52 protein-coding genes and 1 tRNA gene (2 of these 53 cut by a window edge) are annotated in these 55808 nt (G+C 67.5%); 23 read left to right on the forward strand and 30 right to left on the reverse strand.

Translation table 11 applies throughout. The features are described from left to right. Positions 1-518 carry the 5' portion of a ligase-associated DNA damage response exonuclease gene (locus D5301_RS11825; RefSeq protein ID WP_153855775.1) on the reverse strand. The gene continues 481 nt to the left of window position 1, outside the view, so 518 of the gene's 999 nt are visible here — the first part of the coding sequence; its start codon is at positions 516-518; the stop codon falls past the left edge of the window. A gap of 113 nt (positions 519-631) precedes the next feature. On the opposite strand from D5301_RS11825, the gene D5301_RS11830 reads away from it, so the two are divergent. Then, positions 632-2269 carry an acyl-CoA dehydrogenase family protein gene (locus D5301_RS11830; protein ID WP_153855776.1) on the forward strand — a complete coding sequence of 546 codons (1638 nt, stop codon included), beginning with the start codon at positions 632-634 and terminating at the stop codon, positions 2267-2269. Between the two features lie 289 nt (positions 2270-2558). On the opposite strand, the gene D5301_RS11835 is transcribed toward D5301_RS11830, so the two are convergent. The 3 genes from D5301_RS11835 to D5301_RS11845 form a co-directional block, all read right to left on the reverse strand. Beyond that, positions 2559-2969, reverse strand: a complete 411-nt coding sequence (locus tag D5301_RS11835; protein ID WP_153855777.1) for a hypothetical protein — start codon at positions 2967-2969, stop codon at positions 2559-2561. Positions 2970-3126: 157 nt separating this feature from the next. Further along, on the reverse strand, positions 3127-3468 hold the full coding sequence (locus D5301_RS11840; protein ID WP_004153024.1) for a hypothetical protein: 342 nt from the start codon (positions 3466-3468) through the stop codon (positions 3127-3129). 124 nt (positions 3469-3592) lie between these two features. Continuing rightward, entirely contained in the window at positions 3593-4768 is a 1176-nt protein-coding gene (locus D5301_RS11845; RefSeq protein ID WP_153855778.1) for a thiolase family protein, read from the reverse strand. Between the two features lie 183 nt (positions 4769-4951). On the opposite strand from D5301_RS11845, the gene D5301_RS11850 reads away from it, so the two are divergent. After that, positions 4952-7795, forward strand: coding sequence for an autotransporter serine protease (locus D5301_RS11850; protein ID WP_153855779.1), 2844 nt, complete (start codon positions 4952-4954; stop codon positions 7793-7795). 44 nt (positions 7796-7839) lie between these two features. Here the strand turns inward: D5301_RS11850 and D5301_RS11855 are convergent, their stop codons facing one another. Then, complete coding sequence (locus tag D5301_RS11855; protein WP_010482852.1) at positions 7840-8937, reverse strand: Glu/Leu/Phe/Val dehydrogenase dimerization domain-containing protein; 1098 nt, start codon at positions 8935-8937, stop codon at positions 7840-7842. Between the two features lie 278 nt (positions 8938-9215). Here D5301_RS11855 and D5301_RS11860 point away from each other — a divergent pair, with 278 nt between their 5' ends. Then, positions 9216-10292, forward strand: coding sequence for an HDOD domain-containing protein (locus tag D5301_RS11860; RefSeq protein ID WP_110713105.1), 1077 nt, complete (start codon positions 9216-9218; stop codon positions 10290-10292). 3 nt (positions 10293-10295) lie between these two features. Here the strand turns inward: D5301_RS11860 and D5301_RS11865 are convergent, their stop codons facing one another. The 3 genes from D5301_RS11865 to D5301_RS11875 all read right to left on the reverse strand — a co-directional run bounded on the left by D5301_RS11865 (position 10296) and on the right by D5301_RS11875 (position 13280). Continuing rightward, positions 10296-11861, reverse strand: coding sequence for a phospholipase D family protein (locus D5301_RS11865; RefSeq protein WP_194936631.1), 1566 nt, complete (start codon positions 11859-11861; stop codon positions 10296-10298). A gap of 172 nt (positions 11862-12033) precedes the next feature. Continuing rightward, positions 12034-12732 (reverse strand): RNA pseudouridine synthase, encoded by a 699-nt coding sequence (locus D5301_RS11870; protein WP_110713102.1) that lies wholly within the window; start codon positions 12730-12732, stop codon positions 12034-12036. 47 nt (positions 12733-12779) lie between these two features. Then, positions 12780-13280, reverse strand: coding sequence for a M48 family metallopeptidase (locus D5301_RS11875; RefSeq protein WP_005414217.1), 501 nt, complete (start codon positions 13278-13280; stop codon positions 12780-12782). A 63-nt stretch (positions 13281-13343) separates the two neighbouring features. Between D5301_RS11875 and D5301_RS11880 the strand changes: the two genes are divergently transcribed. Next, entirely contained in the window at positions 13344-13901 is a 558-nt protein-coding gene (locus D5301_RS11880; RefSeq protein ID WP_110713100.1) for a DUF2058 domain-containing protein, read from the forward strand. Positions 13902-14071: 170 nt separating this feature from the next. Next, the gene (locus tag D5301_RS11885; RefSeq protein WP_110714363.1) at positions 14072-14338 is read left to right on the forward strand and encodes a DksA/TraR family C4-type zinc finger protein; all 267 of its coding nucleotides are present in this window, start codon (positions 14072-14074) and stop codon (positions 14336-14338) included. Positions 14339-14973: 635 nt separating this feature from the next. Here D5301_RS11885 and D5301_RS11890 read toward each other — a convergent pair. Beyond that, positions 14974-15567, reverse strand: coding sequence for a mechanosensitive ion channel family protein (locus D5301_RS11890; RefSeq protein WP_080291803.1), 594 nt, complete (start codon positions 15565-15567; stop codon positions 14974-14976). A gap of 35 nt (positions 15568-15602) precedes the next feature. Further along, positions 15603-15782, reverse strand: coding sequence for a hypothetical protein (locus D5301_RS11895; protein WP_049398314.1), 180 nt, complete (start codon positions 15780-15782; stop codon positions 15603-15605). A 126-nt stretch (positions 15783-15908) separates the two neighbouring features. On the opposite strand from D5301_RS11895, the gene D5301_RS11900 reads away from it, so the two are divergent. The 3 genes from D5301_RS11900 to D5301_RS11910 are packed head-to-tail and all read left to right on the forward strand — an operon-like array spanning position 15909 to position 17909. Further along, complete coding sequence (locus D5301_RS11900; RefSeq protein WP_032129359.1) at positions 15909-16487, forward strand: RNA polymerase sigma factor; 579 nt, start codon at positions 15909-15911, stop codon at positions 16485-16487. After that, complete coding sequence (locus D5301_RS11905; RefSeq protein WP_153855781.1) at positions 16484-17017, forward strand: hypothetical protein; 534 nt, start codon at positions 16484-16486, stop codon at positions 17015-17017. Before D5301_RS11900 ends, D5301_RS11905 begins: the two co-directional genes overlap by 4 nt. 10 nt (positions 17018-17027) lie before the next feature. Then, positions 17028-17909 (forward strand): DUF4097 family beta strand repeat-containing protein, encoded by an 882-nt coding sequence (locus D5301_RS11910; RefSeq protein WP_032129361.1) that lies wholly within the window; start codon positions 17028-17030, stop codon positions 17907-17909. A gap of 49 nt (positions 17910-17958) precedes the next feature. On the opposite strand, the gene D5301_RS11915 is transcribed toward D5301_RS11910, so the two are convergent. The 3 genes from D5301_RS11915 to D5301_RS11925 form a co-directional block, all read right to left on the reverse strand. Then, positions 17959-18141 (reverse strand): hypothetical protein, encoded by a 183-nt coding sequence (locus tag D5301_RS11915; RefSeq protein ID WP_005410566.1) that lies wholly within the window; start codon positions 18139-18141, stop codon positions 17959-17961. Between the two features lie 11 nt (positions 18142-18152). Continuing rightward, positions 18153-18446 carry a YkgJ family cysteine cluster protein gene (locus D5301_RS11920; protein WP_053462562.1) on the reverse strand — a complete coding sequence of 98 codons (294 nt, stop codon included), beginning with the start codon at positions 18444-18446 and terminating at the stop codon, positions 18153-18155. Between the two features lie 229 nt (positions 18447-18675). Further along, entirely contained in the window at positions 18676-20037 is a 1362-nt protein-coding gene (locus D5301_RS11925) for an Hsp70 family protein (RefSeq protein WP_071228695.1), read from the reverse strand. Between the two features lie 192 nt (positions 20038-20229). On the opposite strand from D5301_RS11925, the gene D5301_RS11930 reads away from it, so the two are divergent. Next, complete coding sequence (locus tag D5301_RS11930) at positions 20230-20565, forward strand: zinc ribbon domain-containing protein YjdM (RefSeq protein ID WP_010482882.1); 336 nt, start codon at positions 20230-20232, stop codon at positions 20563-20565. Between the two features lie 6 nt (positions 20566-20571). On the opposite strand, the gene D5301_RS11935 is transcribed toward D5301_RS11930, so the two are convergent. After that, the gene (locus tag D5301_RS11935; RefSeq protein ID WP_032129363.1) at positions 20572-21726 is read right to left on the reverse strand and encodes a tetratricopeptide repeat protein; all 1155 of its coding nucleotides are present in this window, start codon (positions 21724-21726) and stop codon (positions 20572-20574) included. 228 nt (positions 21727-21954) lie between these two features. Here D5301_RS11935 and D5301_RS11940 point away from each other — a divergent pair, with 228 nt between their 5' ends. The 4 genes from D5301_RS11940 to D5301_RS11955 all read left to right on the forward strand — a co-directional run bounded on the left by D5301_RS11940 (position 21955) and on the right by D5301_RS11955 (position 24820). Beyond that, positions 21955-22557, forward strand: coding sequence for a hypothetical protein (locus D5301_RS11940; RefSeq protein WP_153855783.1), 603 nt, complete (start codon positions 21955-21957; stop codon positions 22555-22557). A 50-nt stretch (positions 22558-22607) separates the two neighbouring features. Next, a complete protein-coding gene (locus D5301_RS11945) occupies positions 22608-22781 on the forward strand; it encodes an oxidoreductase-like domain-containing protein (protein ID WP_049398321.1) in 174 nt (57 codons plus the stop codon). Next, positions 22778-23395, forward strand: coding sequence for a DUF998 domain-containing protein (locus tag D5301_RS11950; RefSeq protein WP_032130397.1), 618 nt, complete (start codon positions 22778-22780; stop codon positions 23393-23395). Before D5301_RS11945 ends, D5301_RS11950 begins: the two co-directional genes overlap by 4 nt. Before the next feature lie 78 nt (positions 23396-23473). Then, entirely contained in the window at positions 23474-24820 is a 1347-nt protein-coding gene (locus D5301_RS11955) for an AcvB/VirJ family lysyl-phosphatidylglycerol hydrolase (RefSeq protein WP_053092114.1), read from the forward strand. 1036 nt (positions 24821-25856) lie between these two features. On the opposite strand, the gene mprF is transcribed toward D5301_RS11955, so the two are convergent. Further along, positions 25857-28421 carry a bifunctional lysylphosphatidylglycerol flippase/synthetase MprF gene (mprF, locus tag D5301_RS11960; protein ID WP_153855784.1) on the reverse strand — a complete coding sequence of 855 codons (2565 nt, stop codon included), beginning with the start codon at positions 28419-28421 and terminating at the stop codon, positions 25857-25859. Between the two features lie 192 nt (positions 28422-28613). Between mprF and D5301_RS11965 the strand changes: the two genes are divergently transcribed. Further along, positions 28614-28961, forward strand: coding sequence for a RidA family protein (locus D5301_RS11965; RefSeq protein WP_005418155.1), 348 nt, complete (start codon positions 28614-28616; stop codon positions 28959-28961). Positions 28962-29025: 64 nt separating this feature from the next. On the opposite strand, the gene rnfB is transcribed toward D5301_RS11965, so the two are convergent. The 9 genes from rnfB to D5301_RS12010 all read right to left on the reverse strand — a co-directional run bounded on the left by rnfB (position 29026) and on the right by D5301_RS12010 (position 38138). After that, on the reverse strand, positions 29026-29439 hold the full coding sequence (gene rnfB / locus D5301_RS11970; RefSeq protein ID WP_110713085.1) for an Rnf electron transport complex subunit RnfB: 414 nt from the start codon (positions 29437-29439) through the stop codon (positions 29026-29028). Positions 29440-29465: 26 nt separating this feature from the next. Beyond that, positions 29466-30056 carry an HAD family hydrolase gene (locus tag D5301_RS11975; protein WP_075677000.1) on the reverse strand — a complete coding sequence of 197 codons (591 nt, stop codon included), beginning with the start codon at positions 30054-30056 and terminating at the stop codon, positions 29466-29468. Between the two features lie 77 nt (positions 30057-30133). Then, positions 30134-32215 (reverse strand): methionine--tRNA ligase, encoded by a 2082-nt coding sequence (gene metG / locus D5301_RS11980; protein ID WP_153855785.1) that lies wholly within the window; start codon positions 32213-32215, stop codon positions 30134-30136. A 102-nt stretch (positions 32216-32317) separates the two neighbouring features. Next, positions 32318-32761, reverse strand: a complete 444-nt coding sequence (locus tag D5301_RS11985; RefSeq protein WP_014038046.1) for a DUF2147 domain-containing protein — start codon at positions 32759-32761, stop codon at positions 32318-32320. 387 nt (positions 32762-33148) lie between these two features. Then, positions 33149-33553, reverse strand: coding sequence for a VOC family protein (locus tag D5301_RS11990; protein ID WP_153855786.1), 405 nt, complete (start codon positions 33551-33553; stop codon positions 33149-33151). Beyond that, positions 33550-34620 carry a serine hydrolase domain-containing protein gene (locus tag D5301_RS11995; protein WP_153855787.1) on the reverse strand — a complete coding sequence of 357 codons (1071 nt, stop codon included), beginning with the start codon at positions 34618-34620 and terminating at the stop codon, positions 33550-33552. Before D5301_RS11995 ends, D5301_RS11990 begins: the two co-directional genes overlap by 4 nt. A gap of 16 nt (positions 34621-34636) precedes the next feature. Then, entirely contained in the window at positions 34637-36577 is a 1941-nt protein-coding gene (locus tag D5301_RS12000) for a DUF885 family protein (RefSeq protein ID WP_110713078.1), read from the reverse strand. A 95-nt stretch (positions 36578-36672) separates the two neighbouring features. Next, entirely contained in the window at positions 36673-37458 is a 786-nt protein-coding gene (locus D5301_RS12005; RefSeq protein ID WP_110713077.1) for a queuosine precursor transporter, read from the reverse strand. Then, complete coding sequence (locus tag D5301_RS12010) at positions 37455-38138, reverse strand: DUF502 domain-containing protein (protein ID WP_100440472.1); 684 nt, start codon at positions 38136-38138, stop codon at positions 37455-37457. Before D5301_RS12010 ends, D5301_RS12005 begins: the two co-directional genes overlap by 4 nt. Positions 38139-38214: 76 nt before the next feature. On the opposite strand from D5301_RS12010, the gene D5301_RS12015 reads away from it, so the two are divergent. Further along, a complete protein-coding gene (locus tag D5301_RS12015; protein ID WP_324187313.1) occupies positions 38215-39531 on the forward strand; it encodes a hypothetical protein in 1317 nt (438 codons plus the stop codon). A 7-nt stretch (positions 39532-39538) separates the two neighbouring features. On the opposite strand, the gene D5301_RS12020 is transcribed toward D5301_RS12015, so the two are convergent. The 4 genes from D5301_RS12020 to trxA form a co-directional block, all read right to left on the reverse strand. Beyond that, positions 39539-39991: a DUF4442 domain-containing protein gene (locus D5301_RS12020; protein WP_153855788.1), complete on the reverse strand. Its 453-nt coding sequence runs from the start codon at positions 39989-39991 to the stop codon at positions 39539-39541. Positions 39992-40414: 423 nt separating this feature from the next. Then, the gene (locus tag D5301_RS12025; protein WP_110713072.1) at positions 40415-42037 is read right to left on the reverse strand and encodes a CHASE2 domain-containing protein; all 1623 of its coding nucleotides are present in this window, start codon (positions 42035-42037) and stop codon (positions 40415-40417) included. Next, on the reverse strand, positions 42034-43734 hold the full coding sequence (locus D5301_RS12030) for a FecR domain-containing protein (protein ID WP_153855789.1): 1701 nt from the start codon (positions 43732-43734) through the stop codon (positions 42034-42036). The genes D5301_RS12025 and D5301_RS12030 overlap by 4 nt, the downstream gene beginning before the upstream one ends. Positions 43735-43841: 107 nt before the next feature. Next, positions 43842-44699 (reverse strand): thioredoxin, encoded by an 858-nt coding sequence (trxA, locus tag D5301_RS12035; RefSeq protein ID WP_153855790.1) that lies wholly within the window; start codon positions 44697-44699, stop codon positions 43842-43844. 123 nt (positions 44700-44822) lie between these two features. Between trxA and D5301_RS12040 the strand changes: the two genes are divergently transcribed. The 8 genes from D5301_RS12040 (at position 44823) to D5301_RS12075 (ending at position 51713) form a co-directional block, all read left to right on the forward strand. Further along, positions 44823-45425 carry a DUF998 domain-containing protein gene (locus D5301_RS12040; RefSeq protein ID WP_110713068.1) on the forward strand — a complete coding sequence of 201 codons (603 nt, stop codon included), beginning with the start codon at positions 44823-44825 and terminating at the stop codon, positions 45423-45425. A gap of 105 nt (positions 45426-45530) precedes the next feature. Beyond that, complete coding sequence (gene leuS, locus D5301_RS12045; RefSeq protein WP_153855791.1) at positions 45531-48173, forward strand: leucine--tRNA ligase; 2643 nt, start codon at positions 45531-45533, stop codon at positions 48171-48173. 136 nt (positions 48174-48309) lie between these two features. Then, positions 48310-48894 (forward strand): LPS assembly lipoprotein LptE, encoded by a 585-nt coding sequence (lptE, locus tag D5301_RS12050; RefSeq protein ID WP_110713067.1) that lies wholly within the window; start codon positions 48310-48312, stop codon positions 48892-48894. A gap of 9 nt (positions 48895-48903) precedes the next feature. Next, positions 48904-49941 (forward strand): DNA polymerase III subunit delta, encoded by a 1038-nt coding sequence (gene holA / locus D5301_RS12055; RefSeq protein WP_153855792.1) that lies wholly within the window; start codon positions 48904-48906, stop codon positions 49939-49941. Positions 49942-49944: 3 nt separating this feature from the next. Further along, positions 49945-50610, forward strand: a complete 666-nt coding sequence (gene nadD, locus D5301_RS12060) for a nicotinate-nucleotide adenylyltransferase (protein ID WP_110713064.1) — start codon at positions 49945-49947, stop codon at positions 50608-50610. Positions 50611-50668: 58 nt separating this feature from the next. Continuing rightward, positions 50669-51079 carry a ribosome silencing factor gene (gene rsfS, locus D5301_RS12065; RefSeq protein WP_005418109.1) on the forward strand — a complete coding sequence of 137 codons (411 nt, stop codon included), beginning with the start codon at positions 50669-50671 and terminating at the stop codon, positions 51077-51079. Between the two features lie 64 nt (positions 51080-51143). Then, positions 51144-51614 (forward strand): 23S rRNA (pseudouridine(1915)-N(3))-methyltransferase RlmH, encoded by a 471-nt coding sequence (rlmH, locus tag D5301_RS12070; RefSeq protein WP_005418108.1) that lies wholly within the window; start codon positions 51144-51146, stop codon positions 51612-51614. A gap of 22 nt (positions 51615-51636) precedes the next feature. Next, positions 51637-51713, forward strand: a tRNA-Asn gene (locus D5301_RS12075). A 132-nt stretch (positions 51714-51845) separates the two neighbouring features. Here the strand turns inward: D5301_RS12075 and D5301_RS12080 are convergent. Then, positions 51846-53267 (reverse strand): basic amino acid/polyamine antiporter, encoded by a 1422-nt coding sequence (locus D5301_RS12080; protein ID WP_153855793.1) that lies wholly within the window; start codon positions 53265-53267, stop codon positions 51846-51848. Between the two features lie 138 nt (positions 53268-53405). Next, positions 53406-55808, reverse strand: the 3' portion of a protein-coding gene (locus D5301_RS12085) for a TonB-dependent receptor (RefSeq protein ID WP_164162050.1). It continues 426 nt past the right edge of the window; only the last 2403 of its 2829 coding nucleotides appear in the window; the start codon falls outside the window, past its right edge — the gene reads right to left on this strand; the stop codon is at positions 53406-53408.

The raw sequence follows: 55808 nt of genomic DNA on the forward strand, positions 1-55808 counted from the left end.
AGCAGGATCGCGGCCTCGCCGCGTTGTTCGCATTCGCGGCGCCACGCCACGATCTCCGCAGCGACCGCCGGGGTGTCCGGCCAGCGGTAGATCGGCAGGGCGAAGGTGGCTTCGGTGATGAAGGTATCGCAGGGCACTACTTCAAATGGCGCACAGGTTGGATCAGGCTGGCGCTTGTAGTCGCCGGAGGCCACCCAGACCTGCCGCCCGTCGTCGATGCGCACCTGCGAAGAGCCGAGGACGTGACCGGCCGGATGCAGGGATACCTGCACCTGGCCCAGGCGGAACGGTACGCCCTCCGCATGCGCCTGCAACGGCACATCGCCAAGACGCCAGCGCAGGATCGGCAGGCTGCCGTCGCTGCAGTGGTATTCGCCCATGCCTGGGCGCGCGTGATCGCCATGACCATGGGTGATGACCGCGCGCGCTACCGGTCGCCAGGGATCGATGTGGAAATCGCCGGCGGCGCAGTACAGCCCTTCCGGGCGCAGCACCACCAGATCGTCGTTGACTGCCATGCGATCACTGTGGCCTGCCGCTCGTGCACGGGGTGAGAACCGGCCTGAACGCGGGCTTGGCAGGCGATGCGGCACAATCGAACCGCACACCTCTTGCCGCCAGGATGGACCGGATGAGTGGACCCAGCTTCAGCAGCAACGCGCCCTATGAAACCCACGTGGTGCTCAACCAGCCGCCGCCGTTTGCCGGCCACCAGCTGTGGACCGACGACGTGGCGTTGATGGACGCCGTGCAACGCGAAGGGGCCGCCAGCTTCGCGCCACGGCTGGCGGTGTACGGCGCGCTGGCCGGCGATGAGCTGTACCGGATCGGCTTCGACGCCAACCGTGATCGCCCGCGCCTGCGCACGCATGACGCGCAGGGCCATCGCATCGATACGGTGGAGTTCCATCCGGCCTATCACCAGTTGATGGGAACGGCGAAATCGCACGGTGTCGCTGGATTGTCCTGGCACGAGCCGCAGCCCGGCGCACACGTCGCGCGTGCGGCGCTGAGCTACCTGCACCACCAGGCGGAGGCCGGTACCAGCTGCCCATTGACCATGACCCATGCCGCGGTGGCGGTGCTGCAGTCTCAACCGCATCTCGCAGCGTGGACACGCAAGGCCGCCGCACCGGTCTATGACCCGCGCGATGTACCGGTGGCGGACAAGGCCGGCATCACCCTGGGTATGGGCATGACCGAAAAGCAGGGCGGTTCCGATGTGCGGGCCAACAGCACGCGTGCCGAACCGATCGATGGCGAACGCTATCGGCTGGTCGGCCACAAGTGGTTTTTCTCCGCACCGATGTGCGACGGCTTCCTGGTGTTGGCACAAGCGCCGGGAGGCCTGACCTGCCTGTTGATGCCGCGCCGGCTGGCCGATGGTGACCGCAATGCGTTCCGGCTGATGCGGCTGAAGGACAAGCTCGGCGATTGGGCCAACGCCTCCAGCGAGGTCGAGTTCTGCGGCGCGCAGGCATGGCGCGTAGGCGAAGAGGGGCGCGGCGTGGCCACCATCATCGGCATGGTGATGATGACCCGCCTGGACTGCATGCTGGGTGCGGCGGCGGAAATGCGCATGGCATTGGCGCAGGCACTGCACCATGCACGCCATCGCCGCACCTTCGGCAAGCTGCTGGTCGAACACCCGTTGATGACCAACGTGCTCGCCGACCTGGCGCTGGAGTCGGAGGCGGCCACGGTGCTGTCGATGCGCATCGCACGCGCGGTGGATCATGCCGGTGTGGACGCCAACGAAGCTGCGTTGGCACGGGTGGGGACGGCGCTCGGGAAGTACTGGCTGTGCAAGCGTGCGCCGGCATTCGTCAATGAAGCGCAGGAATGCCTGGGTGGGGCGGGCTACGTGGAGGAGTCGATGCTGCCGCGGCTGTACCGGCAGGCACCGTTGAATTCGATCTGGGAGGGCAGCGGCAACATCCAGTGCCTGGACGTGCTGCGCGCGCTGGCCCGTGAGCCGGAAGCGCTGGCGGTGCTGCGCGATGAGCTGGCGGCGGTGGCTGACCGTGATGCGCGCTACGCAGCGGCATTGCAGCGCTGGGCATCGGCGCCGCCACCGGAAGAATCGCAGGCGCGGCTGTTCTGCGAGCGTACTGCGCTGCTGCTGCAGGCGGCAGTGCTGCTGCGTGCGCGCAGCCCGATGGCGGAGGCGTTCGTGCGTAGCCGGCTGGAAGGGGAGCACGGCCTGGCGTTCGGGACGCTGCCGGCGGGGTTGGAGCTGACGGCGATGCTGGCGCGGGCGCTGCCGTAGGAGGCGGCCAACGGCGGAGCCCCTCGTGGTGGGCGGCGCGGAGTCTGCGTCGTGAGCGGGCCGCGCGGGTGGGTTGCGCAGGGGGCGCTGCAAGTACGTCCATGTAAGCTCGATCGCCGCATCCATGCGGCTCACGCCCCTGCGCAACCCACCCGCGCGGCCGCGGACAATTTCCGTGGGCGCACACCACGGAATCAACAGAAAAGGCGAAAAGCGAAAAGCAGAAAAGCCGCGGCAGTGCCGCGGCTTTTCCTGTAGCGCCGAGGCCATGCTCGGCTGCCGGTAGGGCTTAGTGCTTGGCTTCTTCCTTGGCGGCGGTCGCCTTGGCGTCATTGGCGACATCGCGGGCCTTGTCGGCGACCTTCTGTGCGGCGTTGGCGGTGGCGTCGCTGGCATGTGCGGCGGCGTCGGTTGCCGCGTCCTTGGCCTTGTCGGCAGCGTTGGCAGTGGCGTCTGCAGCCTTGTCCAGCGCCTGCTGGGTATCGGCAGCGGCCTGCTCGGAGGCGGCTGCGGTCTTGTCGGCGGCGTCGCGGGTGGCTTCGGCGGCCTTGTCCACGGCGTCACGGGCGGCAGCGCCAGCGCTGTCGGCGGCCTGCTGCGCGTCCTGCTTGGCCTGTTCGGCTTCCGGGCCCTTGCAGGCGGCCAGGGCCAGCAGCAGGGAGGCGGCCAGCAGGGTGGTGGTGATCGGACGAATCTTCATGGCGGTCTCCGGTACTGCAATGGATGGGGACGCCAGCCTATTCATGCCGTTGTGAAGACGGGGTCGCGATGCAGCGACTCAGTCGCGCGCATTCGACAAAAGAAAAAGCCGCTGGCGAACCAGCGGCTTTTCCAGAACAGCGTGAAGAAAGAAGTTATTACTTCTTGGCTTCTTCAGCAGCGTCCTTGGCCTTCTCAGCGGTGCCTTCAGCAGCCTTGGCAGCGTCAGCAGCGGCGCCGGCAGCGGCGTCGGTGGCAGCAGCGCCAGCCTGGGCAGCAGCGTCAACCGAAGCGTCAGCAGCGGTGGCGGCGGTGTCAGCGGCCTGCTGGGCAGCGTCGGCGGTCTGGGCGCCAGCAGCGGCGGCCTGGTCGGCAGCAGCCTGGGCTTCGGTGGCGGCTTCGTTGGCCGAAGCAGCGGCGTCCTGGGCAGCTTCCTGCTTCGAGCAGGCGGCCAGGGCCAGAGCCAGGGACATCGCGACCAGCAGCTTGTTGATGCTCATTGTGTGAATCCTCGTCGTTAGAATTAGGCAACGCGCATGCTGCGCGCCGACAACATGATGACAAGCCAAGATTGGGTGTCAAGCGATCCCGCATTCATTTTTGCGAAACCATCGTTAAATCTTTTTAAATCAATTCGATGGCGATTGCGGTTGCTTCGCCGCCACCGATGCACAGGGTGGCAATGCCGCGCTTGCCACCGCGCGTGCGCAGGGCGTTGACCAGGGTCACCACCAGACGTGCACCGGAGGCGCCGATCGGATGGCCCAGTGCGCAGGCACCGCCATTCACGTTGAGCTTGTCATGCGGAATGCCCAGTTCGCGCATCGGCGCCATCGCCACCACGGCGAAGGCTTCGTTGATTTCGAACAGGTCGACCTGGTCCAGCGACCAGCCGGTCTTCTCCAGCAACGTGTGCAGTGCGCCGATCGGCGCGGTGGTGAACCATTCCGGTTCCTGCGAATGGGTGGCATGGCCGACGATGCGCGCCAGCGGGGTGATGCCGCGTGCGGCCGCATCTTCCTCGGTCAGCAGGACCACCGCGGCGGCGCCGTCGGAGATACTGGAGGAACTGGCGGCGGTGACGCTGCCGTCCTTCTTGAAGGCCGGGCGCAGGGTCGGGATCTTGGCAATGTCCGAGCGGCCGGGCTGCTCGTCGGTGGTGACTTCGACCTCACCCTTGCGGGTGGCGACCTTCACCGCGACGATTTCATCGGCGAATGCACCGTTGGCCTGCGCGGCCTGGGCACGCTTGACCGATTCGATGGCGTAGGCGTCCTGCTCTTCGCGGCTGAACTGGTATTTGTCCACGGCGCATTCGGCGAATTCACCCATCGCCTTGCCGTCATAAGCGTTGACCAGGCCATCGTGGGCCATGTGATCGACCGCCTGGAAGTTGCCGAAGCGGTTGCCGGTGCGCGAGTTCGGCAGCATGTGCGGCGCGTTGGACATCGATTCCATGCCGCCGGCGACCACGATGCTGGCCGAACCGGCCTTGATCAGGTCATGACCGAGCATGATGGTCTTCATGCCCGAGCCGCACACCTTGTTCAGCGTGGTGGCACCGGTCGACAGCGGGATGCCGGCAGCGATCGCCGCCTGGCGGGCGGGCGCCTGGCCGAGGTTGGCCGGCAGCACGCAGCCCATGAGGACTTCGGAAACGTCGCTGGCCGGGATGCCCGACTGTTCCAGGGCGGCAGCGATGGCGGCCGCGCCGAGGGTCGGGGTCGGCACGCCGTTGAACTGGCCGAGGAAGGAGCCGATGGCGGTGCGCTTGGCGGCGGCGATGACGATGTTGGACATGGCAATCTCGTTGATGCGTAAGCAATGTTCGGAAAGGAGACCGGGGGCCGTTGGATGTGCCCCGGTTTCCCGGCAGACTGCGTGGGGGTCGGCCCAAGTATAGAGGGTCGGGGAGGGCCGCCGCTGGGCGCGGCCGCACGCCTGCCGGGATGAAGGCAGGACAACGTTCATGGGAAGGAATCGATGGAACGCACGATGATGGTGAGGTCTGCCCTGGGAACCGCGCTGGCGGTGGCGCTGACGGCCTGTGGTGGCGGTGGGGGCGGCAGCAATGTGCGTGTCGATCCGCCGCCGACCACGCCTCCGCCGCCGACCACGCCGCCTCCCACCACGCCACCGCCGGCCAAGCCGCAGGAGCCGGCCTTCGATGCGCATCTGTCAGTCACCAACGCGCGCGCCGCACAGGCCGCCGGCCTGACCGGACAGGGTGTGCGCATCGGCATCGTCGATTCGGGCGTGCAGCGCAATGCGGTGGCCCTGAACGGCCGGGTGCTCGCCAACCTCAATTACATTGATCCGGCCAAAAACAACCTGGGCGTCGACGACGTGGTCGGGCATGGCACTACCGTCGCCAGCCTTGCTGCCGGTGCGGCGGTAGGGTCCTGGCCGGGCGGCATCGCGCCGGGCGCGCAGATCGTGTCGGCACGGATCATTTCCGACAAACCGCCGGCCGATGACGGCAGTGGCAAGGGCAATGCCTTCAGCGGCCCGCTGGGCGTGGCCCAGGTCCACCAGGACCTGATCAATTACAACGTGAAGGTGATGAACAACTCGTGGGGCGGCCTGTACTGGACCGACCTGCCGACCACCGCGCAGGTGGCCGCCGAGTACCGGCCGTTCGTGATCAACCACGGTGGGCTGGTGGTGTTCGCGGCCGGCAATGATGGCCGCAGCGAGCCGAGCAGCCTGGCCGCGCTGCCCAGCCAGCAGGGCGTGGCCGGCACGCTTCCGGCTGCTGATCTGGAGCGCGGTTGGCTGGTGGCCACGGCAGTGGATCCCTATACGCCCGGAGCACTGGCCAGCTATGCAAATGCCTGCGGCCAGGCTGCCCGCTACTGCCTGGCAGCGCCGGGCAGCGCGGTCTATCCGGATGCCAACGGTGGCAGCTACTACTGGAACTACGGCACATCCTTCGCTGCGCCGTTGGTTTCCGGTGCGGCGGCCCTGGTCTGGCAGCGCTTCCCGTATTTCAACAATGACCTGGTCCGGCAGACCCTGCTGGGCACCGCCAAGGATATCGGCGCGCCGGGCGTGGATCCGGTGTTCGGCTACGGCCTGCTCGACATCGGTCGTGCGATCAACGGTCCGGGTCGTTTCGACTGGGGTGATGTGGTCGCCAACGTGGATCTGGCCTCGACCGGCTCGGCGTGGCGCAACGATATCGTCGGCAGCGGCGGGCTGGTCAAGCAGGGCGGGGGCACCCTGGTGCTGGCCGGCAACAACAGCTACACCGGTGCCACCCGCATCGAACGCGGCATCCTGTCGCTGCAGAACGGTGGCGTGATCCGTTCCAACGTGACCATCCTCGGCCAGTCCGATCCGGATTCGACCGGCCTGCAGTTCAATGGCGGCACGCCCCGCGTGATCGGCAATGTGGTCAACGGCAGCAGCGTATTCCTCACCACCGGCAACACCACCGGCACCATCGAGGGCAACTACACCCAGCAGGCCGGCGCACAGTTGATGATCGCACTGGGCGCCAATGCGCTGCAGGTCACCGGCAATGCCGCCATCGACGGTGGCGTGCGCGTGCATGGCTTCGTTTCCGGCTACGTGCCACAGAACGGCAGCCGGCAGGACCTGATCCATGCGGCAGGCGGACTCAGCGGCACCTTCAGTACGCCGGCTACCTCCAGCGGCCTGCAGGGCCTGTCACTGCTGCAGAGCAGCTATGGCTATGACAGCAACAATGCGTGGTTGAACCTGACCCAGGTCAGCGTCACTGCAGCGGCCAGCGGGCTGGGGGCGTCCGCCCAGGCGGCAGCACAGCGCCTGGAGGGTGCATTCGCAGCGCTGGACAAAAACGCAGGCCTGCAGGGATCGGCCTTTGGTGCAGCGGCCGGTGCCCTGCAGTGGACCGGCGGTGGCCCGCAGGGCCTGGCCGCCAGCCTGCAGAGCCTGTCCGGTCAAGCGCATGCGCGAGCCGAAGCAGCGACCTTCGACAGTATCGACATGTCGCGGCGTGCGATCGCCGAGCGCTTTGATCGTGTACAGGCCGCACCGCGCCTGCGCGGGAGCTGGCAGAGCGCGCTGGGTGAGGCGGGGCAGGGCAGCTTCGCCGGCAACGCTGCCGACAGCCGGGGCTGGATGGCCGGCCAGGATCTGCCACTGGGCAGCAACGGCCTGATGGGCGTGGCGTTTGGCGAGACCCGCAGCACTGGTGGCAGCAGTTTCGGCGGTGATCGTGGGCGTGATCGCCAGGCGCAGGCACAGTTGTATGCCGGCTGGAATCTGGGACGTGGCTACGCGCTGGCCCAGGTGGGTAGCGGACAGTTCACCCGCGCGCTGGATCGTCAGCTGCTGCTCGGTGCGGGTGCCTATGGCGTCTCCGCGCGGTACGGCGGCCGTTTCAGCAGTGCCAGCGTGGAGGGCGGGTACCGGCTGGGGCGTGCGGGCGCATCGATGACGCCCTACGTCGGTGCCAGCACCACGCGTGTGGAGACCGACGCCTTCAATGAACTCGGCGGCTTTGGTTTCGGCCTGCGGGGCGATGCCAACCGCGTGCAGCGCAGCCAGATGCTGGCCGGTATCCGCGGCGAGCGCGGTTGGGGGCGTTGGACGCTGCGTGGGCATGCCGAATGGCAGCAACGGCTTGATGGTGCGGATGCGGACTGGCAGGCCAGCTTCGTCGGCGTCGATGCCTGGGCGCCGTTGGCGGGCTGGAACGCGCCGCGCGGCAGTGCGCTGATCGGCGTGGCGCTGGAATCGTGGTGGGGCCGCAATGGGCGCCTGAGCCTGGGCTTCGACCAGCGCGTTGGTGGCGAAGGTGCGCGGCAGGCCGCCTTGCGCTACAGCACCGGCTTCTGAAGGACGGCTCGCGCCGGGTCATGCCCGGCGCGACATCGGCAGGTTCAACCGCCGCGCAGGTTGCCCAGGCGCGGGGTGCTGCGGCCCAGCGGCATCTTCAGCTTGCCGATCGACAGGATGCGGCTTTCGGCGATGCGGTCGGCGGCACGCTGCGGCGCGATGTTCTCGCGCTGCGACAGTTCGAAGATGCGGGTGAGGTTGTGGTAGATGCTGCGGATCAGGCGCATTGCGCGTTCGCGGTTGTAACCATCGATCTCCAGCGACACGTTCATCACGCCACCGGCGTTGACTGCATAGTCCGGCGCATACAGGATGCCGCGCGCATGCAGCTCGTCGCCGATTTCCAGGCTCGACAGCTGGTTGTTGGCGGTGCCGCAGATGATCTTCGCCTTGATCCGCGGCAGCGTGTCGGCGTTGATCGCACCTTCCAGCGCGCACGGTGCGAACACGTCGGCGTTCACCTCGTGGATCTCATCCGGTTTGACCGCTTCGGCGCCGAAATCGCTGACCGCGCGATCAACCAGCGCGCTGTCCAGGTCGGTGACGTACAGCTTGGCACCGCGGTCGCGCAGCAGTTTCACCAGTTCCATGCCGATGTGGCCCAGGCCCTGCACGGCGATGCTGGTCTTGCCCACTTCCTCATGGCCGAACTTGAAGCGCATCGACGCCATCAGTGCCTGCAGCGCACCGTAGGCGGTGAACGGGGCGGGATCGCCGGAGCCACCATGGACCTGGTGCACGCCGGTCACGAACTGGCTTTCCAGGTAGATGTTCTCCATGTCGTTGACGTCGGTTCCGACGTCCTCGGCGGTGATGTAGCGCCCGCCCAGCGAATCGACATAGCGGCCGAAGGCACGGAACAGCACCTCGGTCTTGTCCACTTTGGGGTCGCCGATGATCACCGCCTTGCCGCCACCCACGTTGAGGCCGGCCAGTGCATTCTTGTAGGTCATCGTCCGGCTCAGCCGCAGCGCATCGGCCAGCGCCTCGTCGGTGCTGGCGTAGGGGCGCATGCGCACGCCGCCCAGGGCCGGGCCGAGGGTGGTGTTGTGGATGGCGATGATCGCCTTCAGGCCGGCGTCGTGGTTGTGGCAGAACACCACCTGTTCGTGGCCGGTGGTGGCGAGGGTTTCGAATAGCATGGCGTCTCCGATGGCGCGATCAGCGGCGAACTGCAGCGAACGGCCAGTGAACGGTAGGGTCCCAAAACAAAAAAAGCGACGTCGTCGGTGCAGGGGGACGGGTCGCGCGGCGCCATTCTAGTCCATTCCCCCGGCCGGTGCCGTCGACATCGGCGGCCTTCCGGTTAAAGAAGATGAAAGTTCGGCCGATGCTGCGACGACGGCGGGTGGCCGGATTCGTGTGAAGAGGCAGGGCATTCAGTGACGGCAAGGGCACCACAACGACAGGGCAGGCGGCGATGACGCCGGCCTGGTGGCGATCGCTGTGCGGCTGGCTGACATGCTCGACCGGAATGGCTCCGGCGCGCCTGGTCGCTGCCTCCCGCCAGGCGGTGGCCGCCGCAGCTGCCAGTCTGCAGGGCGATGCCCTGCCTCCCGGCGAAATCAGCGCGCACCTGCAGCGCGGGTTGCATGCGCTGGCCTTGTCCCCGCGGTTGGCTGGCGAATCGGCACCGGTAATGGATTCGCCGCTGGGGGAGGCGGTGGCGCGTGCGCTGCAGGACCGCGACTGGGCGGCCCGGCACCTGCCGCGCCGTCCTCAACTGCTGCCGCAGCTGATCCAGACCGTCAACGACGATGCCGCCTCGGCACGGGTGATGGCGGCAATCATCGGCCAGGATCCGGTGCTCACCGGCAACTTGTTGCGTATCGCCAACAGCCCGGCCTACAAGGTGCACGAGCGGCCGGTGGAAAGCCTGCAGCGGGCGGTGACCCTGGTCGGCACCGAGGGCGTGCGACAGATCATCAGCGCCGTACTGGTGCAGCCGGTGATGCAGGTGCAGTGCGAGGTGTTCCCACAGTTCAGCACGATCATCTGGGAGCACGCGCTGCTGGCCTCGCGCGCAGCCGCTGACCACGCACGCACGGTCACCTTTGGCGATGCCTTCGCCGCGCAGTGGCTGGGCCTGGTTCAGGGCCTGGGCGCAGCGCTGGTGATGCGCCAGCTGCTGCAGGAAGCGCAGGCTCGTGGCGAGACCGTGGAGCCGGCGCTGGCACTGCAGCTGTTGCAGCAGTGGTCGTTGCCGCTGGCGCAGCGGGTCGCCGCCGCCTGGGAGTTGCCTGAGCCGGTGCATCAGGCTTTGGCGGTGAATGCGCAAGGACCGTTGGCTGACAGCCTGCGCCTGGCCAGTGCGGCGGCCGCAGCGAGTCTGCTGTGCCGGCATGGCCATGCCAGCCAGAGCCGCATGCTGGCCCTGCTGGAACAGCTGCCTTCGGCGCCGCCGCATGCATTGCGCTGGATCTGGCGACGCCTGCATGGGCGCAGCGTGGAAACGCTGGATGAGGCCGCGCAGGACGAAGCTGGACCGGCCGCCTGAGCGCTACAGCTGCGATTCCACCGGCAGCCAGCTGATCACGCGCGCAGTCCAGCGCTTGCCGAGGCTGGCACCGGGTTCGGCTTCCACCCAGTGCGGCGGTGGCTGCCGCTGCAGCCAGCGCAGCTCATCATTGCGCCCCAGTGCCAGCCACCAACTGTGTTCCGGGCTGGCCAGGCGCAGGTACTCGTCGCGCAGCTGCGCGCCCAGCACCGGGTCGTCGAACAGCACGCCCATTTCGGTGTTGAGGTAGGCCGAGCGCGGATCGAGGTTGAACGAGCCGACGAAGCCACGGCGATCATCGACCACGAGTGCCTTGGTATGCAGGCTGGCGCCACTGCTGCCGAACAGGCTGGTATCCAGCTGGCCGTGTGCCTTCAGTTCGTACAGCTGTATGCCAGCCTTCAACAGCGGCACGCGGTAGCCCATGTAGCCGCCGTGCACTGCCGCTACGTCGTTGGCGGCCAGCGAGTTGGTGACCACGCCGACCTGCGCACCGCGCGCGGCCAGCGCCGACAGGCCTTCAACGCCTTCGCTGCCAGGGACGAAGTAGGGCGAGATCAGCAGTGCGCTGCGACGGGCGGTTGCCAGCTCGTCGCTGAGCGTGTTGACCAGCCAGTTGCGGCGATCATCGTCGCGGTGCTTCATCGGCGGATCGGAGGCGATGCGCACGTTCGTGCTCCAGTGCAGTGGCTCCGGGCTGGGCCGTTGCAGGCGGCGCGAGTCGGCCACGCGCTGCAGGTAGGGTTGGGCCTTGGCATGCATCGCATCCAGGTCCGACTGCTGCACGAGTTGCCGCAGCTGTTCATCGCTGTACGAGGCCAGCGCGGAAATCGGGATGGCCGCGCTGCTGTTCCAGTAGTCGTCGAAGATCCGGTTGGCCTGCTGCACGGCGGGGCCGGCCACCACCAGGTCCAGGTCCTGGAAGTTCACATCGTCGCGCGCGCTGAAGTACTCCTCGCCGATGTTGCGGCCACCGACGATCGCGATGCGGCCATCGGCGATCCAGCTCTTGTTGTGCATGCGGTGGTTCACGCTGAAGGCGCGCTGCACCAGTTCCAGCGTACGTGCGATGCCGCTGCGGTTGCGGAACGGGTTGTACAGGCGAATCTCGATGTTCGGGTGCGCATCGAGCGCCATCATCAGTGCGTCCTTGTCCTTGGCGTTCATGTCGTCGAGCAGGATGCGCACGCGCACGCCGCGCTCGGCGGCGTCATACAACGCCTTGGCCATCAGGTGGCCGATCAGGTCGTCGTGCCAGATGTAGTACTGCAGGTCCAGGCTGCGCCCGGCGTGCGCGGTGATCATCGCGCGCGCGGCGAACGCATCCATGCCATCGCTGAGGAACGCCACGCCGGACTGGCCGGGATGGGCCTCCTGCAATGGCACGATCTGCCGGTCGATGCGGGTCTGCGCCGGCTGCAGCGGCAGAACGTGCGAGGGCGCACCCTGTGCCTGCGGCGTGAGGTGGTCGGCCAGCAGCAGGCCGGACAGGACCAGCAGCAACAGCGCGGCGAGGATGATCGCAGCGACGCGCAGCAGGCGTCGCCACAAAGGCTTGGGCAGGCTCATGCCCCGATGGTAGAGCCACGCCGCGCGTGGATGAAAGCCGAAAGACCCATTGCTGTAGATCCACGCCATGCGTGGATGGGGTCAGAGCCCTTTCCCGCGGAAAGGGATCCGACCCCGAGGGTTTAAGGATCAGACCCCTTGTCGCAGGCAAGGGCTCTGACCCTGGACGGCCTCAGAAGCGCTCGTCGCTGCCCAGGTAGCGCCACTGCCCCGGCGGCAGCGGCCCCAGCGCCACGCGCCCGATGCGCAGGCGGCGCACGGCCGTGACCTGCAGGCCGGCGGCGGTGACCGCCACGCGCAGGCCTTTGGCAGTCAGCCCCTTGCCGGCGAAGCGCAGGCGCTGCTCGCTCTGCCAGCTGACCTTGGCGCCGCCCGATTCCTGCTGCAGCCGCGCCATCAGCCACGGGCCGCGCTCGGGACCGCCTTCGGCCACTTCGATCAGGTATTCCTGCTCGGTGCGGCCTAGATTGCGTTGCAGGTGAGCCAGCGTGGCCGGATCCTGGCTGACCACCACCAGACCGCTGTCGCTGGCCGGAAGCGAGGCGGCCAGCTGCAGGCCGTGGAAGTGACGCTGCAGTGGACGGATGTCGCTGGCATCAAGTTCGCTGCGGCTGTCACTGCTGACCAGGGCACACAGGGTTTCGGCGGCGACACCGGCCGGCTTGTGCAGCAGCATGCTGACCCGCTCGGCCTTTTCATCGCTGGCCTGGTCGGCCACCACGATCACCGCGTTGTCATCGACCGGGCGCTGCGGCTGTTCCACCACATCGCCGTTGACCGTGACCCAGCCGCCTTCGATGTAGCGCCGCGCTTCACCGCGCGGGATGCCGAGCAGGGCGGACAGGCGTTTGTCGAGACGGATCGGTTCCATGGCGGGCAGGTCGGGCAGGGGGCGCGCAGTGTAGCTGCTGCGGCCGGTCAGCGCTGGCCGCGGTTGGCCAGCTCGGTCAGGTACAGGCGGGTATCGAATTCCAGCTGCAGGTACTCCGGCTCCATGTGCTGGCACAGCTGGTAGAAGGCCTTGTTGTGGTCGGCTTCCTTCAGGTGGGCCAGCTCATGCACCACGATCATGCGCAGGAACGCCGCTGGCGCTTGGCGGAACACGGTGGCGATGCGGATCTCGCGGCTGGCCTTGAGGCGGCCGCCGTGCACGCGGGAGATGGCGGTATGGGTGCCCAGCGCGTGCTTGATCACTTCCAGCGTGTTGTCGTAGCAGACCTTGTTGAGCGGCACCGACTTGCGCAGGTAGCGGTCCTTCAGCTCCTGGGTGTAGTCGTACAGCTGGCGGTCGCTGCGCACCTCGTGCGGGTCGGGGTAGCGTTGTTGCAGCCAGGGGCCAAGCTTGCCCTGCGCCAGCAGTTCGCTGACCTGGGCGACCAGGGGTTCGGGATAGCCGGTGAGGTACTTCAGGACTGCCATGCAGGGGCGGCGGGGCGTCGGTAGAATGGGGACATCCAAGATTACACGCGGTACGCATCGACCATGGCAAAGCCCAACGCGCTGCAGGAACAATTGCTCAAGGCCGGCCTGGCCAAGAAGTCGCAGGCCAGCGCCGCCGCGAGCGCGCAGGCCAAGGCCCGCCAGGGCAAGGCCGAATCGACCTCGGCCGAGGTCCAGCGCGAGGCTGAACGGGCCCGCGCTGAGAAGGTCGAGCGCGACCGTGCGCTGGCCGCCGAGCGCAACGCCCAGGCCAGGCAGGCTGAACAGAAAGCGCAGGCCAAGCAGATCATCACCGCCCATGCCGTGCCCCACAAGGGCGACGACGAGTACCGCTTCAGCGATGGCGCGGCGATCCGCACCCTGCTGATCGACCCCAAGCTGCGCAAGGCGCTGTCGGTGGGCGTGCTGGTCATCGTTGCCCACGGCGAGGGCTACGCCCTGCTGCCGCGTGCCGCTGCCGAAAAGGTGCGTGAGCGCGCCCCGGAGGCGATCATCGTCGACCACGGCCAGCCGGGCTCGACCGCCGAGATCTCCACCGGCAATGCCGAGGACGACGCCTACTACGCGCAGTTCCAGGTGCCGGACGACCTGGTCTGGTAAGCAAAAAGGGGACGGAGGGGATTAAGCCGCAATCGGCCTGATCGGATCCGTCCACTTCCTGCTCGGCTTGCTGAAGGCTTGCCGGGCATGGCTCGGCTCAACCCAGGTCTGCTCCTTTGGGCGCGGGTGTATCGTCCCCATATCAGGCGACACACCTGCGGAGGATGGCCATGGCCACCGGTTGGGCGGGAGACAGCGCGGTCCAGGACCAGATCGACGCCACCGTCGACGATGCGATCGCCCGCGCGCGGCGCCAGCTGCGCGAGGGCCCGGGTCTGGAACACTGTGAGGAATGCGACGCGCCGATCCCGTTGGCGCGGCGTCAGGCCGTGCCCGGGGTACGGCTGTGCGTGGCGTGCCAGCAGGCGCATGACGATGAGGCGCAGGCGCATGCCGGCTACAACCGGCGTGGCAGCAAGGACAGCCAGTTGAGGTAAAGGTTGTTCGGCAGGGCTGCGCCCTGCACCCGCCGAGGCCTTCAAGCCAAGGCAACTTCAACGTCAAAAGCGGGCATTCCGTAGGTAGGCGGGACGGTGTGGGTAGGCAGGACACGCCGTAAACCCCCCTCCGGGGTCCGGCCCAGCCGCTGGCGGCTGGGCGTTCGGGCGCTTGCGAAGCAGTGCTTCGCAAGCAAAGCGCCCTCACCCATGGGGGCTCGATGGCGCCATCCATGGCGCCAACGGTCCTGCCTACCCACACCGTCCCGCCTCTGACAGATTCCCGCGGCTGTTGGTAGGTGTCGACCTTGGTCGACACATCTGTCAGATATCGAATGAGTCATCCACGCATGGCGTGGATCTACCGTGTCGACCTAGGTCGACACCCACCAGGGCAACGCGTCGTTCCGACAGCTCGCGGAAATCTGTCGAAGGCGGGGTGGGTCCGGTGGCGGGAGTGTCCGCGGCATGGATGCCGCGGCCAAGCCCCCATGGACGGGTTTACGGCGTCTCCCGCCACCGGATCCATCCCGCCAACCCACGGAATGCCGGCTTTTGTTTTCGCCTTTGCTGTTGCTGGTGCTGTTGCTCCAGCTCATAGCGGGTGCAGGGCGCAGCCCTGCCGAAAACCACCCTCAGCCGTCGCCCTGGATGCCGCCGGGGGCCTGCGCCGGGTCACGCCAGCGGCGCACCGTGCGCTGGAAGAACAGGTTGTTCGGCAGCTGCAGCACCGTGCCCTCGTGGCCGTCGCCGGTCTCCTGCAGCGTGGTGTAGATCAGGTTCACGTCGATCACCCGGCCCTTCAGGCCAGGTTTCTCGCCGTTCTCCAGGACCTCGATGTAGTCGTGCAGGCGGAACGGACGGGTGGTGAAGATCAGCAGCGTGCAGAAGATGTTGGACAGCACGCTCCACGCCGCGAAGAAGGCCACCGCGCCCACGGCGGCAAAACCGGTGAACGCGGTCCACAGCACCGACGGCTTCGCGCCGAGCAGGCTGAGGATGTACAGCAGGGCACTGAAATAGACCACGAAACTGGTGATCCGGCGCGCACCCATCACCATCTCCGGCGGCAGCGTGTAGTGCTCGGCGAAGCGGCGGATCAGGCGACGGGCGAGCACGCGCAGGAGCCATGCGACCAGCAGCACCAGTACGATCTGCAGGGCGACGCCGGCGTAGTTCAACCACGGGTGGGTCCAGGCGGGCAGGTGATCCTTCAGCGACAACATCATGGGGCGAAAACAGGCGGCGGGAACGGCCCCTGATGTTACCCGGCGCGTGCGGGGGATTCGACCGCCGGGTTCCAGGCCACGCACACTAGCTCCTGGCGGTGCTGCTGCAGGCAGGCGCGGCCATTGTCGGGACGCAGCTGCAGTGACAGGCCCAGCGCCTGCAGCAGGACACAGGCGGTGATCACCAGCAGGGCGGCGCAGGATGGGCTGGACATGGCAGGACTCCTGGACGGCAATTTCGCGAAGGACCTTTCATGGATGCAGCAGCCACCCAAAAGGTTGCATACCATCGATCATCGATCGGCTCTAAACCTTTTCCCGGGTCGCCGCATCCAAGCGATATGCTCGACACCACCATGCCCGCGCCGCCTGCCGCCAACGACGCCGTCGATGAACCCGCCCTGGTGCGGGCGGCGGCCGCCGGAGATACCGCTGCCTATGAACTGCTGTACCGGCGCCACGCGCCCCGTGTATTCGCTGTGCTGTGGCGGCTGTGTGGCGGCCAGCAGGCACGCGCCGAGGACGCGCTGCAGGAAGCGTTCCTGCAGGCGTGGAAGGCGCTGCCGGGCTTCCGTTTCGAGAGCAGCCTGTCGACCTGGCTGCACCGGCTGGGCGTCAACGCGGCACTGATGGAGCTGCGCGGACGTGCGGGCGGGCAGGATCACGACAGCCTCGACGAAGTGGACGGAGGGTTGCAGGAGCTGGCAGTGCACGATCGTTGCGCCGGCACCGAACGCGACCTCGAACGGGCACTGTCGACACTGCCGCCACGGGCACGTGCGGTACTGGTACTGCACGACATCGAAGGCTGGAAACACCAGGAAATCGCCGAACAGCTGCAGATGGCCGTCGGCAGTTCCAAGGCACAGTTGCATCGTGCGCGCGGCCTGTTGCGCGCACGGCTGGGAGACATGACATGAGTACACACGACCACGATTCCGACCACGATCTGCTGGCCCGGCTGCGCGCGCTGCCGACCGAACGCGGCGTACCCACCGATGGCTGGGCACGCCTGTCGGCGCAGCTGCCGCCGCGTGAACCGCAGGCGGCACCTGCGCCGGGCGACAACGTGGTGGCCCTGCCAGCGCGCTCGCGGCGTCGCTGGTGGCTGCCGGTCGGTGCGGCATTGGCGGCCAGCCTGGCGCTCTACGCGGTGGCACCGTGGCGGCATGTGCAGCCGGAGGTGCCGGTACCTTCAGCGCTGCAGCTGCAGGCGGCGGCGATGACCGAGCAGTACCAGCAGGCCGTCGCTTCGCTGCCCGATGGACGGGCGCCGGAATGGCAGCCGGCGCTGCACGAACTGGATGAAAGCGCAGCGCAGATCCGTGCCGCCTTGGCGCAGGACCCGCGTGCGCCGCACCTGCTTGGCCAGCTCAAGCGCACCTACGCGCTGCGGCTGGAACTGACCCGGCAGGCGGCCTATGCCGCCGAGTCCGGCTTGACGACCTGAGGAGACCCCCATGACCCGAACCCTGATTTCCTGCTGTGTCGCGCTGCTGCTGGCCCCTGCCGTGGCGCTGGCCGACACCCGCATCGACGAGCGCCACACCCTGGCCGCGGGCGGTCGCATCGAGCTGAGCAATGTGGCCGGCAAGGTGACCGTGCGTGGCTGGGACCGCAATGACGTGCAGCTCACCGGCACGCTCAGCGACGGCCTGCAGCTGCGTCAGGAGAAAAGTGCCAACCGTGTGCGCTGGGAGATCGAATACCCGCGCCGCAGCAGCAATGGTGGCGCGACGCTGGTACTGAACGTGCCGCGCTCGGTGGAGCTGCTGCTGAGCACGGTCAGCGCCAGCCAGGACATCAGTGGCATCGATGTGCGACGGCTGCAGGCCGACACGGTCAGCGGCAGCCTGAGCGCGGCTGGCCGCAGTGGCGACAGCAAGCTCAACACGGTCAGCGGCAGCGTCAGCGCACGCCTGCAGACGCCGAAGCTGGACGTGAACACGGTCAGTGGCCGGATCGAGGCTGGCGGCGGCGTGTCCGGTGATATCGGTGCGCAGACTGTGTCCGGCCGGGTCGAGGTGGACGCCGGGCGCGTGCAGCGGCTGGCGGTGGAGACCGTCTCGGGCAGCATCGATCTGGCAGCGGCCGGGTTGGCTCCCGGCGGCCGCATCAACGTCGAATCGGTCAGTGCCTCGGTCACGCTGAGCCTGCCGCGCACGGTGTCGGCACAGCTGTCGGTGAACAGCTTCAGCGGGTCGATCAACAGTGACGCCGGGCAGGTGGAGCGGCCGCGCTATGGGCCGGGCAGCCACCTCGATACGCGTCTGGGCGGCGGCGACGGTGACATCCGCATCCAGTCGCATTCGGGCAGTGTGCGGGTACGCCTGGACCGCTGAACGCGATCCGGCAGGCCGCGGCGGCAGCGCCGCCGCGGTCGATACTGGGTCAGCTGGCTTTCTTCAGTGCCCAGGTGGTGCCGAGGACTTCGATCTTGCCACCGGCCTTGCGGAACGCTGCCAGGTCCGAAGCGATCGAATCGCTGCTGACCACTGTGCTGGCGGCCGCGCCCTTGCGTTCGCTGCGGATGCTGTTGCTGGCCTTCGCGGGGGTCTTTGCCTTGCGGGGCATGGTTGCTCCTGTCAGGTGGAAGGGGAGGAAAGCGCCCAGGCATCGGCCTGGCGCAGGTAGTCCTGCCGCTCGCGGCGGCAGTCATCGCCGCCCATCGAAAACTGGCGGCAGATCGCCGGGCGCTGCGAATAGATCGTGCAGCGCAGGTGATAGGGATCGATCGCCGCGCACCAGCCTTCCTCGTTGCGCGCCATCACGGCACGGCCGTGGGTGTCGCGTGACAGGAACTGGCCGGGCACGTGGTCGCCGGGCTGCAGCAGCACGGGCAGCCGGCAACAGACCGCGTCACAACGGCGGCAGTCGATGGGTGCAGGTGCTGCGTCAGGTTGTAAGGCCACAGGGGCCTGGCGGGTGCCCAAAGCGGGTCTCGATGGCGGCTCAGGTGCTGCGCGGACCATGAACGAGCCAGGAAGGCATGGCCGCTAGGCCCGCGGGGCGGGCCAGGCTGCACTGTGGACACACACCGGCGTGGCCGGCGGAAGGTGCAGCGTGGTTCTAGCCGACCAAGAGTAACTTAGACCGCGTAACGTTTTGTTAATCCTGGCTGGCTGCCGCCAGCGCAAGGCCCTGGACCACGCCCAGCGAGGGCTCGCCGTGGACCATGCGGGCCCCCGGGAAGGCCTCGGCCACGGCCTGGCGCAGGTAGCCGGCACGGGACATGCCACCGGTCAGGAACACCGCGTCCGGGTCGCCGCCGATGTCGCTGCGGACCTGGGCCAGCAGCTCGCGGATCTGCTCCAGGTAGCCATGGGCGGCGGCGGCCAGGCCGTCGGCGCTGCTGTCGGCATGCAGGTCGCGGGCGATGTAGTCCAGCGTGCTGCGGTGTTCGCTGGCGGCGCTGAGGGCAATCTTGGCGCGTTCGACATCGCGGTACAGGCGGGCGGTGTTGCCGGTGTCCTGCAGGGCCTGCAGGCGCGCGCCCCACGGGTCGTCGACATGGTCGTACTTGTGCTGGCGGAAGTCGCGCTGGCGCGTCATGTCCTGCACGGTGGCGGCTTCCACGTAGTGGTGGGCGGGCACGCGGGTGATGCCGCGGCCGAACAGCGGCATGTAGCTGGACAGGCTCAGCGCCAGATCGATGTCGGTACCGCCACGGGCGATACCCCAGGCGCGGTGGATGCGCGGCGCAGCATCGCCACCAACCTCGGCGTGGGCGATATCGGTGGTACCGCCGCCGATGTCAACGATCACCGCCTGGTGCCGCTCGCGGCTTTCGGCGTGGTAATGCATGGCCGCCGCGGCCGGTTCCTCGAGGAAATCGATCTGGTCGAAACCGGCCTGGGTGGCGGCTTCGCGCAGGATGTCCAGTGCCTGATCGTTGCCGGCCGCGCCGATCGAGCTGCGGAACTGCACCGGGCGGCCGAGCAGGGCGGCACGCAGCGGCTGGCCAAGCTGGGCGCTGGCGGTCAGGCGGATGTGCTCGAGGATGTGCGCGGCGATGCCGGTGATGGTCTGCTTCGCGCGCGGGTGCAGGTTGTAGCCCAGCATCGACTTCGGGCTCTGCACCAGGTTGCCTTCGTGTTCCTCGAAATAGGCTTCCAGCGCGTCGTCGCCGTAGACCGCGTTCTGCAGCAGGTCGCTGGCGCTGCGCTCCTTGCCGGCGCGGGCTTCCATCCATTCCCGGCGCAGTGCGCGCAGGGCTTCGCGGCGCAGCGCCTGCGGCGTGCGTTCCTGGCCGGCGGCACGGGCCGCGCGCGCGGCGCTGTCGATCATCTGCTGCAGCTCGTGTTCCTGGCCGGCGTCGAGCTGGAAGTCGTCCGGGTCGGGCACCACGCCAGGGAAGTACACGCTGGTGCGGAACTGCTCGGCGTCGCCGAAGCGGATCGGCAGCAGTTTCCCCTCATGCACGATGGCGGCGGCGGAGTTGCTGGTACCGAAGTCGATGCCGAGGCGCATGGGGAGTTCCGGGGGGCGATCAGGGGCCGCGCACTCTGCTGCAGTTCGTCGCCGACTGCAAGTTCCTGCGGCCTTCTGTTCTGGGTGGGGGTTCCGGATCGGGTCATGCGAGCCGCCGGGCGCTGGCCGGAAAAGGGCAGCGAGCCAGGCGGTTACAATGGCGGCTGTTGATTCACTTTGAGGTACTTGCTGATGTCTTCTGCCCCCGCCTGCCCGCAGTGCACCCTGGAAAACACCTACGCCGATGGTGCGCTGTGGATCTGCGCCGACTGCGGTTTCGAATGGACCGCCGAGGAAAGCGCCGGTTCCACCCTGGTCGTGCGTGACAGCAACGGCAACACCCTGCAGGCCGGCGACACCGTCACCGTGATCAAGGACCTGAAGGTCAAGGGCTCCTCGATCCCGCTCAAGCAGGGCACCGTAATCCGCAACATCCGCCTGGTCGAGGATGACGCCGAGCACATCGAAGGCAACTCGGACAAGATCAAGGGCCTGGTCCTGAAGACCTGCTTCCTCAAGAAGGCCTGATCGCCTTCAGCGCTTGGCCTGCTGCTGCGCGCGCCAGCGGGCCAGGCTGTCCAGCTTGGCCTGGTAGCGCGCCTGCTCCGGCGCGCCCCCCAGTTCCTGCGCACGCAGCAGTTCGCGATCGGCGCGCTTGAGCTGGCCAGCCAGGAAATAGACCCGTGCCAGCCCGAAGTGGAACTGATGCGCGGTGTCATACAGGCGCACGGCCTGCCGGTAATAGCGGATCGCCTGGTCCAGCTGGCCGGCACGTTCGGCCTTGGCGCCGAACATGTACTGCGCGAACGGGTCTTCGCGCTGCACCGACTTCAACCGGCGCTCAAGTGACTGTGCCTGCGCGGTCAAGCCCAGGCTGCGGAACAGCGCGGAGGCATTGGTCAGTGCGGCATCCTGGCGGCCTTCCAGCTGCAGCGATCGGTCCAGCGCCTGCCGCGCCGCCTCGTTGTTGCCTTCGCGGTGGTCGAGCACGCCGAGGTTGTTCCACACCGGAGCGAACCCGCTGTCCTGGGCCAGGGACGCGTCGAAGAATGCACGCGCGCCGACGAAATCACCGTCGGCGAGGCGCTCCGCACCCCGGTTGTTGTAGAAGTGCGCCAACGCCCGCGCACGGCTGACGGGAACCGGGCCGCGGCGGTCATAGAGCACATTGCGGTCCAGATCGACGGTACCGAAACGCCCACCGACGTCGACACCGGCGTTGACGTGGCCGACGCTGTAGACCACGCCCGCGTCCTGGTCCTGGTACCAGGACACCACCTGCCCGACTTCCTGCACGCGGGCCTGGATGCCAGCCTCCCGCGCAAGCGTCACGAACAGCAGGGTGAAGGCCAGGCAGTTGGCGCGGCGGTGCTGCCAGATATCGCTGACGGTGTAGGTCGCATTGGCGTCGTACTGCAGGTCCAGCCCGTGCTGGTCGAAGATCATCTCCACGAGCGCCTGCAGCCGCTGGTCGCGGGAGTAGCTGCGCTGGATCACCTGCTTCTGGAGCATCGCACGCAGGTCCGCGGGAATGGCGAACACTTCTTCCGGGGTCGGCACACGTGCGGCCGACACGGTGATGGTCGGGGTCGTCACCACATCGGCGGGCGGTGCCTGGCCTGCGCCGAAGGCAGGAGCACAGAAGGCCAGCAGCGAAAGAGTGAGGCAATGGGCGGCAGAACGGTACATGACGGTTCCCGGCAGCGGCGGGCGCTCCCGCCTGTGGCGAGTGTATGCCCATGGATGTCCGGCTGCAGCGACCGTTGGTCGGCGCCGCGTTCATCCACAACCGGTGTGGACCAGCGCTCGACAAAGCTGTGGACAACTGGCTCCGGGCCCCGCCCGGCAAGCGTTGTGAGTGCGTGGTGAAAAAACCGCCAGCTTGCCCGGCGCCGGCACAGGCGGGATGATCCGGTCATGGACTTCTCACCGCTGACGCTTGCCCCGGCGCAGTGGCAGGCGCTGCAGGACAGCTATGCAACGCCGCCACGGGCCTACCACCACTTCGGCCATGTGCGCGCGGTGCTGCAGCACTGCCAGGAGGTCGCCGATGGCCCCGGCTGGAAGCAGCCGGCCGAGATCTATCTGGCCGTGCTCTATCACGATGCGATCTATCAGGCGGGGCGCAAGGACAACGAGGCGCGTTCGGCGCAGCTGGCTCTGCAGGCGATCGCACAGGCGCCAGAGCTTGCCACTGTCGACGCCGCTCGCGTGGAGCAATTGATCCTGCTGACCGCCCGCCACGGCGCGCTTGGTCCAGAGGATGTGGATGCCGAGGCGGCGCTGTTCCTGGACTGCGACATGGCCATCCTGGCCGCGCCGGAGCCGGTGTTCGCTGCCTATGACCGTGGCGTGGCCGAAGAATACAAAGGGGTGGTGCCGGGCTTCCTGTACCGTGCCGGCCGTCGCCGCTTCCTGCAGGGCCTGCTGCGCGCTCCGCGGATCTTCCTCAGCGAGTTCTTCCACCAGCGCCTGGACGCGGCCGCCCGTGACAACCTGCGACGTCAGCTGGGTGGTTGAGCCGGCCCGGTACACTGGTGGCCTGTTTCCAATGATTGCCGTTTCCGACCGTGTCCGTCCCTGATCCCGATCCCCGCCCGCTGCCACCGGAAGAACCCGGCCCCAACGAATGCTGCGGCAGTGGTTGCCCGCTGTGTGTGCTGGACCTGTATTCCGATGAGCTGCAGCGCTACCGCAAGGCGCTGGCCGAGTGGAAGACGCGGCATCCAGAGGCCGCACCATGAGCCGTGCACGCCCGGCGGCGGTGCTGGCGCTGGTGGCACTGGTGCTGTTCGTGGCCACCGCGCTGTGGACCCAGGTTGCGCGCAGTGATCTGGACTGGGTGCGGGCGACCTTGAGCCTGTACCTGCACGGGCCGTGGGGGCTGGCATTGCGCGCTGCCTACTGCCTGCTGGCGCTGGCCATTGCGGCGCTTGGCATTGCGCTGTATCGCGGCAGCATCGGCCCGCGGCGCAGTGCGGCCGCACCATTGCTGTTCACGGTTTCCGCGCTGGGCCTGGCGACGGTCGCCATCGGCGACAGCTGGCTGCCTGAAGCAACACCGCTGCTGGCACCGTTCATCCATGGGCTGGCAGCCAACACGGCGTTCCTGTGTGCCAGCGTCGGCATGCTGCTGCAGGCCTGGTATCTGCGCCGCGAACCGGGTTGGCAGTCCGCTGCGGGCCTGCTCTGGGGCTGGGCATGGCTGGCCTTTGTGCTGCTGTGGCTGCATGTGCTGTGGCGTGGTGGTCCACCGCGTGGGCTGGGACAGAAAGTGGTGATCGCGGTGATCGTTGGCTGGCTGCTGTATCTGGCGATGGCGCTGTACCGTCGCAGCCGTCGGGCCGCAGCCCACTGAATCCCCAACGGCCTGCGCCGGTACGTGCCGTGCACGCGGCGGCGGCGTATCGTGTGCGCATTCCATCGGGGATGCGATATGAAGCGTGCAGGGCTGGGCAGGGCAATGGGTGTGGTACTGGCGCTGGCCGCGCTGCCGGCAACGGCGGCCGTGACCCCGCAGCAGTTCAGCCATGGGCGGTTCGAGCAGATTCCGGTGCACATGCCATCCGGCACGCCGCAACGGGTGGTGATCTGGTTCCACGAACCCACGGCCGGTGGTGACACCAGCCGCCTGCCGATCGAGGCCCTGCGTGCCGATGGCGCGCTGGTCGCGGCAGTGGACATTGCGCACCTGCGCGGTGTGCTCAAGCGCGAGGGGGACCCGACCTGTTCGTTCGGTTCCGGTGACGTCGAGAATTTCTCACGTTGGCTGCAGGCCTCGCTGCATCTGCCCGGCTACCACCTGCCGCTGGTCGGCGGTGATGGCGAAGGTGCCGAGATGGCCTATTCGCTGGCAGCGCAGGCCGATACCCAGGTGTTTGCCGGTGTACTGACCACCGGCTTCTGCCCGGACCACAACCACCAGCGCATGGTCTGCGGCGATGGTGTGAAGCACGACAGGCTGCAGCCGGCCGAACTGAATTTTCCGTGGCTGAGCGCGGCCGGTGACCGCGGCTGCAAGGTCGGCCAGGCCAGCGCGTTCGTGCAGCAGGTCGCGATGGCACGCGAGTTCAAGCGCACTGCGCGCGGTGATGCGTCACCGGGCCTGGTGGCTGCGGCACGGGTGATCGGCGCGCAGGCCGGCGTCAGCCTGGCACCGCCGCCTGCTGCACTGAAGGGCCTGCCCGTGGTGGAAATGCCGGCGACCGGCAGCGGCGATACGCTGGCGGTGTTCGTCTCCGGTGACGGTGGCTGGGCTGGCCTGGACAAGAACGTGGCGTCGTCACTCAACGAGCATGGCGTGGCGGTCGTCGGCATCGATTCGCTGCGCTACTTCTGGAGCGAGCGCACACCGAAGGGCTTTGCGGGCGACCTGCAGAAGATCATCGACCACTACCGCCAGCAATGGCACCGCGACAAGGTGATGTTGATCGGTTTCTCGCAGGGCGCCGACGTGCTGCCGGCCACCATCAACCAGCTCGACGCTGGCACCCGTGAGGCGCTGGAGCGCATCGTGCTGCTGTCGGTGGGCAGGAAGGCCGACTTCGAATTCCATGTCAGCAACTGGCTGGGCGGTGGCGGTGACGGCCTGCCGATTGCACCGGAAGTGGCCAGGCTGCCGGCGGAAAAAACGCTGTGCGTGTACGGCGACAAGGATGAGGACGCGCTGTGCCCGGACCTGCCGGCCAATGACGGCGTGAGGAAGGTGAAGCTGCCGGGCGATCACCATTTTGGTGGCGACTACGACCGCCTCGCCGAAGTGATCCTGAAGGGCGGGGTGTAGCGTTTGGTAGACGCCGACCTTGGTCGGCGCTGGGGCTGAAGGCGCCGCGGGCTGAGCGTGTCGACCAGGGTCGACACCTACCAGGCGCATGTAGCGTCGAGCCACGCTCGACGGCTGCTGGTAGACGCCGACCTTGGTCGGCGCCGGGGCTGAAGGCACCGCGGGATGAGCGTGTCGACCAAGGTCGACACCTACCAGGCGCATGTAGCGTCGAGCCACGCTCGACGGCTGTTGGTAGACGCCGACCTTGGTCGGCGCCGGGGCTGAAGGCACCGCGGGATGAGCGTGTCGACCAAGGTCGACACCTACCAGGCGCATGTAGCGTCGAGCCACGCTCGACGGCTGTTGGTAGACGCCGACCTTGGTCGGCGCCGGGGCTGAAGGCACCGCGGGATGAGCGTGTCGACCAAGGTCGACACCTACCAGGCGCATGTAGCGTCGAGCCACGCTCGACGGCTGTTGGTAGACGCCGACCTTGGTCGGCGCCGGGGCTGAAGGCACCGCGGGATGAGCGTGTCGACCAAGGTCGACACCTACCAGGCGCATGTAGCGTCGAGCCACGCTCGACGGCTGTTGGTAGACGCCGACCTTGGTCGGCGCCGGGGCTGAAGGCACCGCGGGATGAGCGTGTCGACCAAGGTCGACACCTACCAGGCGCATGTAGCGTCGAGCCACGCTCGACGGCTGTTGGTAGACGCCGACCTTGGTCGGCGCCGGGGCTGAAGGCGCCGCGGGATGAGCGTGTCGACCAAGGTCGACACCTACCAGGTGCATGTAGCGTCGAGCCACGCCCGACGGCTGCTGGTAGACGCCGACCTTGGTCGGCGCCGGGGCTGAAGGTGCCGTGGAATGAGCGTGTCCACCAAGGTCGACACCTACCAGGCGCATGTAGCGTCGAGCCACGCTCGACGGCTGTTGGTAGACGCCGACCTTGGTCGGCGCCGGGGCTGAAGGCACCGCGGGATGAGCGTGTCGACCAAGGTCGACACCTACCGGGTGGCAGGTAGCGCCGGGTCATGCCCGGCGGATCGCGGCTTCAATTCCGCCGCGGATCCAGCGAGATCAGGCGCGTGGCATCCAGCAGCGCGGCCGGCAGATGCATGCCGCCGGGCGCGGCGAGATAGCGCGGCCGCCACTGCGGATCGAACTTCGATTTGAAGCGGCGCAGGCCACTGAACCCGTAGAAGCGTTCGCCGTGCCGCGCCAGCAGACCGGCCAGTCGGTTCCAGCGACCGGCCAGCCGATGCTGTGCCAGCCCGGACAACGGTGCCATGCCCAGCGAGAAACGCGCATAGCCCTGCGCGCGGCCCCACAGGAACAGTTCGATGAAGAGGAAGTCCATCGTGCCCTTCGGTGCTTCGTTGACGTGGCGCATCAGGTCGACCGACAGCTCGGCGCCGGCCGGTGCCTGCCACAGGTTGGCGAACGCCACGATCTGGCCCTCGGCCTCAACCAGCGCCACCGGGAAGCGCACCAGGTAACCCGGGTCGTAGCTGCCCAGCGAGAAGCCCTTCTCATCGCCGGCCTTGTCTTCCAGCCATGCATTGGAAATTGCGTGCAGGCGCGGCAGCAGGCTGGGAATTTCCTCCACCGGTGCCACGCGGAAGGACAGGCCACCGCGCTTGCCCCGGTTCCAGGCTTGGCGCAGATCGGCGCGTTCGCGGCCTTCCAGGCCGAAGTCATGCAGCGGCACCATCGCTTCCTCGCCCAGCTTGACCAGGCCCAGGCCCAGGTCGAGGTAGGTCTGCCAGTAGGTCTCGCCCACCTGGTAGAACACCGGGCGCAGGCCCAGCCGGTCGGCTTCCTCGCGGAAGCGCCAGATCAACGCGCGCGCCACGTCAGGCGGGCCGACCGGATCGCCCATCGCGATCAGCGAACCGCCGTAGCGCTGCATCATCACGAAGCCCTGTTTCGCGTCATCGCGCAGCACCGCCTTGTCGGCGGTCAGTACCAGGCAGGCCTGGGTATCGGTGGCACCGGCCAGTACCGGCGCCAGTGATTGCAGCGTGGCCTCGTCGGCGGCTGGCAGCGGGCTGCGCGTGCTGTGCAGCAGCCGCGCCAGGCCGAACATCACCAGCGCGATGGCGACCACCAGCAACGCACGCAGTGCGCGCGGTGCATTGCCCGACACCGCGAACTGCCACCACAGCTCGTTCTGGTATTCGACATGACTGTAGGTGAAGAACAGCAGCCAGGTGACCGCAACCAGCACCAGGCCGAGATTGCGCAGCCACGGCCACGACCAGGCTTCGTCCAGCAGGGCACCCTGGCGGTAGAACTCGCGGCGTGCGGCCCACAGTGCCATCGCCACCAGCACTGCGGAAACTGCGATCAGCCATTGGCCACCACGCAGCCACAACGGCAACGGGGTGACCACGCACACCACCATCGCCAGCATCCACGCCGCATGGCTGCGCCGGGCCAGGCCCTGGCCGATCAGCAGCAGCGCGACCCCGCTGAGGCTGCCGATCAGGTGCGAGGTTTCCAGGATCGGCAGCGAGGCGTTGACCAGGTGACGGCGCGGCGTCGGCAGCGTGCCGTCGATGACCAGCGCGGCGCCGATGCTGAACACCGCCAGCGCGATGATCTGCGGCAGCCACGGGCGCAGCGCGTTCCAGCCGGCGCGGGTTGCGCCGGCACTGGCCTGTAGCGGCTGACGCAGTGCAGGTGCGAGGGCGAGCAGGGTGGCCAGCACCAGCGGGAGTACGTAGTAGGTAACGCGGTAGATCAGCGCCGCCGCCAGTACCGCCGCCGGCGCCACCTGCGGCAACAGCTTCAGCAGGCTCCATTCGAACACGCCCAGGCCCGCGGGAACCGTCGAGACCAGGCCGGCCAGCACTGCCACCAGGTACAGGCCGACGAAGCCCGGCAGGCCGGTCGGCGTGGAGTCCGGCAGCAGCACATAGAACGCGGCACTGGCCAGCACCAGTTCGATCACGCTGAGCACGGTGACACCGATCATGGTGCGGCGGTCGGGCAGCCACAACGCATGACCGAACACGCTGAACTGCCGTCCATCGCGGCCGACCAGCAGCACCGTGGCGAGGTAGGCGAGCAACGCGACGATGCCGACGATACGTACCGCATTGGGATCCAGCGGCAGCGCCAAGGCTGCGGCAGCCGGTTCCATGCACAGCGCCACACTGATCAGCAGCCATGCACCGAACACGAAGCCGAGCGTGCTCATCAGCACCACCTGGCCGATCTGCGCCAGGTCCAGGCCGGCGCTGCGGTAGCCACGCAGGCGCACTGCGCCTCCGGTCAATGCCGCAAAGCCCACGGTCTGGCCCAGCGTATGCGCAAGGAAGGCGGTGATGCCGATGCGCGCCGGATGCACGCGGATGCCACTGCGTCGCAGGCCGATGGCATCGAAGCCGATCAGGCAGGCGTAGCTGGCCAGACCGAGCACCACGGTGAGCGCGATCTGGGTGGCACTGAGGTGGCGGAACGCCTGACGGATCGCGCGGTAGCCGTGCTCATCGAATTCACTGGCCAGGCCATGCAGGGCCAGCGAGAGGATCAGCAGGGGAACGACGATGGTGAGGACCCGCTTCCATGCCGGGGTGGAGGAAGCGGTGGCGGGGTCGGTGGCTGGTGTCATCGGCGCAAGGGTGCGTCAGGCGGGGCGAGTGCGGTGTCAACGCGGGCGTGGCGCATCGTGCGCCTGTCGCCGCCATTTGACCAGCAGGCGTGTCGGAGCCCGGTAGTGATCCTGCGCGAAGGCTCCCCCTGCACCCATCGTTGACCGGATTGGAGGACAATGCAGGCCTGATCACCCGCAGGAGCCACGCCCATGATGGAGCGTTACGACGTCGGACCGCGCATGTCCGAAATGACCGTGTACAACAAGGTCGCCTACCTCTCCGGCCAGATTCCGGAAGACACCAGCCAGGACATTACCGGGCAGACCCGGCAGGTGCTGGCCGAGATCGACAAGCTGCTGGCGCTGGTCGCCAGTGATCGCCAGCATGTGCTGCGCGCCGAAGTGTTCCTGGCCGACATCGCCGACTTCGACGGCATGAACAAGGCATGGGACGAGTGGGTGGTCGAGGGCGCGACCCCGGCCCGCGCAACCTTCGAAGCCAAGCTGGCCCACGCCGAGTGGAAGGTCGAGATCGTGGTGACGGCAGCGGTGCCGTAATCATTGAACGGGGTCAGATCCCTTTTCCGTTGGAAAAGGGATCTGACCCCTTCTGCAGACCCCGTTACAGGGGCAGCATCTCGATGCAATCCACCGGGCACGGTGGAATGCACAGCTCGCAACCGGTGCACAGATCGGCAATGACCGTGTGCATGTACTTGGCGCCGCCGACGATGGCATCCACCGGGCAGGCCTGGATGCACTTGGTGCAGCCGATGCAGTCGGCTTCCACGATCAGCGCCACCTGCGGCGCCTTGTGTTCGCCGCGCGAACGATCAAACGGAATGGCGGGCACGCCCAGTACCTGCGCCAGTGCGCGCGCGCCAGCGTCGCCGCCCGGTGGGCAGCGGTCCACGCCCACCTCGCCGCGCGCCATCGCCTGCGCGTACGGGCGGCAGCCGTCGTAGCCGCATTGCCCGCATTGGGTCTGCGGCAGCAAGCGGTCGAGGCGTTCGGTCAGGGGCGGGATCAGGCTCATGCGTGGCGAAGGCTGCGCGTTGGGGGTTACTTCAGGGGTTTGCCACGGAACCAGCGCTCGTGGGCCAGCGCCAGCATCGGCTTGTCTTCGGAACTGTCACCGTAGGCATGGATGCGCACGTAGCGCGACAGATCGAACTGGCGACGGATGTGCTCGACCTTGCGCGGGCCGCAGTCGCCTCCGGCATAACGACCGGTCAGGCGGCCGTCCTGGCTTTCCAGACGGTTGCAGATCAGCTGCAGGCCCAGCTGCTCGCACCACGGCCGCAGGTACAGGTCCAGCGAGCCGGACACGATCACCACGGTATGCTGCTGTTCCTTGTGCCAGCGGATCTGCTCCAGCATTTCCGGGCGCACAACCTCGGGCAGGAACTCACGCGAGAAGCCTGCCGCCAGCGTGGTGATGTCATCGCTGTGGCGGTCGCTGAAGGTCAGGCGGGTGACGCGTGCGCGGATGCGTTCGGCCGAGATCAGCTTCAGCTTGTATGCGGCCAGCCACGGGCCGACCTTCCACCACGCCTGCGCCAGCTGTTCGGCGGTGGCCACGCGGCGCAGGAAACGGCCATAGGTATCGCAGGTGGTCACGGTGTGGTCGAAGTCGAACAGCGCCAGTTCCATTCCGTTGCTTCCCATCGCGTTGCCCCCGTGGCCGGTGCTGCCGGCGGGCGTGGCGGTGGCCACGCCCGCTGCAGGCATCAGCGGACCGGCATGCCCGGCTGTGCGCCGCTGTCGGCGTCCAGCAGCGCCAGCGCGCCGCCGTCGAAACCGGCCGACAGGATCATGCCTTCGCTCAGGCCGAAGCGCATCTTGCGCGGGGCCAGGTTGGCGATGAACACCACGCTGCGGCCGACCAGGGCTTCCGGCTCGCCGTAGCTGCCACGGATGCCGGAGAAGATCTGGCGCTTGCCCAGTTCGCCGGCGTCCAGTTCGAAGCGCAGCAGCTTGTCCGAGCCTTCCACGAACTCGCACACCAGCACCTTGCCGATGCGCAGGTCGAGCTTGGCGAAATCGTCGATGCCGATGTAGGCCGGGGCGTCGGTGCTCTTGGCTTCTTCCTTGGCCGGTGCCGGTGCGGCCGGCTTGACCGCATCGGTCTTGGCGGCAGGGGCGGCAGCGGCGGCCGGCTGCAGGGTGTCCTTGGAGGCGTCGATCATGGCGTCAATCTTCTTCGGGTCGATACGGGTGAAAAGCGGGGTGTAGTCAGTGATGCGGTGGCCCAGCAGCGGCTGCACCAGGTCGGTCCAGTCGTTTGCCGGCGCGGCCAGGAAGGCCTCGGCCTGCGCGGCGGTGGCCGGCAGCACCGGCTTCAGTGCGGTGACCAGCACGCGGAACAGGTTCAGGCCCTGGCTGCATACGGCCTGCAGCTGTGCGTCGGCACCTTCCTGCTTGGCGATGACCCACGGCTTGACGTCGTCGATGTAGCGGTTGGCTTCGTCAGCCAGGGTCATGGTCAGGCGGATCGCCGCGGCCGGGTCATTGCGCTCGTAGGCTTCACGGATCGGCGCCAGGCCATCGACGAAGCGCTGGTATTGCGCCGCATCGGGCAGCTGCGCGGCCAACAGGCCGTCGAAGCGCTTGCTGATGAAGCCGGCGCAGCGGCTGGCCAGGTTGACGAACTTGCCGACCAGATCGGCGTTGACGCGGGCGATGAAGTCACCCAGGTTCAGGTCGAGATCGTCGACGCCGCCGCCGGACTTGGCGGCGTAGTAATAGCGCAGCGCTTCCGGCTCCAGGCCGGCATCGAGGAAGGTACGGGCCATCACGAAGGTGCCACGCGACTTGCTCATCTTGGCGCCGTCCACGGTCAGGTAGCCGTTGACGTGCAGGCGGGTCGGCGCGCGGTGGCCGGTACCGTGCAGCACCGCCGGCCAGAACAGGCCGTGGAAGTTGACGATGTCCTTGCCGATGAAGTGGTGCAGCTCGGTGCTGGTGCCGGCACGCAGGTGCGCTTCGAAGTCCTCGCCGAGCTTGCCGCACAGGGTCTGGAAGCTGGACAGGTAGCCGATCGGCGCATCCAGCCAGACGTAGAAGTACTTGCCCGGCTGGCCGGGAATCTGGAAACCGAAGTACGGCGCATCGCGCGAGATGTCCCACGCGCGCAGGCCACCTTCGGCATTGAGCCACTCACCGAGCTTGGCCTTCACGCCCGGCAGGGCGACATCGCCGGCCAGCCATTCGCGCAGGAACGCATCGAAGTGGCCCACCTCGAAGAAGAAGTGCTCCGAATCGCGCATTTCCGGCGTGGCACCGGAGATGACCGAACGCGGCTCCTTCAGGTCGGTCGGCGCATAGGTGGCGCCGCAGACTTCGCAGTTGTCGCCGTACTGGTCGGGGCTGCCGCAGTTCGGGCAGATGCCCTTGACGTAGCGGTCGGGCAGGAACATGCCCTTGGCCGGGTCGTAGAACTGGGCGACCGAACGGCGGCTGATATGGCCGGCCGCCTCCAGCTTCAGGTAGAACTGCTCGGTCAGCGCCTGGTTGGCTGCCGAGTTGGTCGAGTCGTAATGGTCGAAGGCCACGCCGAAGGCGGCGAAGTCACGTTCGTGGCTGGCCTGGATGTTGGCGATGAAGGCTTCCGGGGTGACCCCGGCCTTTTCCGCAGCCAGCATGATCGGCGTGCCGTGGGTGTCGTCGGCGCAGACGAACCAGGCCTTGCCGCCGCTCATTCGCCGCGCACGCACCCAGATGTCGGCCTGGATGTAGCCGACCAGGTGGCCCAGATGCAGCGGGCCGTTGGCGTAGGGCAGGGCGGTGGTGACGAGCGCGGTACGGGTCATGGTCGCGGGGTGAAGCCGAGGGGAACCGCAGAGTATCGCATGCCCGCAACGACGTGACCCGGCCGGGGCCGGGTCACGGGGATCAAGCGGGGACGGGGGCGCTTATTCGCGCTGCCAGGTCTGTGCGCGGCAGATGAAGGCGATGCAGCCGGACACGTCCAGCTTGGTGCCACCCGGCTGCAGCTCCATCTTCGACTTGTAGGTCTTGCCGTTGGCCGGGTCGAGGATGGTGCCGCCGGACCACTTGTTGGCGCCATCGGCCTTCAGGTTCCAGAGGATGGTCATGCCCTTCACCGGCTTGTTCTTGTTGGCGCCTTCACATCCATCGCAGACCGGGTTCGGGCCCTTGTCCGAGTGCAGGATGTCGACCACCTTGCCGGTCAGCGTGCCGTTGGCGGCCTCGGTGATCTCGACGATCGACTTCACCTTGCCGGTCTTGTCGTCGATGGTCTTCCAGCGGCCAGCGGCGCCGTCGGCGGCCTGGGCCGACAGGGCGGCCAGGCACAGCGGCAGTGCCAGCAGCAGGGTCTTGAAGGTGTTGCGCATGGTCCCCTCCCAGGGTTCATTCCGGCACGGTGCCGGTATGGGTCGACTGTATACCCATTCGGCGGGGTATGGGGAAGGGGGGCTTTGCAGGGCTGCGCCCTGCACCCACGGTAGTGCCGGCCGCTGGCCGGCAACCTCAACGGCAACGGCAAAAGCGACCATTCCGTGGGATGGCGGGGTGGGTCCGGTTGCGGGGGACGCCGTAAACCCGTCCCTGGGGGCTTGGCCGCGGCATCCATGCCGCGGACACCCCCGCAACCGGACCCACCCCGCCTTCGACAGGTCTCCGCAATCTGTCGGAATGGCACGGCCTGCTCTTGGTGGGTGTCGACCTTGGTCGACACGTAGATCCATGCCATGCATGGATAAATCACGATTGAAAAACGCTCAACCGACCTCGTACAGCTCCAGCGGCAGGTCGTCGGGGTCGGCGAAGAAGGTGAAGCGGCGGCCGGTGTATTCGTCCACGCGGATCGGTTCGCAGGCCACGCCATGTGCAGCCAGGCGTTGGATGAACGGCTCCAGCGCGGCCACTCGGAAGGCGAGGTGGCGCAGGCCCTGGGCTTCCGGGCGGCTGGGCCGGGGGGGCGGGGAAGGGAAGGAGAACAGTTCCAGCTGGCCGCCATCGGGCAGGGCCAGGTCCAGCTTCCAGGAGTCGCGCGCGCTGCGGTGGTTCTCGGCCAGCACGCGCAGGCCGAGGATGCGCACGTAGAAGTCCTTCGAGCGCGCGTAGTCACTGCAGATCAGTGCGGCGTGGTGGATGCCCAGCAGGCCGTCGGAACCGGTGTTCATTGCAGGGTGTCCAGCCAGCGCTGGGCGATCTTCTGCGCCAGCGGATAGGGTTCGGGGTCGTTGCGGTTGGTCAGCACGATCACGGTCAGGTGCTTCTCCGGATGGCGCACGATCACGTTGCGGAAGCCGATGCTTTCGCCACTGTGCCATTGCACCGGGCCATTCAGGCGCCAGCCGAAGCCGTAGTGCGGCACATCCGGTTCGGGTGTTGCCGTGGCCGGGCTGAACATCGCGCGGCGCGAGGCCTTCGACAGCAGGCGGTCGTCGTACAGCGCCGCATCCCAGCGGGCCAGGTCGTCCAGCGAGGAATAGATGCCGCCATCACCGAGCACGGCGCTGGTGGTGCTCTGGTCGGTGCGCTGCCAGTGACCGTCGATCTGGCTGTAGCCATAGGCGCGTGCGGCGACCGTGTCCACGCCATCCTGGTGGGCCACCGTATGCGCCATGCCCAGTGGGCGGAAGATGCGCTGCTGCAGGAAGCTCGCGAAATCCTGGCCGGAGGCGCGGCCGATGATCAGTGCCAGCAATGCATAGCCGCTGTTGCTGTAGCGATACTGCGTGCCAGGTGCGAAGTTCAGGCGATCTTCGTGCGACAGCAGGGTCAGCACATCGGCGTCATGTACCTGGCGGGTGTCGGCAGGGGCCATCAGGTCTTCGTAGTCGAGCAGGCCACCGGTGTGCGAGAGCAGCTGGCGGATCGTGATGGCCGCTGCAGCCGGCGGCAACTCGGGCAGCCAGTGGTGGGCGGTCTGGTCCAGTCCGAGCCGCCCGTCTTCCACCAGCAGCAGCACCGCCGCAGCGGTGAACTGCTTGCTGACCGAGGCCAGCCGGAAGTTGCTGGCCGCGGTGACCGTGGTGCCGTCCTCCACCACCGCCAGGCCGTAGCCGCGGCGGAATACCGGTTGCCCGTCGTGCAGTACCAGCACGGCGGCGCCGGGTACCTGGCCATCGTAGGCCTGCATCAGGCCGTCGATGCCCGCATCCGGTGGGGTCAGCACCGGAGCGGCGGAGGTGGCCAGCGGCAGCAGGCCCAGCACGACGGCGAACAGGGCGACGGCAGGACGCATGGCGGCTCCGGAAGGGTCAGGGTGACGGGGCGGGCGTAGCGCTGGCGGGCTGGGCCATCCAGCGTTCCATCTTGCGGTCCAGCACGTCCAGCGGCATCGAGCCGTCCTTCAGCAGTTCGGCGTGGAAGCGGCGCAGGTCGAAGGCGGTGCCCTGGCGTGCCTTGGCCTTGTCGCGCAGGGCAACAATGGTGGTCAGGCCAGCCACGTTGGACAGCGCTTGGCCGGGCTGGGCCATGATCCGCTCGACTTCGGCGTTGGCATCGTCGCTGCTCATGTCCACGGTCTTCTGCAGGTAGGCGACGGCCTGCTGCTTGCTCCAGCCCTGGGCGTTCACGCCGGTGTCGGCCACAACGCGGGCGGCGCGCAGCAGGCGCGAGTACAGGTAGCCGATGCGGTCGTAGGGATCGGTGTAGACGCCCAGGTCCTCGCCCAGCGTTTCCGCGTACAGGCCCCAGCCTTCGACGAAGGCGAGGTCGCCACCGAGGCGACGGAAACGCGGCAGCTTGGCCAGTTCCTGCTGCAGGCCCAGCTGCACGTGGTGGCCGGGGATCGCTTCATGCAGGTACTGCACCGGCACGTTCCAGCGCTTGCGGCTGGGCAGGTCGCGGGTGTTCACGTACAGCACGCCCGGTTGCCCGGCCGGTGACGGCTGATAGGCCGCGGCGGCGGCGGTCAACGCACGTTCCGGTTCCACCGCGCGCACTTCGAGGGTGGACTTGGGCAGGGTGTCCAGTACCTGCGGCAGGCGCGCATTGACCTGCTGCTGCACCTGGCGGTAACGGTTGATCAGCGCATTGGCGTCGCCGTACTGGAACTGGCGGTCATTGCGCATGCTGCGCAGCAGCTTGGATGGCGTACCACGCAGCTTGGCATCCTTCATCACCGTGGCGATCTGGGCCTGCAGTTCCTGCACGCGTTGTTCGCCCAGCGCGTGCAGCTGCGCAGCGGTCTGGTCGCTGGCGGTGGTCTGCACGATCAGGTTGGCGTACCAGGCCTGGCCATCGGGCAGCGCGCCGAGGCCACTGCTGGCACGCGTGGCGGGCAGGTATTCGGTGGCGATGAAGCCGCGCAGGGCGCGGTAGGCCGGCATGATGCGCAGTTCGATCATGCGCTTGTACTCGGCGCTGATGCGCGCCTTGTCCTCAGCCGGGATGGTGTTCGGCATGGTGCGGATCGGCGACCAGAAGATGCTCTCTTCGGCGGTCGGCTTGATCACCGCATCCAGCTGCGGCAGCACTTTTTCCATCAGGTCGCGCGGCTGTACCACGCCGGCCTTCATGCCCTGGCGCATGTTGTCGATGGCCTGGTCGAACAGCTCGGGAATGCCGAGCGAACGGCGCGACCAGGTGTCGTAGTCCTGCACGGTGTTGAACGGCTGCGCGCCGGCACCGGCACCGAGGATCGCCATGATGCTGCCGATGTTGTAGTACTGGCTGATCGGCATCATCCAGCTCGGGTAGCGCTCGGCGGCCAGCGAAGCGCGCGCGTCGCGCACGAAGATCTCGTAGCTGAGCAGGTCCTGGCCCTGCAGGCCGTCGCTGCCGAGTTTCTCGACCTTGCCCAGCCACTCGGTGGTGAAGTCGTGCGACTGCTGGCGCCAGGCGGCGGACAGGATGTTGGGCAGCTGGTCGTTGTAGCGGGGCTCGCCCTGGAAGGTCGCCTGCAGCGGATTCAGCCGCATCGAGGCATCCCAGTATTCGTCATACAGGCGCTCCAGCTGCACCTGCTTGGGTACGGCACGGGCCGGTGCGACCGGGCGTGGCGCGGCGCGGCGCGCCGAACTGCCACGGGCCGGCGCGGTGGCGCGGGCGGGCCTGGCCTTGGGCTTGGCGGCCTGGCGGGTCTGCGCGGCGGCAGGGCGGCTGGCCTTCTTCTTCGCTGCTTCGGCCGACGGCACGGCACTGAACAGGAACAACGCGGCAATGGCGGCGGCCAGGACGCGGGGGGAATACGGCATCAAGAAGCTTCCGTGGAACACAGACCGTGGAGCTTGCACGAACCGCGCGCGTACGGCCAGCGTGAAGGCGCAGTCAGCTTGGTGGCGCTGGGGCTTCAGTCAGCCGCCGCGGCGGCGCGCAACGCCGCCGCTCGATCGGCGCCCAGATAGCGGGTGATAGCCCGCCGCATCAGGTACAGCAACGGAATCAGGGCAATCGCAAAGCCCATCTTGTACACGTAGTTGACGCTGGCGACGGCAAGGAACAGCGAGGTCGGCCAGTGCTGCGGGCCGAGCACGAAGGCGATCCAGATCACCACGAAGCTGTCCACGACCTGCGATATCGCGGTCGAGCCGGTCGCGCGCAGCCACACGTGGCGTTCGCCGGTGGCCTGGCGGATGCGATGGAACACCGCCACGTCGATCAACTGGCCGAGCAGGAAGGCCACCAGCGAACCGGCAATGGTCCACATGCCCTGGCCGAACACCGCCGCGAACGCGGCCTGGTAGTCGGGCACGCCGTGGCCGTCCATCGAGGTGACCCACCAGCTGGCCGGCGCCAGCGAGATGGCGGCGAAGGCGAACAGGAAGCCGTAGCCGATCAGCACCACCGCCAGCCACGAGATGAAGCGCACGCCGCGCTTGCCGAAGAACTCGTTGATGGTGTCGGTCATGATGAACACCACCGGCCACAACAGGGTGCCGGCGGTGAAGCTGAGCGAGCCGGTCTGGCCGAACAGGTTCCAGTTCAGCGGATCGATGCCGAGGGTGTCTTCCAGCGCGAAGATCTTCACCCCGATCAGCTCGGCCAGCACCGCGTTGCCGCAGAAAAATGCGGCCAGCACGATGAACAGCAGGACCGCGCGGTCCTGCAGCGGGCGCTCGACCGGCGCCGCGGTCATTCGCTGCGTTCGCCTGCGCGCGTGAACGGAACGCTGGACGGTGCGACGGCACCACCGGAAATGATGAAGCTCATGGCCTGGTCGACGGTCCAGTCGGTCGGGGTCAGCAGCTCCACCGGCACGATTTCCAGGTAACCCGAGGTCGGGTTCGGCGTGGTCGGCACGTACACCGCCGCCAGCTCACGGTCGGTGCCGTGTTCCTTGATGACGCGGGTGACCAGGCCGACCGACTTCATGTCGCGGTGCGGAAAGTCGATCAGCACCACGCGCTGGGTACTGCCCGGTTCGGTCTGCAGCATGTCCAGCAGCTTCTTGGCGCTGTCGTAGATGATGCTGGCCAGGGGAATGCGCTTGATGATCGCGCCGACCCAGCGCAGCAGGCGCTGGCCGAGCACGCGGCGGCTGGCCACGCCCACCGCCAGGATCACCAGCAGGGTGGCCAGCAGGGCGATGGTGTCCTGGATCCACTCGGCACGAACCCAGCCGAGGTAATGCGGGAAGCTTGTCGCGATCTGCTCGGAAAGCGGTACCACCAAGGGGCTGGAAATGCCCGACAGCAGCACGAACACGAACTTGACCACGACCCAGGTCAGCCAGATCGGCAGCAGGGTCAGCAGGCCGGTCAGGAACAGGCGCTGCAGGGAGGGGCGGGGGACCAGGGCGGGGGCTTCGAGCGACATGTGCGCATTGTAGCGGCCACCGCCGGTCGATTACGCTGGGGAATCGACTGCGGCAACGACACATGGAAGGGAAGCTGTGTTGAAGATTCTGCGCGGACTGGGCTGGACCCTGGCGGGCCTGCTGGTGCTGGCCATCGTGGTGTGGTGCGCATCGCGCATGTGGCCGGTGCCTGAATCACGCCTGCAGGCGCAGCAACGGCTGGAGGCACGCCTGCCGGCGGCCGGGCGCAATGGTTATGCGCTGCTGTGGACGTTGCCGTTCGACGATCTGGATGCCCGCCAGCGCGAGCAGGCGTTGGCCGAGGACGTGCGCCGTTGGGAGGCCGACCTGCAGGGCAGCAGCGGCGGCCAGACACACCTGGCGGCCAACCATGCCGAGCTGCGCTCGCGGCCCGGTGCCAGTTGCGGGCCGGCCGCCACCGGCTGCCTCGCCCAGGTCCGCGCGAACCCGCAACGCTTCGTGGACGCCCACGCCGGCCACCAGCAGTTGCATGCGCGGCTGGATCAGCTGGCCGAAGCGGACTACTTCATATCGCCGTTCCAGCCGAAGGGCGACGGCATTCTGGTCCCGTTGCCGACCTATGGCCTGGTGGTGGACGCCACCAGCGCGCACGCGCTGGACTACGTGCAGGGCGATATCGACGGTGCACTGCGCGGCAGCTGCCGTGGACTGCTGCTGGGAAGGCGGCTGGTGCCCGGTAGCAGCTATCTGATCGAGAGCATCATCGGCGCCAGCCTGGTCCAGGCCAATGCCCAGCTGCTGGCCGACATGCTGGTCGAACTACCCGCCGGCCACCCGCTGCCAACGGAATGCGAACAGGCGCTGCAGCCGATGCGGGCCGAGGAACAGAGCCTGTGCCGGGCAATGCAGGGCGAGTATGCGATGAACCGCGCGGCGATCGAGACATCGGCGCGGGAGTTCGGCGGCGTGCTGGTGCTGGATCGCAGCAGCACCCTGGCCCGCGCGGCCGGCAATCTCGGCTGGGCCTGTGGCGCGGCAGCCACAGCGGCGCTGGAAGCGGATCGCCCGTTGCCAGTGCCGGCGCCACCGCAGCATGACTTCGGTTGCCTGTCGAACGTCATGGGCTGCGTGCTGACCGATATGGCCGCGCCGATCTATCCTGCCTATTCGTCACGGCCACAGGATGCCGCGGCGATGGTGCGGCTGCTGGGGGCGCAGCGTTGGCTGCGGCAGCAGACGGATGATCCGGTGGACGCACTGCAGCGGCTGCCGGTGCAGTTCCGCTCGCCGGTGCGGGCGCCGCAACTGTCGGCCGATGGCCGCCACCTGCAGGTGCCGCGTCGCTCTCCAGCGCGCAGCGCTGATGAGAACCCGTGGCTGTCGGTGCCGTTGCAGAAGGAATCGGCTTCGACTGCGGCGGGACGCGACTGAAGCGCGCTCAGCGTGCGTGTGGCTTCAACCGCAGGTAGACCTGCTTGCGCACCTGGGCGACCACCTCGCCGCTTTCATCGACGACATCATTGCTGAACCATCTCAGCACTTTGTCACCAGCGGCGGCTTCGGCGCGCAGTTCGTCCAGCAGTGCGTCGTCGATGCGGAACGAGGTACGCACGGTACCGCGGCCGGGCTTGAGGAAATCGATGGCACCGGCGCGGTCCCACACGTAGTAGTCACGGCCAAGGATATGCAGCAGGCCGAGCATCCAGAACGGATCGGTCATCGCGAACAGGCTGCCGCCGAAGTGGGTACCGACATAGTTCCGGTTCCAGGGCCGCAATCGCAGTTCGACATCGATCTGCCGGTAGTCGGGAGTGATGCGGGTGACGTGGATGCCGGTGAACAGGAACGGCGGCCAGAGGTTGATACCGAAGCGGAACAGGCGGGCGTTCATGCGGGTCCGGGGCGCAGGGCGAGGCGTCCAGTCTAACCATTCGCATGCGTATGTTGCACCCCGGGCGAGCGTCCGCACGATTCGGGCGTGGTCCGGCGAATTGTTGAGTCGAGCTTGGGGTCATGCAGCTGCGTCAAGGAACCCTGGGGCGATGCATGCAGTCACTGAAGTCCAGAGTGGCCATTGCAGTCACTGCGCACTCCGATGAAGGACGGCCGGTGTGGCAGCGGGGCTACTACGATCATCTGATCCGGAATGAGGCGGATGTTCGGCAACAGTCACTGTATGTACTGGCCAACCCAGTGCGTACGGGCCTGACATCGCGGCTGGGAGACTATCCGCTTGCGTGGTGTCGCTGGCCGCTGGAATGAGGCGGAGGCAGTCGAGCAAGCTCGACTCTACAGGTGGTGTGCATATCCTGCCTCATGGGCCGTCGATGACATACCCGTCGCGCCCATTGGCCTTGGCCTGGTACAACGCGGTGTCGGCGCCTTCGACGAAATGGTGTGGTTGCAGATCGCCGTCAGGCACGCGGGTGAACACGCCGATGGTGAGGGTGACGGCACCGTCGCTGGCATCGCCGGGCGCCGGCAGCGCCCGCACGCATGCGATCAGGTCCTCGATCACCAGGCGCGCCCCCTCGGCTGGCGTATCCGGCAGCACCAGTGCGAATTCGTCACCGCCGTAACGTGCGGCCATGTCACGCGGGCGCCGCGCATGCGCGCCGATCAGGCGGGCGACATCGCGCAGCACGCGGTCGCCCACCTGGTGGCCATGGCGGTCGTTGTGGCGCTTGAAATGGTCGACGTCGATCAGCGCCAGGCTCAACGGCTTGCCACTGCGCCGGGCGGCATCGCATTCCTGCTGCAGCGACTGCTCGAAGCGCAGGCGGTTGCCAAGACCGGTCAGCGCGTCGCGGTTGGCCTGGCGGTGCCAGGCCGAGATCCGCCAGATCGCCCAGGCCAGCAACACCAGCAGAACGCCCAGCATGGCGGTAGCCGGCGCCCACCACAGGTCGCTTGCGCGCAGCAGCACCCAGCTCAGCAACGGCGCCGCCGGCAGTGATGCCAGCGCGGCCAGCCACGGCAGGCGCAGGCCGAGCAGGAGCACGCACAGCGCAACCACCACACCACTGATGGCGTGCTGCCAGAGGCGCGGCAGCAGGTCGATCTGCTTGTGCTGCAGCAGCATCGAGGCGATGTTGGCCTGGTACTCGCTGCCACTCATCCAGAACTCGCGGGTGGTCGGCGTCAACAGCCGTGGTGCGATGCCACTGGCGGTCATGCCGACGACGATGCGACGGCCGTGCAACATCGCCATGTCCACATGGCCATCGAGCACGTCCACGTAGGAAACCTGCGGCAGCCGCTCGGGCGGACCGGCGTAGCGCACCCGCACGTAGTCGTCGCGTCGCCATTGATAGGGCGAGCTCACCCCCGGATCGGGGTCGGGCAGGCCGCGCACAGCGCCCGCGGGGAGGCCCGCAAGGGCCAATCCGAGCGCGGGCCAATGGGCCATGCCGATGCCAGCGTGCAGGTAGACGCCGCGGGCGACACCATCGCCGTCCACTTCAACATCGGTGTGGCCGATGGCGGCGGCACTGGCCGCAATCTGCGGTACCGGCAGCATTTCCTCGGCCATGCGATCACCGGCCGCGGGCGCGGCCAGCACCGGCAGCACCACCCGGCCATTGCGGCGGATGGCCGCGGCCAGCGCCTCGTCCTGGCGGCTGTCGCGGCGGTCCGGCTCGGACAGCATCAGGTCCAGCGCGACGCGCTCGGCGCCGGCATCGGTCAGGCGATCCAGCAGGCGTGCGTGGATCGAGCGCGGCCACGGCCACTGGCCGATGCGCTGCAGGCTGCCTTCGTCGATCGCCACGATCAGCACGCTTGGATCGGGACGATAGTCCCAGTTGCCGACCATGGCATCGTAGGCGGCTTCATCCTGCCGCCACAGCCACTGGCCCTGGCTGGCGATCACGGTCAGCACGCCGGCCAGCAGCGCCAGCAGGATCCGCTTCGACCACGGCAGTGGCGAGCGCCTCATAACAACAGCCACAGCAGCAGGGCGCCGCCGCCAGCGCCGTAGCACAGGCGGCAGGGCAGCTTGATCTGCTGCGCAGGAGAGTACTCGCCTGCATGACCGTCATCGTCGATGTACTGCACGCGCACGTGCAGGGTGCCGCTCCAGGGCCGCTTGAAGCTGACCTGCGGCTCGACCACTGTCTCATCGACCAGCGGCGCCTTGAAGTCTCCGCGGCGATCGACCTGCACCCGATAGCGCTGGCCTTCGCTGCCCGCCTGCCAGCGCAGCGTCAGCTCGCCATGCGCGGCTTCCGGCGGCTGCAGCGCCGGATCAACCGGTTCATTGCTCAGCTGCAGCGGCAGCGCCTGGCCGTAGCGGCCCTGGTGGCCGTTGCCATCGCGCGAGGCCACGCGCCAGAAGTACTGGCCCGGCGGCAGTGGCTGCGCCAGGCGCAGGTCGGTGCCAGGGGTCGTCTGTTCCTGCAGCGGTTGCACGAAGCTCGGCTCGGCGGCGATCTGCAGTACGCTGCTGCGCGCGCCGGGGGCCTGGCTCCAACGGAAGCGCGGTCGGTCGCTGTTGATCGTCTGCCCATGCAGCGGGGCCACCGTCAGTGGCGGCGGCGGCTGGTCGCTGAGTTCGAAATCGGCGCTGGCATCCAGGCCTTCCACACCCTGTGCGTCGACAGCACGCAGCAGGATACGCAGCTGGCCGGGCGGCAGATCGCCGATGGCCAGGTGGGTGTCAGCGGTGGTCGCGGCAAAGAGCAGAATTTCCGGTGTTGCGGCTTGTACCACTTCCACGCGGTAGTGTGCGGCGCCGGGAACCGCTTCCCAGGCCAGCAGGGTCGGCAGCGGCGCCAGCCGAAGTTGGTCGTTGCGCAGCGTCGGAGCGGGCAGCAGGGGAGAGACCGCAGCGGGGGCTGCGTCAGCGCTGCCGCTGCGGGTGGCCTGTCCTGGCCGGACCAGGCGCTGGCCGTGGATGTTGCCGACCTGCACCTTGCCCTGCAGGACCTCGGTGGCCGCGACCTGGCCGGTGTCGCCGGCACTGACCCGGAACACGGTGCCGCGCACGCTGCTGGTGGCGGTGGGGGCATCGATGATGTAGCGCGATGCCGGACCGCGGGCCGGCGTCACCCGGTTGCTGGCGCGTCCCTGCTGCAGGCGCAGGCGGGTGTCGACCATGCCGGTATGGCCATAGCGGCTGAGTTGGTCCAGGCGCAGGCGCGAATGCTCGCGCAACTGCAGGCGCGAGGCATCGGCGAATTCAAGCGTGATGCTGGAGTCGCCTTCGGTCTGCACGGTATCGCCGATACGCAGCTGCTCGCCGGCCAGGACCGCGCGCGTGGCGCTGCCGTCGGCGCCAGACAGCTCGACCTTGCCACGCACGGACAGTACGCGGGCGGGCGCCGGTTCGATGCGCAGCCAGCTGATGGGGAAGCGCAGCAGCTGGCCGGGGGGCAGCTGGTAGGGATTGTCGATGCGGTTGTGCTGTTGCAGTTGCTGCCAGGGCACCGAAGGCTTGAGGTACAGGCCACCCAGGTCCCACAGGGTATCGCCGGGACGGACCCGGTAGTTCCAGTCCTGGGCACCGGCCAGACCCGGCAGCAGGAGGAGGGCGCAGAGCAAGGCACCCTGGAAGCGCATGGCGAACAACAGCGAGCGGACGAAGGTCACAGTTTGCAATCCCGGCAATGCGGGGGCGCAGCTGCAAGACCCCATGGCCCCGACCTCATCCCCCCGAACGGATCGTGGCGGCCGTACGGCCGCCATCCAGCGCATTATTGCCCGCGTTCAGTGCAGGGATTCTGAACGAAGCATGTTCCCGTTCAGAACAGCAGGGAGGCCATCCGGCGGCGGTACTGGCCGACCAGGTCCTCGTCGGAGATCACATTGAAGGCGTCGATCAGGGCCTTGCGCGGCAGTCCTTCTTCGAAGGTGCGGTCGATCCGCAGCATTTCCAGGAACTGCGCCAGCGCGGCCTCGTCGTGGCCGCCCAGCAGCAACTGCACGCCACGCAGGTGGCGGGCCTTGAGGTCGTTGCCATCGGCGGCAATGCGCGCGTCCAGCACCTCGGCCGCGGGCGCGTCCTTCAGTGCAGCGGCGAAGGACAGACGCGCGCGGGCGCGCACGGCGCGGTCGTCGGTGGCGAGGTTGGCGGGCAGGCCGTCGATCAGCGTGCCGGCCTCGTCCACACCGCCGATCTGCAGCAGGGCAAGGGCCAGATCGAGCTTCAGTTCATCCTTGTCCGGCTCGGCGGCGATCTGTGCGCGCAGCACGTCCACCTGTGCCTGCGGGTCCAGCGGTGCTTCGTCCTCGGCAGCGGTGTCACCGACGTCGGCCGGCACGATGCCGTGCTGGGCCAGGAACTCGCGCAACTGGCCTTCCGGAATGGCGCCGGGGAAGCCATCCACCAGCTGGCCGCCCTTGACCAGGAACACGGTCGGCACCGAGCGGATCTGGAAAGCCGCAGCGATCTGCTGCTCCTTGTCGACGTCGACCTTGGCCAGTTCGAAGGCGCCGTTGTATTCGGCCGCCAGCTTTTCCAGCATCGGGCCGAGGCTCTTGCACGGCCCGCACCAGGTGGCCCAGAAGTCGACCAGCACCGGCGTCTGCAGCGACTTCTGCAGGACTTCGGCCTCGAAGGTCGCAGTGGTGGCGTCGAATACGTAGGTCGTCTCGGTCATGGGAGAGGCATCGTTTGGCATCTGGAGACCGATTCTATGGTGACGATCGATGTCGGTCTCAACCCGGGCTGCGGCAAATACCCGACAATGCGGCCTTCCTGTCGCTGTTGTTCCGGAGCCTGCATGTCTTCACTGTCCCCGCTGTTGCGCCTGTCCGGGCTGATCGCCGCGCTGCTGTTCGTGCTGGCGGTGCTGGGTTTCGGCACCGGCCTGGAAGGTTATGCACAGGCGCGGCACCCGGTGGCCCTGCTGGGCGCGCAGGGTGTGCCGCACGCGCTGGCCTTCAATCTGCTGGGTTTCGTACTGCCGGGCCTGTTGGCGGTGGTCGTGGCCGAGTGCCTGCGCCGGCAGCTGCCGGCCAGCGCTGGCTGGGCGCCGCGGGTGGGCAGCCAGATGCTGTTGCTGGGCGGGCTGGCCTTCGCCGCGATGGGCTTGATGCCGCTGGATGTGGACGATCTGCACGGGCCGGCCAGCCAGCTGCACGCCAGTGCCTGGATGGTCTGGGTGCTGGGCTTCGTCGCCGGCACCCTGTTGCTGGGCATCTCGCAGCTGCGCCAGACGCACGGTCGCGCCCTGGGCGGGGTGGCGCTCGCCTGTGGCGTGCTGGCGGCGCTGGCTGCCTTTGCGCTGCAGGGTGTGCTGCCGGCACCACTGGCACAACGGCTTGCATTCGCCTGCTGGGCGGTCTGGCTGGCACTGGCCCTGCCGCTGTCGCGACCGCGCTGAGACCGGCTCCGGGCGCTGGCGGCGCCGGCGGTCGGCGGGCAGGATTGGAGACGTTTGCCGCACTGCGGTACGCTGTACCGCTTTGCCGCCGCATCCGCGTGTTCCATGACCAGCGCTGAAACCAACGCCTACGACCCGCAGCAGGTTGAATCCGCCGCCCAGAAGTACTGGGACGCCACCCGTGCCTTCGAAGTCGACGAGACTTCGGACAAGCCGAAGTACTACTGCCTGTCGATGCTTCCGTACCCGTCCGGTGCGCTGCACATGGGCCACGTGCGCAATTACACCATCGGCGACGTGATCAGCCGCTACAAGCGCATGACCGGCCACAACGTGCTGCAGCCGATGGGCTGGGACGCGTTCGGTCTGCCGGCGGAAAACGCCGCGATCAAGAACAAGACCGCGCCAGCGGCCTGGACCTACAAGAACATCGACCACATGCGCAGCCAGCTGCAGTCGCTGGGCTATGCCATCGACTGGTCGCGCGAGTTCGCCACCTGCCGTCCGGACTATTACGTCCACGAGCAGCGCATGTTCACCCGCCTGATGCGCAAGGGCCTGGCCTACCGCCGCAACGCGGTGGTGAACTGGGACCCGGTGGACCAGACCGTGCTGGCCAACGAGCAGGTCATCGACGGCCGTGGCTGGCGCTCCGGCGCCCTGGTCGAGAAGCGCGAGATCCCGCAGTGGTTCCTGCGCATCACCGACTACGCCCAGGAACTGCTGGACGGCCTGGACGAACTGGACGGCTGGCCGGAATCGGTCAAGACCATGCAGCGCAACTGGATTGGCCGTTCCGAAGGTCTGGAAATCCAGTTCGACGTGCGCGACGTCGATGGCAGCGCGCTGGACCCGCTGCGCGTGTTCACCACCCGTCCGGATACCGTGATGGGCGTGACCTTCGTGTCGATCGCCGCCGAGCATCCGTTGGCGTTGCATGCGGCGAAGAACAACCCGGAGCTGGCGGCGATGCTGGCCGACCTGAAGCAGGGCGGCGTGTCCGAGGCTGAACTGGAAACCCAGGAAAAGCGCGGCATGGACACCGGCCTGCGCGCGCTGCATCCGGTCACCGGCGAACCGGTGCCGGTCTGGGTCGCCAACTTCGTGCTGATGGGCTACGGCACCGGCGCGGTGATGGCCGTCCCGGGCCATGACCAGCGCGACAACGAAGTGGCCAACAAGTACGGCCTGCCGATCAAGCAGGTGATCGCGCTGAAGGATGCGCGCACTGAAGAGGAGCGCAACTGGGACGGCAGCCGCTGGCAGGACTGGTACAGCGACAAGAGCCGCGCCTTCGAACTGGTGAATTCGGCCGAATTCGACGGCCTGGACTTCCAGGGCGCCTTCGAAGCCCTGGCCGAACGTTTCGAGCGCAAGGCCCAGGGCCAGCGCCGGGTCAACTACCGCCTGCGCGACTGGGGCGTGAGCCGCCAGCGCTACTGGGGCTGCCCGATTCCGGTGATCTACTGCGCCAAGTGCGGTGCGGTGCCGGTGCCGGAAGAGCAGCTGCCGGTGGTGCTGCCGGAGGACGTGGCGTTCTCGGGTACCGGTTCGCCGATCAAGACCGATCCGGAATGGCGCAAGACCACCTGCCCGGACTGCGGCGGCGCGGCCGAGCGCGAGACCGACACCTTCGACACCTTCATGGAGTCGAGCTGGTACTACGCCCGCTACACCTCGCCGGGTGCCCGTGATGCCGTCGACAAGCGCGGCAACTACTGGCTGCCGGTCGACCAGTACATCGGTGGCATCGAGCACGCGATCCTGCACCTGATGTATTTCCGCTTCTACCACAAGCTGCTGCGCGACGCGCGGATGGTGGACAGCAACGAGCCGGCGCGCAACCTGCTGTGCCAGGGCATGGTGATCGCCGAGACCTACTACCGCCCGAACCCGGACGGCTCGAAGGACTGGATCAACCCGGCCGATGTGGAAGTGCAGCGCGACGAGCGTGGCCGCATCACTGGCGCCACCCTGATTGCCGACGGCCAGCCGGTGGTGGTCGGTGGCACCGAGAAGATGTCCAAGTCGAAGAACAACGGCGTGGACCCGCAGGCAATGGTCGGCAAGTACGGCGCCGACACCGTGCGCCTGTTCTCGATGTTCGCCGCACCGCCGGAACAGTCGCTGGAGTGGAACGAAGCCGGCGTGGATGGCATGGCCCGCTTCCTGCGCCGCCTGTGGGCGCAGGTGCAGAAGCATGCTGCCGACGGTGCTGCGCCGGCACTGGATGTGGCCGCACTGGATGCCAACCAGAAGGCGCTGCGCCGCAAGACCCACGAGACCATCGGCAAGGTCGGCGACGACTATGGCCGCCGGCACAGCTTCAACACCGCCATTGCTGCGGTGATGGAATTGATGAACGCGCTGGCCAAGTTCGAGGACGGCAGCGAGCAGGGCCGCGCGGTGCGCCAGGAAGCGCTGCAGGCCATCGTGCTGCTGCTGAACCCGATCACTCCGCATGCCAGCCATGCCCTGTGGCAGGTGCTGGGCCATGGCGAGACGCTGCTGGAAGACCAGCCGTTCCCGCAGGCCGACAGCAGCGCGCTGGTGCGCGATGCGCTGACCCTGGCGGTACAGGTCAACGGCAAGCTGCGTGGCACCATCGAGGTGGCGGCCGATGCCGCGCGCGAGCAGGTCGAGGCGCTGGCCCTGGCCGAGCCCAACGCGGCCAAGTTCATGGAAGGCCTGACGGTGCGCAAGATCATCATCGTCCCGGGCAAGATCGTGAACATCGTCGCCGCCTGATGTACCCCGCACCGGCCACCCGTGCGGTGGCCGGTGCCTTTCCGGTGCAGGGCAGCGCACTTGATGGCCCTGCATTCACGCGGCTTCGGGCACGCTGTGTGTTGCCGTGATCGCCCGGCTCCGCCAGACTGTCTCCATGACCCGAATCCTGCTCGCCCTCGTTCTTGTCCTCGGCCTCGCCGGCTGCGGTTTCCATCTGCGCAACAAGCTGATGCTGCCGACCGATACGGCGCCGGTGAAGGTGGTCTCCACCGCCCCGTACAGTGAACTGGTCAAGCTGCTCAACCGCAGCCTGCTGGCGTCCGGTGCCAAGCTGGCCGATGAGGACAGCAAGGAACCCAGTACCCAGCTGCAGGTGCTGTCCGAGCGCTGGGGCGACCTGCCGATCGCCATCGACTCGCAGGGCCGCGCGCAGGAGTACAGCCTGCGCTATGCCGTGATCTTCATCTTCCGTCGCGAGGATGGCAGCGAGCTGGTGCCGCAGCAGGTGATCGAGCTCTCGCGCGACTACGTGTCGCCGCCGACCGACGCCACCGGTACCACTACCGAACGCGAGATCCTGGCCGATGAACTGCGCCGCGAAATGTCGGCGTCGATCATCCGCCGCATCGACAGCGTGGTCCGTGCCGAGATCGAGAAGGGTGGCAGCCTGTCGGCACCGAAGGCCAAGCCGGTGGAAGGTGCGGTGCCGGCCGAGCCGGTCCCCGCAACCAAGCACTGAGCCGCTGCGATGGAACTGCGTCCGGAGCAGCTGGCCAGCCAGAGCGCTGATACCGCGCTGGTGCCGGTCTACCTGATTGCCGGCCCGGAAACCCTGCGCGTGCTGGAGGCGGCTGACGCCATCCGTGCGCGGGCGCGTGCCGCCGGCATCGGCGAGCGCGAGGTGTTCGACGCCGATGGCCGCGATTTCGACTGGAACCAGCTCGACGCCAGCTTCAACGCGCCCAGCCTGTTCAGTGCCCGCCGCCTGGTCGAGGTGCGCCTGCCCAGCGGCAAGCCGGGCAAGGACGGCGCCGAGGTGATCAGCCAGTTCTGCGCCAATCCGGCGCCGGACGTGGTGCTGATGATCACCGCCAACGAATGGAGCAAGGCGCACCAGGGCAAGTGGGCCGAAGCGGTCAACCGCATCGGCGTGCTGTCGGTGGCGTGGGCGATCAAGCCGCATGAACTGCCGGACTGGATCGAGCGCCGACTGCGCGGCAAGGGCCTGCGCGCGGACCCGGCCGCCGTGCAGCGATTGGCCGAGCGGGTGGAAGGCAACCTGCTGGCCGCCGCCCAGGAAATCGACAAGCTGGCGTTGCTGGCCGATGGCCAACCGCTGGACGTGGAACGGATGGAATCGCTGGTGGCAGATGCCGCCCGCTATGACGTGTTCCGGCTGGTGGAGGCCACCTTCTCCGGCCAGCCGCCGGCGGTGCTGCGCATGCTGGCCGGCCTGCGCGGCGAAGGCGAGGCGGTAGCCGCGCTGATGCCGATGGTGATCCGAGAGTTGCTGGCCGGGGCCGGCCTGGCCCGGGTGCAGGCCCGTGGCGGCAATCTGGCCGCCGAGATGAAATCACGCGGCATCTGGGAATCGCGACAGGCGCCGTACAAGCGCGCGCTGCAGCGGCACCCGGAAAGCAAGCGTTGGGAGCGTTTCGTGGCGGAAGCGGGACTGGTCGACCGTATCGCCAAGGGGCGGGCCGACGGCGATGCCTGGCTGGCGCTGGAGCGCCTGCTGGTGGCCGTGGCCGAACCGCGTGCCGTGCGCCTGCTGGCGCGGGCCTGAGCGATGAGCCTGCGGATCTATTACGGGGGCACCTTCGATCCGGTGCACCTCGGGCACCTGGCGATCGCGCGTGCCGCCCGTGACGAACTGCAGGTTGCCGTGCGCATGCTGCCGGCGGCCGATCCTCCACACCGTGCGGTGCCTGGTGCCACCGCCGAGCAGCGTTGCAGCATGCTGTCGCTGGCCATCGGCGATGAACCCGGACTGCTGCTGGACCGCCGCGAGCTGGATCGCGCGGCACGCTTCCCCGGTCGGCCGTCCTACACCGTGGACACCCTGCGCGAGCTGCGCGGCGAGCTGGGCCCGAGCCGGCCACTGGCCTGGCTGGTCGGCGCCGACAGCCTGCTGGGCCTGACCCGCTGGCACGAATGGGAGGCCCTGTTCGGGTTGGCCCACTTCGTGGTGGCTGAACGGCCTGGCAGCCCGCTGCGGGTCGCGGTCGATGGCGAGCTGGGCCGTGCGCTGGAAGGGCGCTGGGCCGACAACGAGCAGGCCCTGTTCGCCAGCCCGGCCGGCCGCATCCTGCGCCTGCACCACCCGCTGCGCGAGGAGTCGGCCAGCGCCGTGCGCTCGCAGATCGCCGCTGGCGGGCCCTGGCGCGCACTGCTGCCACCGGCCGTGGCGGACTATGTGGCTGCACACGGGCTGTACCGCCCGGCCAGGCCGTGAATGGCGCAGCGGCGCCATCCCCGTATAATCGCCCCCACGTTTATCGAGTCGATTCACTTTGAGCAACCAGACCCAGCCCCAGACCATCAAGGTCGATCTGCCCAGCCCGCCGCCGTCCGTGCCGGAACTGCTGGCCAGCGTCCGCCAAGCCACCGAAGACCTGAAGGCCAAGGACCTGGTCGAGATCGACGTGCGCGGCCGGTCCAGCGTTGCCGACTACATGATCGTCGTTTCGGGCACTTCGACCCGCCACGTCAAGTCGATTGCCGATGAAGTCGTGCGCTTCGCCAAGAACATCGACGTGATGCCGCTGGGCGTGGAAGGCGAGCGCGAAGCCGAGTGGGTGCTGGTCGATCTGGGCGACGTGATCGTCCATGTGATGCTGCCGCGCGTGCGTGAGTTCTACGCCCTCGAGCGCCTGTGGACCGTCGGCGACCAGCCGCCGTCCAGCGACGACGAAGTGGCCTGAGCCACGCGTTGATGCATCCCTTCGACGGCGCCGATGGCGCCGTCGACGTTTTGGAGGACCGTTGATGAAAGCCCGCCTGATCGCCACCGGTGAACGCGCGCCCAGCTGGGTGGCGCAGGGCTTCGCCGAATACCAGAAACGGTTGTCGCACTGGCTGCCGTTCGAACTGGTGGAAATCGAGCCCGGCCTGCGCGGCAAGGGGCGTGATCCGCGCCGCGCCACCGAAGATGAAGGCAAGCGGGTGATCGCTGCGCTGCCGAAGAATGCCTATGTGGTGGCGCTGGACGTGCCCGGACGCCAGCTCAGTTCGGAACAATTGGCGCAGCGCCTGGAACACTGGCGCGGGCAGGGCAGGGACCTGGCATTCCTCATCGGCGGTCCGGAAGGGCATTCGCCGGAAGTATCCGCGCTGGCCGACGAGAAGTGGTCGATCGGACCGCTGACGCTGCCGCACATGCTGGTGCGCCTAGTGGTAGCCGAACAGCTGTACCGGGCTGCCGCAATGATTGCCAATCACCCCTACCATCGCGCGTGAAGAGTGGTTATACTAGTCGCCTGCCCGAATAGCTCAGCCGGTTAGAGCACTTGACTGTTAATCAGGGGGTCGTTGGTTCGAGTCCAACTTCGGGCGCCACCTTGAAGAACCTGCATCGCGAGATGCAGGTTTTTTTTTGCGTCTTTGTAGCGTCGAGGTTGCGCGACTGCTGTTGTGGAGCCGAGCCATGCTCGGCTGCTGCGGATGAACCAGCCGAGCGTGGGCTCGGGTCTACAGCGCGAGATTGCCTCGCCAGAACGCGACCAGCGTGGCGATCGCTACGATCAGGATCGCACCGAACAGCACCCACTCCCAGCGCGTGAACACACGCTCGCCGCGCTGGCGCCGGGTCAATGCAAACAACGCCACGCCGGGCACGTACAGCAGTACCGACAGCAGCAGGTTGTCGAGGCCGCCAGCATATACCAGCCACAGCGCATAGGCGCTGGCCAGCAGTGCGACCCCAAAATCGCGCCAGCGCACGACGGGTTCACCGGCATAGGCCTGCCCACGCCAGGCCAGCTGTACGCCGAATGCCGTGGACAGGAAGTAGGGCACCAGGCTCATCGACGCGGCCAGCAGCACCAGCCCGGTGTAGCTGCCGGAATTGACCAGTACCAGCAGCAGGAACAGCTGGATCAACCCATTGCTCAACCAGAGCGCATTGGCCGGAACGCCGCGCGCATTCTCGCGGCCGAGGAAGGCCGGCATGGTGCCGTCGCCGGCCGCGGCGTACAGCACTTCGGCGCACAGCAGCACCCAGGCCAGCAGCGCACCGAGCACGGAAATGATTGAACCGACGATGATCACCGTGGCGCCCCATTCGCCGACGATCGCGCGCAGTACATAGGCCATCGACGGATTGGGCAGCCCGGCCAGTTCGGCCTGTGACAGCACCCCCATCGACAGCAGGCTGACCAGCACCAGCAGCAGCCACACGCCGAGGAAACCGATCACCGTGGCGCGGCCAACGTCGGCACGGCGCGCGGCACGTCGCGAATAGATGCTGGCGCCTTCGATGCCGATGAACACCCACACGGTCACCAGCATCATGCCGCGCAACTGCTGGCCGAGGTCGCCGAGCGCGGGTGTGCCGAGGAAATCGGCGCGGAACACCTCCATGCGGAAGGCGCCGGCGGCCAGGACCAGGAACAGCGCGATCGGCAGCAGCTTGGCCACCGTCACCAGGCCGTTGACGATGGCTGCGGTGCGCAGGCCGCGCAGTACCAGCAGGTGCACGGTCCACAGCAGCAGTGACGAAGCGGCAACGGCGGCCGGGGTATTGCCTTCGCCGAAGACCGGCATGAAGTGGCCGAGGCCACTGAAGATCAGCACGAAGAAGCTGGCGTTGCCAAGTACGGAAGCAACCCAGTAGCCCCATGCCGCGGAGAAGCCGATGTAGTTGCCGAAGCCTTCGCGGGCGTACGCATAGATACCGGTATCCAGGTCCGGCCGGCGGTTGGCCAGGGCCTGGAACACGAAGGCCAGCATCAGCATGCCGGCGCCACTTACCGCCCAGCCGATCAGCGCCGCAGCCGGGCCGGCGCTGCGCGCCACGTTCTGTGGCAATGAAAAGATGCCGGCACCAACCATCGAGCCGACCACCAGTGCGGTCAACGCGGGCAGGCCCAGGCGTTGCGAAGTCGCGGCCATGCAGGTCCCCTGCGGCGATGATGCCGCGTGCATACGGTAGCCACGTGCTCGTGAACATGCCTGCAAGAGGCGCAATGACGAAGGCCCGGGCAGGTGCCCGGGCCTTCGAAAGTACTGCGTTGAACAGTATTGCCGGTCTTACTTGAAGGTGTACTTGGCACCGACGGTGAAGAAGCGGCCGACTGCACCGGCAAAGTGCATCGGATTGTAGTTCACGGCGCCATAGGTCACTGGATCCAGCGGTGCAATGCGATCAAATACGTTCTGCACCGATGCATTGAGCTCGAACTGCTCGGTTACGTTCCAGCGGCCGGACAGGTCGAAGCTCGTGAACGACGCGATCTTCTTCACTGGCGTGCCGTCGGCATAGAACGCCTGGTAGTCGCCACCGCGCTTGTCGATGTTTTCCAGTTTGCTGATGTAGTTGGCAACACCGCTGACACTCCAGGGGCCCTGCTTCCAGGTGGCACCGAGGTTTGCCCTGTCCTTGGGCGTGCCGATGCAGTTGGAAACGTCGCAGTTGCCGTGTGTACCGAGATAGTCGGAAGTGGATCCACCATTGGTGCGTTCGAACTTCAGCAGGTGGCTCCACTGCAGGTCCATCTCGAGCTGGCCGGGGCCGATATCGAAGGTCTGCCGGATATCGGTATCGATGCCACGAACACGCGAAGAGGCAGCGTTCACATAACGATTGTTGACCGCCAGAATCGTACCGGATCCTGCTACGCCATTGATGAGGTCGGAATCGCGCACCACGTTGCCGGCAAGGATCTCGTCGGACGGTTCACTGGAAGCGATCTCGTTGGTGCGCTTGATCTCCCAGGCGTCCACGGTCAACGACGTAGTGCGCGTTGGCTGCAGGACCACACCGAACGAATAGCTCTTCGACTCCTCAGGCTTGAGCGCTGGGTTGGAGTTGGTGATGATCGCCACCTGACGCGACTGGCAGTTGGAGGTGGTTCCCTGGAGGGCGCATCGGATCGGATCCTTGATGCTGGAGAATCCCGCCAGACCACCGACGCCGCTTTCGGCCACATTGGGAGCACGGAAACCTTCGGCATAGCTTGCGCGCAGGGCGATCCAGTCGGCCGGGGTCCACTTGACACCCAGTTTCGGAGTGGCCTTGCCATCGCCGCCATCATATTTGTCATAGCGCAGGGCGCCGGAAAGCTCCAGCGATTCCAGCACCGGCGCCGACAGTTCGACGTAGCCGGCGTACACGTTCTGGATGCCGTCGTAGGCCGAATAGCCCAGGCCGATGATGTCGCCCTGGTCGGTATAGGTCTGCGGTGTCAGGCTGTTGCTGGTGCGGCGCCATTCGGTGCCGATTGCCAGGCCCAGGGGGCCGCCCTTGAGGTCCATCAGGCTGCGCGAGACAGTAGCGTTGAAGGAGTCCAGGCTGGTCTTGGCGCGTGCACTGATGCGCGGCGAAATGAAATCGTACAGTGCCTGCGAATTCTTTCCGGCATCATCGCCGATGCGCCACACACCACCGGCACAGTTCGGGTCGGCCAATGCACAGCGCACTGCACTGTAGCGCAGGAAGCCGGTGCGCTCACTGACCAGATCGGTACCCGAGTGCAGGTAGCCGGCGTCATAGCTCCAGTCTCCCCAGTTGCCCTTGGCCCCTACCAGGAAGCGGTTGAACTCGTTGGTGTTCTCGGTCACGCGCGGACCCACGTCCCACGCGCTGTAACGTAGGCGCGAGGCCTGGCCGGGAATCGGATTGTCCGGATGGGTTGGGCCGAGCACTGTTGCACCCGGTCCACTATTGGCATTGACGGTATGGCCAGGATAGCCCCAACCACCAGAGACACCGGACGGCGTATTGGTGAAGGTGGTTTCCTTCTTCGAGTAGCCGATCTCGGTGTAGATCTCACCACCCTCGCCGAAGGCGAAGGTCGCACGACCGAACACGTTGACGTACTTTTCTTCCGGCGTCAGGTCACGGTACTTCTGGTTCGGATCCCACAGGCAGCCCTGCTGCGCGGCCGATGCATCCGTCTGGCCCGGAATATTGCTGAGCCCGGCGCAGCCCGGCAGCGGAACCAACTGACCGGGGTTGGCGGCAGTCGCGTTGCGATCATCGAATACCGAGCCATTGGGGCCTACGCCGCCGCCGGTACGGTTGTTGATGTATGCACCGCCGCCGGCACCAAAATACGAACCGTCGAAGTCGTAGCCCCAGCGACGCAGGTCGCCGGTCCCGATCCACTTCCGGTTCTTGCGGTCGCTGACCTTGATTGCGTCGGACTTGCCGACGTCGACGCTGATGAAGGCATTCCAGCCATCTTTGGCCAGGTCACCGGTACCAGCGGTCAAGGTTGCCTTCTTTTCGTCACCATCACCGTCGCCCGACGTGCCGTAGGAGGCACGCAGAGTCGCCCCCTGGAAATCACTGCGCAGGATGATGTTGATCACACCGGCAATGGCGTCGGAACCATAGATCGCCGAGGCGCCGTCCTTGAGGACTTCGACGCGCTCGACGGCGTCCATCGGAATGGTGCTCAGGTCGGTGAAGACCTTCTGGCCGTCATCGGC

Source organism: Stenotrophomonas sp. MH181796, assembly GCF_009659995.1.
Taxonomy (GTDB): Bacteria; Pseudomonadota; Gammaproteobacteria; order Xanthomonadales; family Xanthomonadaceae; genus Stenotrophomonas; species Stenotrophomonas riyadhensis.

Excerpts from the sequence above, each read along its gene's own strand:
- D5301_RS11830 (WP_153855776.1), top strand. The coding sequence starts at position 632 with ATGAGTGGACCCAGCTTCAGCAGCAACGCGCCCTATGAAACCCACGTG.
- D5301_RS11835 (WP_153855777.1), bottom strand. The coding sequence starts at position 2,969 with ATGAAGATTCGTCCGATCACCACCACCCTGCTGGCCGCCTCCCTGCTG.
- D5301_RS11840 (WP_004153024.1), bottom strand. The coding sequence starts at position 3,468 with ATGAGCATCAACAAGCTGCTGGTCGCGATGTCCCTGGCTCTGGCCCTG.
- D5301_RS11845 (WP_153855778.1), bottom strand. The coding sequence starts at position 4,768 with ATGTCCAACATCGTCATCGCCGCCGCCAAGCGCACCGCCATCGGCTCC.
- D5301_RS11850 (WP_153855779.1), top strand. The coding sequence starts at position 4,952 with ATGGAACGCACGATGATGGTGAGGTCTGCCCTGGGAACCGCGCTGGCG.
- D5301_RS11855 (WP_010482852.1), bottom strand. The coding sequence starts at position 8,937 with ATGCTATTCGAAACCCTCGCCACCACCGGCCACGAACAGGTGGTGTTC.
- D5301_RS11860 (WP_110713105.1), top strand. The coding sequence starts at position 9,216 with ATGACGCCGGCCTGGTGGCGATCGCTGTGCGGCTGGCTGACATGCTCG.
- D5301_RS11865 (WP_194936631.1), bottom strand. The coding sequence starts at position 11,861 with ATGAGCCTGCCCAAGCCTTTGTGGCGACGCCTGCTGCGCGTCGCTGCG.
- D5301_RS11870 (WP_110713102.1), bottom strand. The coding sequence starts at position 12,732 with ATGGAACCGATCCGTCTCGACAAACGCCTGTCCGCCCTGCTCGGCATC.
- D5301_RS11875 (WP_005414217.1), bottom strand. The coding sequence starts at position 13,280 with ATGGCAGTCCTGAAGTACCTCACCGGCTATCCCGAACCCCTGGTCGCC.
- D5301_RS11880 (WP_110713100.1), top strand. The coding sequence starts at position 13,344 with ATGGCAAAGCCCAACGCGCTGCAGGAACAATTGCTCAAGGCCGGCCTG.
- D5301_RS11885 (WP_110714363.1), top strand. The coding sequence starts at position 14,072 with ATGGCCACCGGTTGGGCGGGAGACAGCGCGGTCCAGGACCAGATCGAC.
- D5301_RS11890 (WP_080291803.1), bottom strand. The coding sequence starts at position 15,567 with ATGATGTTGTCGCTGAAGGATCACCTGCCCGCCTGGACCCACCCGTGG.
- D5301_RS11895 (WP_049398314.1), bottom strand. The coding sequence starts at position 15,782 with ATGTCCAGCCCATCCTGCGCCGCCCTGCTGGTGATCACCGCCTGTGTC.
- D5301_RS11900 (WP_032129359.1), top strand. The coding sequence starts at position 15,909 with ATGCTCGACACCACCATGCCCGCGCCGCCTGCCGCCAACGACGCCGTC.
- D5301_RS11905 (WP_153855781.1), top strand. The coding sequence starts at position 16,484 with ATGAGTACACACGACCACGATTCCGACCACGATCTGCTGGCCCGGCTG.
- D5301_RS11910 (WP_032129361.1), top strand. The coding sequence starts at position 17,028 with ATGACCCGAACCCTGATTTCCTGCTGTGTCGCGCTGCTGCTGGCCCCT.
- D5301_RS11915 (WP_005410566.1), bottom strand. The coding sequence starts at position 18,141 with ATGCCCCGCAAGGCAAAGACCCCCGCGAAGGCCAGCAACAGCATCCGC.
- D5301_RS11925 (WP_071228695.1), bottom strand. The coding sequence starts at position 20,037 with ATGCGCCTCGGCATCGACTTCGGTACCAGCAACTCCGCCGCCGCCATC.
- D5301_RS11930 (WP_010482882.1), top strand. The coding sequence starts at position 20,230 with ATGTCTTCTGCCCCCGCCTGCCCGCAGTGCACCCTGGAAAACACCTAC.
- D5301_RS11935 (WP_032129363.1), bottom strand. The coding sequence starts at position 21,726 with ATGTACCGTTCTGCCGCCCATTGCCTCACTCTTTCGCTGCTGGCCTTC.
- D5301_RS11940 (WP_153855783.1), top strand. The coding sequence starts at position 21,955 with ATGGACTTCTCACCGCTGACGCTTGCCCCGGCGCAGTGGCAGGCGCTG.
- D5301_RS11950 (WP_032130397.1), top strand. The coding sequence starts at position 22,778 with ATGAGCCGTGCACGCCCGGCGGCGGTGCTGGCGCTGGTGGCACTGGTG.
- D5301_RS11955 (WP_053092114.1), top strand. The coding sequence starts at position 23,474 with ATGAAGCGTGCAGGGCTGGGCAGGGCAATGGGTGTGGTACTGGCGCTG.
- mprF (WP_153855784.1), bottom strand. The coding sequence starts at position 28,421 with ATGACACCAGCCACCGACCCCGCCACCGCTTCCTCCACCCCGGCATGG.
- D5301_RS11965 (WP_005418155.1), top strand. The coding sequence starts at position 28,614 with ATGATGGAGCGTTACGACGTCGGACCGCGCATGTCCGAAATGACCGTG.
- rnfB (WP_110713085.1), bottom strand. The coding sequence starts at position 29,439 with ATGAGCCTGATCCCGCCCCTGACCGAACGCCTCGACCGCTTGCTGCCG.
- D5301_RS11975 (WP_075677000.1), bottom strand. The coding sequence starts at position 30,056 with ATGGAACTGGCGCTGTTCGACTTCGACCACACCGTGACCACCTGCGAT.
- metG (WP_153855785.1), bottom strand. The coding sequence starts at position 32,215 with ATGACCCGTACCGCGCTCGTCACCACCGCCCTGCCCTACGCCAACGGC.
- D5301_RS11985 (WP_014038046.1), bottom strand. The coding sequence starts at position 32,761 with ATGCGCAACACCTTCAAGACCCTGCTGCTGGCACTGCCGCTGTGCCTG.
- D5301_RS11990 (WP_153855786.1), bottom strand. The coding sequence starts at position 33,553 with ATGAACACCGGTTCCGACGGCCTGCTGGGCATCCACCACGCCGCACTG.
- D5301_RS11995 (WP_153855787.1), bottom strand. The coding sequence starts at position 34,620 with ATGCGTCCTGCCGTCGCCCTGTTCGCCGTCGTGCTGGGCCTGCTGCCG.
- D5301_RS12000 (WP_110713078.1), bottom strand. The coding sequence starts at position 36,577 with ATGCCGTATTCCCCCCGCGTCCTGGCCGCCGCCATTGCCGCGTTGTTC.
- D5301_RS12005 (WP_110713077.1), bottom strand. The coding sequence starts at position 37,458 with ATGACCGCGGCGCCGGTCGAGCGCCCGCTGCAGGACCGCGCGGTCCTG.
- D5301_RS12010 (WP_100440472.1), bottom strand. The coding sequence starts at position 38,138 with ATGTCGCTCGAAGCCCCCGCCCTGGTCCCCCGCCCCTCCCTGCAGCGC.
- D5301_RS12020 (WP_153855788.1), bottom strand. The coding sequence starts at position 39,991 with ATGAACGCCCGCCTGTTCCGCTTCGGTATCAACCTCTGGCCGCCGTTC.
- D5301_RS12025 (WP_110713072.1), bottom strand. The coding sequence starts at position 42,037 with ATGAGGCGCTCGCCACTGCCGTGGTCGAAGCGGATCCTGCTGGCGCTG.
- D5301_RS12030 (WP_153855789.1), bottom strand. The coding sequence starts at position 43,734 with ATGGGGTCTTGCAGCTGCGCCCCCGCATTGCCGGGATTGCAAACTGTG.
- trxA (WP_153855790.1), bottom strand. The coding sequence starts at position 44,699 with ATGACCGAGACGACCTACGTATTCGACGCCACCACTGCGACCTTCGAG.
- D5301_RS12040 (WP_110713068.1), top strand. The coding sequence starts at position 44,823 with ATGTCTTCACTGTCCCCGCTGTTGCGCCTGTCCGGGCTGATCGCCGCG.
- leuS (WP_153855791.1), top strand. The coding sequence starts at position 45,531 with ATGACCAGCGCTGAAACCAACGCCTACGACCCGCAGCAGGTTGAATCC.
- lptE (WP_110713067.1), top strand. The coding sequence starts at position 48,310 with ATGACCCGAATCCTGCTCGCCCTCGTTCTTGTCCTCGGCCTCGCCGGC.
- holA (WP_153855792.1), top strand. The coding sequence starts at position 48,904 with ATGGAACTGCGTCCGGAGCAGCTGGCCAGCCAGAGCGCTGATACCGCG.
- nadD (WP_110713064.1), top strand. The coding sequence starts at position 49,945 with ATGAGCCTGCGGATCTATTACGGGGGCACCTTCGATCCGGTGCACCTC.
- rlmH (WP_005418108.1), top strand. The coding sequence starts at position 51,144 with ATGAAAGCCCGCCTGATCGCCACCGGTGAACGCGCGCCCAGCTGGGTG.
- D5301_RS12080 (WP_153855793.1), bottom strand. The coding sequence starts at position 53,267 with ATGGCCGCGACTTCGCAACGCCTGGGCCTGCCCGCGTTGACCGCACTG.